51 protein-coding genes and 2 pseudogenes (1 of these 53 running past the window's edge) are annotated in these 57,671 nt (G+C 40.8%); 21 read left to right on the top strand and 32 right to left on the bottom strand.

What is annotated here, in order from left to right; all coding sequences use genetic code 11:
* The 3 genes from IQ259_RS07435 to IQ259_RS07425 form a co-directional block, all read right to left on the bottom strand.
* A protein-coding gene (locus tag IQ259_RS07435) for a non-ribosomal peptide synthetase (protein ID WP_193883168.1) crosses the window boundary here: on the bottom strand, positions 1-2,999 show its 5' portion. 2,299 nt of this gene lie to the left of the window's left edge; the window shows 2,999 of its 5,298 coding nt (coding positions 1-2,999); the start codon lies at positions 2,997-2,999; the stop codon falls past the left edge of the window.
* Positions 3,000-3,750: 751 nt separating this feature from the next.
* The gene (locus tag IQ259_RS07430; protein ID WP_193883167.1) at positions 3,751-4,677 is read right to left on the bottom strand and encodes a phosphorylase; all 927 of its coding nucleotides are present in this window, start codon (positions 4,675-4,677) and stop codon (positions 3,751-3,753) included.
* Positions 4,678-4,702: 25 nt separating this feature from the next.
* On the bottom strand, positions 4,703-5,449 hold the full coding sequence (locus IQ259_RS07425; protein ID WP_193883165.1) for a Uma2 family endonuclease: 747 nt from the start codon (positions 5,447-5,449) through the stop codon (positions 4,703-4,705).
* A 189-nt stretch (positions 5,450-5,638) separates the two neighbouring features.
* Between IQ259_RS07425 and IQ259_RS07420 the strand changes: the two genes are divergently transcribed.
* Positions 5,639-6,838 (top strand): argininosuccinate synthase, encoded by a 1,200-nt coding sequence (locus IQ259_RS07420; RefSeq protein ID WP_193883163.1) that lies wholly within the window; start codon positions 5,639-5,641, stop codon positions 6,836-6,838.
* Positions 6,839-7,088: 250 nt separating this feature from the next.
* Here IQ259_RS07420 and IQ259_RS07415 read toward each other — a convergent pair whose 3' ends face one another.
* Both IQ259_RS07415 and IQ259_RS07410 read right to left on the bottom strand, forming a co-directional pair.
* Entirely contained in the window at positions 7,089-8,849 is a 1,761-nt protein-coding gene (locus IQ259_RS07415) for a serine/threonine-protein kinase (RefSeq protein ID WP_193883161.1), read from the bottom strand.
* Positions 8,850-9,318: 469 nt separating this feature from the next.
* Positions 9,319-9,984: a PEP-CTERM sorting domain-containing protein gene (locus IQ259_RS07410; protein ID WP_228014417.1), complete on the bottom strand. Its 666-nt coding sequence runs from the start codon at positions 9,982-9,984 to the stop codon at positions 9,319-9,321.
* Between the two features lie 722 nt (positions 9,985-10,706).
* Here IQ259_RS07410 and IQ259_RS07405 point away from each other — a divergent pair.
* The gene (locus IQ259_RS07405; RefSeq protein WP_228014416.1) at positions 10,707-11,150 is read left to right on the top strand and encodes an aspartyl protease family protein; all 444 of its coding nucleotides are present in this window, start codon (positions 10,707-10,709) and stop codon (positions 11,148-11,150) included.
* A gap of 175 nt (positions 11,151-11,325) precedes the next feature.
* On the opposite strand, the gene IQ259_RS07400 is transcribed toward IQ259_RS07405, so the two are convergent.
* A complete protein-coding gene (locus IQ259_RS07400) occupies positions 11,326-12,879 on the bottom strand; it encodes a YcjF family protein (protein WP_193883159.1) in 1,554 nt (517 codons plus the stop codon).
* A gap of 165 nt (positions 12,880-13,044) precedes the next feature.
* Complete coding sequence (locus IQ259_RS07395) at positions 13,045-13,671, bottom strand: type I restriction endonuclease (RefSeq protein ID WP_193883157.1); 627 nt, start codon at positions 13,669-13,671, stop codon at positions 13,045-13,047.
* A gap of 155 nt (positions 13,672-13,826) precedes the next feature.
* On the opposite strand from IQ259_RS07395, the gene IQ259_RS07390 reads away from it, so the two are divergent.
* Positions 13,827-15,155 carry a peptidoglycan-binding protein gene (locus tag IQ259_RS07390; RefSeq protein WP_193883155.1) on the top strand — a complete coding sequence of 443 codons (1,329 nt, stop codon included), beginning with the start codon at positions 13,827-13,829 and terminating at the stop codon, positions 15,153-15,155.
* Between the two features lie 72 nt (positions 15,156-15,227).
* On the opposite strand, the gene IQ259_RS07385 is transcribed toward IQ259_RS07390, so the two are convergent.
* Positions 15,228-15,554, bottom strand: a complete 327-nt coding sequence (locus IQ259_RS07385; RefSeq protein ID WP_193883153.1) for a type II toxin-antitoxin system RelE/ParE family toxin — start codon at positions 15,552-15,554, stop codon at positions 15,228-15,230.
* Positions 15,538-15,801: a hypothetical protein gene (locus tag IQ259_RS07380; protein WP_193883151.1), complete on the bottom strand. Its 264-nt coding sequence runs from the start codon at positions 15,799-15,801 to the stop codon at positions 15,538-15,540. Before IQ259_RS07380 ends, IQ259_RS07385 begins: the two co-directional genes overlap by 17 nt.
* A 139-nt stretch (positions 15,802-15,940) precedes the next feature.
* Here IQ259_RS07380 and IQ259_RS07375 point away from each other — a divergent pair, with 139 nt between their 5' ends.
* Complete coding sequence (locus IQ259_RS07375) at positions 15,941-16,390, top strand: SufE family protein (RefSeq protein ID WP_193883149.1); 450 nt, start codon at positions 15,941-15,943, stop codon at positions 16,388-16,390.
* A gap of 255 nt (positions 16,391-16,645) precedes the next feature.
* Here IQ259_RS07375 and IQ259_RS07370 read toward each other — a convergent pair whose 3' ends face one another.
* Positions 16,646-17,593, bottom strand: a complete 948-nt coding sequence (locus IQ259_RS07370; RefSeq protein ID WP_193883148.1) for a hypothetical protein — start codon at positions 17,591-17,593, stop codon at positions 16,646-16,648.
* Positions 17,594-18,251: 658 nt separating this feature from the next.
* Between IQ259_RS07370 and IQ259_RS07365 the strand changes: the two genes are divergently transcribed.
* The gene (locus IQ259_RS07365; RefSeq protein WP_193883146.1) at positions 18,252-19,169 is read left to right on the top strand and encodes an alpha/beta fold hydrolase; all 918 of its coding nucleotides are present in this window, start codon (positions 18,252-18,254) and stop codon (positions 19,167-19,169) included.
* A 257-nt stretch (positions 19,170-19,426) separates the two neighbouring features.
* Here IQ259_RS07365 and IQ259_RS07360 read toward each other — a convergent pair whose 3' ends face one another.
* Positions 19,427-19,882, bottom strand: coding sequence for a DMT family transporter (locus IQ259_RS07360; RefSeq protein ID WP_193883144.1), 456 nt, complete (start codon positions 19,880-19,882; stop codon positions 19,427-19,429).
* 104 nt (positions 19,883-19,986) lie between these two features.
* On the opposite strand from IQ259_RS07360, the gene IQ259_RS07355 reads away from it, so the two are divergent.
* Complete coding sequence (locus tag IQ259_RS07355) at positions 19,987-20,490, top strand: MarR family winged helix-turn-helix transcriptional regulator (protein ID WP_370568010.1); 504 nt, start codon at positions 19,987-19,989, stop codon at positions 20,488-20,490.
* 140 nt (positions 20,491-20,630) lie between these two features.
* Here the strand turns inward: IQ259_RS07355 and IQ259_RS07350 are convergent, their stop codons facing one another.
* Positions 20,631-21,290, bottom strand: coding sequence for a DUF1294 domain-containing protein (locus tag IQ259_RS07350; RefSeq protein ID WP_193883142.1), 660 nt, complete (start codon positions 21,288-21,290; stop codon positions 20,631-20,633).
* Positions 21,291-22,123: 833 nt separating this feature from the next.
* Between IQ259_RS07350 and IQ259_RS07345 the strand changes: the two genes are divergently transcribed.
* Positions 22,124-22,801 carry an ATP-dependent Zn protease gene (locus IQ259_RS07345; RefSeq protein ID WP_193883141.1) on the top strand — a complete coding sequence of 226 codons (678 nt, stop codon included), beginning with the start codon at positions 22,124-22,126 and terminating at the stop codon, positions 22,799-22,801.
* A 95-nt stretch (positions 22,802-22,896) separates the two neighbouring features.
* Here the strand turns inward: IQ259_RS07345 and IQ259_RS07340 are convergent, their stop codons facing one another.
* The gene (locus IQ259_RS07340; RefSeq protein ID WP_193883139.1) at positions 22,897-23,601 is read right to left on the bottom strand and encodes an actin-binding WH2 domain-containing protein; all 705 of its coding nucleotides are present in this window, start codon (positions 23,599-23,601) and stop codon (positions 22,897-22,899) included.
* Between the two features lie 22 nt (positions 23,602-23,623).
* On the bottom strand, positions 23,624-25,177 hold the full coding sequence (locus IQ259_RS07335) for an NAD(P)/FAD-dependent oxidoreductase (RefSeq protein WP_193883137.1): 1,554 nt from the start codon (positions 25,175-25,177) through the stop codon (positions 23,624-23,626).
* A gap of 130 nt (positions 25,178-25,307) precedes the next feature.
* Here IQ259_RS07335 and IQ259_RS07330 point away from each other — a divergent pair, with 130 nt between their 5' ends.
* Positions 25,308-25,802: a hypothetical protein gene (locus IQ259_RS07330; RefSeq protein ID WP_193883135.1), complete on the top strand. Its 495-nt coding sequence runs from the start codon at positions 25,308-25,310 to the stop codon at positions 25,800-25,802.
* Positions 25,803-26,000: 198 nt separating this feature from the next.
* The gene (locus IQ259_RS07325; RefSeq protein ID WP_193883199.1) at positions 26,001-26,330 is read left to right on the top strand and encodes a DUF6464 family protein; all 330 of its coding nucleotides are present in this window, start codon (positions 26,001-26,003) and stop codon (positions 26,328-26,330) included.
* 71 nt (positions 26,331-26,401) lie between these two features.
* On the opposite strand, the gene IQ259_RS07320 is transcribed toward IQ259_RS07325, so the two are convergent.
* Positions 26,402-26,788: a nuclear transport factor 2 family protein gene (locus IQ259_RS07320; protein WP_193883133.1), complete on the bottom strand. Its 387-nt coding sequence runs from the start codon at positions 26,786-26,788 to the stop codon at positions 26,402-26,404.
* A 131-nt stretch (positions 26,789-26,919) separates the two neighbouring features.
* On the opposite strand from IQ259_RS07320, the gene IQ259_RS07315 reads away from it, so the two are divergent.
* The gene (locus tag IQ259_RS07315) at positions 26,920-30,120 is read left to right on the top strand and encodes a GAF domain-containing protein (RefSeq protein WP_193883131.1); all 3,201 of its coding nucleotides are present in this window, start codon (positions 26,920-26,922) and stop codon (positions 30,118-30,120) included.
* Positions 30,121-31,285: 1,165 nt separating this feature from the next.
* Here IQ259_RS07315 and IQ259_RS07310 read toward each other — a convergent pair.
* Positions 31,286-32,305: a hypothetical protein gene (locus IQ259_RS07310; protein ID WP_193883123.1), complete on the bottom strand. Its 1,020-nt coding sequence runs from the start codon at positions 32,303-32,305 to the stop codon at positions 31,286-31,288.
* A gap of 11 nt (positions 32,306-32,316) precedes the next feature.
* Entirely contained in the window at positions 32,317-32,562 is a 246-nt protein-coding gene (locus IQ259_RS27110; RefSeq protein ID WP_228014415.1) for a hypothetical protein, read from the bottom strand.
* Between the two features lie 287 nt (positions 32,563-32,849).
* Between IQ259_RS27110 and IQ259_RS07305 the strand changes: the two genes are divergently transcribed.
* Positions 32,850-33,068 carry a hypothetical protein gene (locus IQ259_RS07305; RefSeq protein ID WP_193883121.1) on the top strand — a complete coding sequence of 73 codons (219 nt, stop codon included), beginning with the start codon at positions 32,850-32,852 and terminating at the stop codon, positions 33,066-33,068.
* A 126-nt stretch (positions 33,069-33,194) separates the two neighbouring features.
* Here IQ259_RS07305 and IQ259_RS07300 read toward each other — a convergent pair whose 3' ends face one another.
* The 3 genes from IQ259_RS07300 to IQ259_RS27105 all read right to left on the bottom strand — a co-directional run bounded on the left by IQ259_RS07300 (position 33,195) and on the right by IQ259_RS27105 (position 35,410).
* Positions 33,195-33,386 carry a hypothetical protein gene (locus IQ259_RS07300; RefSeq protein WP_193883119.1) on the bottom strand — a complete coding sequence of 64 codons (192 nt, stop codon included), beginning with the start codon at positions 33,384-33,386 and terminating at the stop codon, positions 33,195-33,197.
* A gap of 87 nt (positions 33,387-33,473) precedes the next feature.
* Positions 33,474-34,595: a Gfo/Idh/MocA family protein gene (locus IQ259_RS07295; protein WP_193883117.1), complete on the bottom strand. Its 1,122-nt coding sequence runs from the start codon at positions 34,593-34,595 to the stop codon at positions 33,474-33,476.
* A gap of 659 nt (positions 34,596-35,254) precedes the next feature.
* Positions 35,255-35,410 carry a hypothetical protein gene (locus IQ259_RS27105; protein WP_228014414.1) on the bottom strand — a complete coding sequence of 52 codons (156 nt, stop codon included), beginning with the start codon at positions 35,408-35,410 and terminating at the stop codon, positions 35,255-35,257.
* Between the two features lie 32 nt (positions 35,411-35,442).
* Here IQ259_RS27105 and IQ259_RS07290 point away from each other — a divergent pair, with 32 nt between their 5' ends.
* Both IQ259_RS07290 and IQ259_RS07285 read left to right on the top strand, forming a co-directional pair.
* Positions 35,443-36,336, top strand: coding sequence for a hypothetical protein (locus IQ259_RS07290; RefSeq protein ID WP_228014413.1), 894 nt, complete (start codon positions 35,443-35,445; stop codon positions 36,334-36,336).
* 169 nt (positions 36,337-36,505) lie between these two features.
* Positions 36,506-37,000 (top strand): N-acetyltransferase, encoded by a 495-nt coding sequence (locus IQ259_RS07285; RefSeq protein WP_193883113.1) that lies wholly within the window; start codon positions 36,506-36,508, stop codon positions 36,998-37,000.
* A gap of 186 nt (positions 37,001-37,186) precedes the next feature.
* Here IQ259_RS07285 and IQ259_RS07280 read toward each other — a convergent pair whose 3' ends face one another.
* Positions 37,187-38,794: a glycosyltransferase family 39 protein gene (locus IQ259_RS07280; protein WP_193883111.1), complete on the bottom strand. Its 1,608-nt coding sequence runs from the start codon at positions 38,792-38,794 to the stop codon at positions 37,187-37,189.
* A 152-nt stretch (positions 38,795-38,946) separates the two neighbouring features.
* Between IQ259_RS07280 and IQ259_RS07275 the strand changes: the two genes are divergently transcribed.
* Complete coding sequence (locus tag IQ259_RS07275) at positions 38,947-39,597, top strand: class I SAM-dependent methyltransferase (protein ID WP_193883109.1); 651 nt, start codon at positions 38,947-38,949, stop codon at positions 39,595-39,597.
* An 82-nt stretch (positions 39,598-39,679) separates the two neighbouring features.
* Here IQ259_RS07275 and IQ259_RS07270 read toward each other — a convergent pair whose 3' ends face one another.
* Positions 39,680-39,895 (bottom strand): chlorophyll a/b-binding protein, encoded by a 216-nt coding sequence (locus IQ259_RS07270; RefSeq protein WP_193883107.1) that lies wholly within the window; start codon positions 39,893-39,895, stop codon positions 39,680-39,682.
* Positions 39,896-40,058: 163 nt separating this feature from the next.
* Between IQ259_RS07270 and IQ259_RS07265 the strand changes: the two are divergent.
* Positions 40,059-41,495 (top strand): annotated as a pseudogene (locus IQ259_RS07265) (FAD-dependent thymidylate synthase); the annotation flags it as partial.
* Positions 41,496-41,498: 3 nt separating this feature from the next.
* A pseudogene (thyX, locus tag IQ259_RS27740) lies at positions 41,499-41,933 on the top strand (FAD-dependent thymidylate synthase); the annotation flags it as partial.
* 82 nt (positions 41,934-42,015) lie between these two features.
* Here thyX and IQ259_RS07260 read toward each other — a convergent pair.
* From IQ259_RS07260 to lepB, 5 genes are all read right to left on the bottom strand, one after another.
* A complete protein-coding gene (locus IQ259_RS07260; protein ID WP_193883096.1) occupies positions 42,016-43,752 on the bottom strand; it encodes a R3H domain-containing nucleic acid-binding protein in 1,737 nt (578 codons plus the stop codon).
* A gap of 40 nt (positions 43,753-43,792) precedes the next feature.
* Entirely contained in the window at positions 43,793-44,953 is a 1,161-nt protein-coding gene (gene ldpA, locus IQ259_RS07255) for a circadian clock protein LdpA (protein ID WP_193883093.1), read from the bottom strand.
* A 338-nt stretch (positions 44,954-45,291) separates the two neighbouring features.
* A complete protein-coding gene (locus tag IQ259_RS07250) occupies positions 45,292-47,127 on the bottom strand; it encodes a GGDEF domain-containing response regulator (RefSeq protein ID WP_193883092.1) in 1,836 nt (611 codons plus the stop codon).
* A gap of 557 nt (positions 47,128-47,684) precedes the next feature.
* Positions 47,685-48,467 (bottom strand): MOSC domain-containing protein, encoded by a 783-nt coding sequence (locus IQ259_RS07245; protein ID WP_193883090.1) that lies wholly within the window; start codon positions 48,465-48,467, stop codon positions 47,685-47,687.
* A gap of 15 nt (positions 48,468-48,482) precedes the next feature.
* A complete protein-coding gene (gene lepB, locus IQ259_RS07240) occupies positions 48,483-49,124 on the bottom strand; it encodes a signal peptidase I (protein ID WP_193883088.1) in 642 nt (213 codons plus the stop codon).
* A gap of 243 nt (positions 49,125-49,367) precedes the next feature.
* Here lepB and IQ259_RS07235 point away from each other — a divergent pair, with 243 nt between their 5' ends.
* Positions 49,368-50,687, top strand: a complete 1,320-nt coding sequence (locus tag IQ259_RS07235) for a dihydroorotase (protein WP_193883086.1) — start codon at positions 49,368-49,370, stop codon at positions 50,685-50,687.
* A 998-nt stretch (positions 50,688-51,685) separates the two neighbouring features.
* A complete protein-coding gene (gene patS, locus IQ259_RS27735) occupies positions 51,686-51,739 on the top strand; it encodes a heterocyst-inhibiting signaling peptide PatS (RefSeq protein WP_370568011.1) in 54 nt (17 codons plus the stop codon).
* 652 nt (positions 51,740-52,391) lie between these two features.
* Here the strand turns inward: patS and IQ259_RS07230 are convergent.
* From IQ259_RS07230 to yvcK, 4 genes are all read right to left on the bottom strand, one after another.
* Positions 52,392-52,712, bottom strand: a complete 321-nt coding sequence (locus IQ259_RS07230; protein WP_193883084.1) for a DUF5615 family PIN-like protein — start codon at positions 52,710-52,712, stop codon at positions 52,392-52,394.
* A 1-nt stretch (position 52,713) separates the two neighbouring features.
* Entirely contained in the window at positions 52,714-52,932 is a 219-nt protein-coding gene (locus tag IQ259_RS07225) for a DUF433 domain-containing protein (RefSeq protein WP_193883196.1), read from the bottom strand.
* 300 nt (positions 52,933-53,232) lie between these two features.
* Positions 53,233-53,685 (bottom strand): tRNA (adenosine(37)-N6)-threonylcarbamoyltransferase complex ATPase subunit type 1 TsaE, encoded by a 453-nt coding sequence (gene tsaE, locus IQ259_RS07220; protein WP_193883082.1) that lies wholly within the window; start codon positions 53,683-53,685, stop codon positions 53,233-53,235.
* A 47-nt stretch (positions 53,686-53,732) separates the two neighbouring features.
* Positions 53,733-55,103 carry a gluconeogenesis factor YvcK family protein gene (yvcK, locus tag IQ259_RS07215; RefSeq protein WP_193883073.1) on the bottom strand — a complete coding sequence of 457 codons (1,371 nt, stop codon included), beginning with the start codon at positions 55,101-55,103 and terminating at the stop codon, positions 53,733-53,735.
* 174 nt (positions 55,104-55,277) lie between these two features.
* On the opposite strand from yvcK, the gene ruvC reads away from it, so the two are divergent.
* From ruvC to IQ259_RS07200, 3 genes are all read left to right on the top strand, one after another.
* Positions 55,278-55,769, top strand: coding sequence for a crossover junction endodeoxyribonuclease RuvC (ruvC, locus tag IQ259_RS07210; RefSeq protein WP_193883071.1), 492 nt, complete (start codon positions 55,278-55,280; stop codon positions 55,767-55,769).
* 209 nt (positions 55,770-55,978) lie between these two features.
* Entirely contained in the window at positions 55,979-56,980 is a 1,002-nt protein-coding gene (locus tag IQ259_RS07205; RefSeq protein ID WP_193883070.1) for a 26S protease regulatory subunit, read from the top strand.
* Positions 56,981-57,007: 27 nt separating this feature from the next.
* On the top strand, positions 57,008-57,184 hold the full coding sequence (locus tag IQ259_RS07200; protein ID WP_193883068.1) for a hypothetical protein: 177 nt from the start codon (positions 57,008-57,010) through the stop codon (positions 57,182-57,184).
* Positions 57,185-57,348: 164 nt separating this feature from the next.
* Here IQ259_RS07200 and IQ259_RS07195 read toward each other — a convergent pair.
* A partial coding sequence (locus tag IQ259_RS07195; RefSeq protein ID WP_339383840.1) for a transposase occupies positions 57,349-57,671 on the bottom strand: 323 nt, incomplete at its 5' end.

The raw sequence follows: 57,671 nt of genomic DNA, 5'->3' as shown, positions 1-57,671 counted from the left end.
AAAGTATTGACAAAACAACCAATTAAGTTTTCTAGTTCAGCACGGTTACGATTAGCAATCGGTGAACCAACAAGAATATCTTCCTGACCTGTGTAGCGGTATAGCAATGTTTGAAAAGCTGCTAACAAGGTCATAAATAAGGTGACGTTTTCCTGCTGACTTAACTGTTTGATTGCTTCAGTTAACTTTGTAGACAATACAAATTTTTGCTGCGCTCCTCGAAAAGTTTGAATTGGCGGTCTAGGATGGTCAGTAGGTAGTTGCAGTACAGGCAGATTTTCGCCTAATTGCTGTTTCCAATAAGCTAAATGCTTTTGTATAACTTCGCCTTGTAACCAATTTCGTTGCCAATACACAAAATCTGTGTACTGCACAGTAATTTGAGGTAATTGAGCAGGCTTTCCATCAGCAAAAGCTTGATAAATTGTAGCTAATTCTTGAACTAGTATCTTGATTGACCAACCATCACCAACTAAATGATGCAGTGTCAAAATTAATATTGATTGTTCTGCTCGCAAGTGCAGTAGTTTTGCCTGCAATAAAGGTGCTTGTCCTAAATCAAAAGATGACTGAGCCTCTTGCAAAGATAATTTTTGCACTTCAGTCTGTTGTTGTTCATCAACTAAATGGCACAAATCAACTTCTGGTAAAGTGAATGCGACAAAATCTGCAACTTTTTGGATGGGTTCACCATTGACTATCTCAAAGCTGGTTCGTAAGATGTCGTGTCTTTGAATAATTTCGGTGAAGCTGCGAACTAATACGGATACATTTAACTTTCCTGTTAAATGAATAGCCACAGAAATGTTATATGTAGCTGTCCCTGGTTGGAGTTGGTTGATAAACCACAACTGCTGTTGAGTAAAGGTCAGTGGATGCTGGTTTGTGGCTATTTCAAATTTAGAGATGGGCAAATACGCACTAGTCAAATTACTATTAACTTGGTTTAGTATTTGGGTGGTTAACTCAGCAATACCAGCACCATCAAAAAAATCAGCTACGGATATAGTTACCTCAAAATCAACCTCTATTCTGTTTTTTAACTCAAAGACTTTAAGGGAGTCTAAACCTAAGCTACTCAAAGGTTGTTGTAAGTCTATCTGAAAAGGCGTTACCCTCAATACCCTTGCTACTAATTTATGTAAATAAGAGTTTAATAACTGCTGCTGTTGTTTCGGTTCTACTACTAGTAATTCTGTGCGTGTCAGAACTTCTGCTGGCTCTATTGTTTGGATAATTTCTAAACTACTACTACCAACAACCTCTAATGTACCTGCTAAAAATCCTGCTTTGGTAGCCCGACGTTGAATTTTACCACTAGAAGTTTTGGGAATGGTGCCAGCTTTGATTAAAACAACTGCATAAACTTGTACTTCATGTTCTTCTGTAATAGCTTGGCGAATAGCAGCCGTCACTTCATCTATATTGGGTTTGGCACGAAATTCTAATTCTTGTACAACTACCAGGCGTTCTTCTTTTTCTACTTCTACTGCAAAGGCTACCACACTCCCTGAACGTAATGTTTTGTGGCTGCATTCGGCGGTGAGTTCAATATCTTGAGGATAAAGATTGCGTCCTCTGATGATGATTAAATCTTTGGCTCTACCCGTAATAAAGAGTTCGCCATTGTGCAGAAAGCCTAAGTCACCGGTTCGTAAAAATGCGCCTTTTTCCGTATCTTGCAAGTAGGCGTGGAAGGTTTGTTCTGTTTCTTCTGAACGGTTCCAATAACCATGACCAATACTAGGGCCTGATACCCAAATTTCCCCAATTTGATTGGGTTGACAACGAGTTAAGGTTTCTGGGTTGGCAATTACAATCTGCTGTTGTGGTACAACTCGACCACAACTGACTAATACTGTGGAATTTTCATCATCAGCAACGGGATCAATTATTTCTACTTGGTTGCGTTCTAAAGCGCTTTTTCGCAGAGATAGACTATTTATTAACGCAGATTTGACGCTACCAGATACCATTAATGTGGCTTCTGCCATGCCGTAGCATGGGTAAAAGGCTTCTGGACGAAAACCGCATTCAGCGAAGGTGGCTGCAAACTTCTCTAGAGTCTCCTGACGAATTGGTTCAGCACCATTAAAAGCCACATTCCAAGTGCTTAAATCTAGGGTTGAACGTTGTTCGGGGGTGATTTTTTCAATACAAAGCTCATAAGCAAAGTTGGGAGCGCCACTGGTGGTTCCTCCATAACGAGAAATTGCTTCTAACCAACGATAGGGACGCTGGAGGAAAGCTGCTGGCGGCATCATGATACAAGGGAAACCGCCATATAGAGGTTGCAGTACTCCACCAATTAAACCCATGTCATGATAAATAGGCAGCCAAGTGACAAATTTACTACTGGATGAATGTTCCATATACTGGCGAGTCACAACAGCATTGTGGAGCAGGTTGCCATGACTGAGCATTACACCTTTTGGTGTGCCGGTAGAACCAGAGGTGTATTGCAGAAATGCCAGTGTGTCTGTATTGATCAGAGGCTCTTGCCAAGCCTCTTCTATACCAGGAAAGAGGTTGTCAGTGGTTAGCCAGTGAATATGATTGATTTGATTGGCAAACAAAGATTGCAATTGAGGCAAAATGGCGGTGGTAGTTAGAATTGCCGCTGCTTGTGCATCTTCTAAAATTGCTAAAATTCTGGGGGTGTTACGTTGATTGCGTGGTGGATAAGCTGGAACTGCTACAACCCCAGCATAGAGACAACCAAAAAAGGCAGCAAGATATTCTAAACCTGGCGGATAAAGTAGTAAAGCGCGATCGCCACTTAAACCTAAACTTTGCAGTTGTGAGGCGATCACCCGACTGTTTTGATCCAGCTGTTCATAAGTGAGGCGATCGCTTTCCGTCTCCCCATCGCCTAAGAATGTATAACTTAGTTGTTTAGCCTGTCGGCTACTTCTGTAACGTAAAAGTTCAACAACAGTAGAAAATTCGCAAATTCCTTCAAAGGCATTACTGCTTTGAGTATTCTGATGTTCAGGCATTGAGATGCACACCTAAATTCTGGAGTTTAACTTTCATCAGCGGTGTAGCCGAAACTGTACTAGCGATTTGTAGATTTCTTGACTAAATCAAATTCGCACACAGTCTTGGCTGAGGATGCGTTTAGCGATCGTTAGAGGTCATAAATTAAGAATTTCATCTCACAGTCTTGCAATTTATTCTCAATACTATCTATACCACATTAACGCTAATAATTCTCTTTTAATTTTTGTTTTTACAGATTGCTATTAAATTTTTATCTTAATTACCCCAGCTTTTTAGAGCAATATCCTTATTTGGACAAGTGTTATGTGGTTGTTATTGATCAATGAATTGCTCTCCCAACTACAGTCAAGACACGATAAAATCCATCAAAACCCTGAGTTTGCCCTAAAATAATTCAGCCAAGAAACTTTTTTAGCACTTGGTCAAGATTATGTATTTTATTATACTGCTTAACAGAGGTTTATATAAGTGCCATCAGTCGTCCAGATTTATTGAGATATATATGCAAAAAATATACACCTCATTTAAGGAATTTTTGATAACTTAATAGTCTAATTTTACTAAGATTAGCGCTAATAAATTTTAATAAGTATCTAGAGCATCGATTCACTAGTCAAAAACCCAACCCAAAATTGCCGTGTAGGTCAGCAGGGGGAGAAAATTCCTCCCCAAACCTCCCTGCCACTACGCAAAGTTCTCGTGGCAGACACCAGAAGAAGCAAACGATTGATCAAAATCGTGGAAAATTTAAGCCTTAGCTATAAACTCTTGCAAAGCAACTTCTTTAAGGATAGTCATTGGGCCGGTGTTTTTCAGAAACTGCATTTCTTGTTCATTGCGTACTAGTAAAGCACCAGCGAATCCTAATGAGTTAACAGAAATTGATTGGAAATGTTCTTGCGATCGCGGTACGATTAACATCCATTCTCTAGTTACTAGCAGATTGTAAGCACCAGATTGTCTGTTACCATCAACTGCATTTATCCCGACAGCACATAATAACTTCTGATATACCTTTAAGATCGCCTCAGCCGAAGTTAACGGAGACTGCAACCAGTTAGGATCTAAAGTTGCAAAAGCATTGACAAAAGGAAGTTTTGGTATAGTTGCTACAGCATCTTCAAATTCTGCTGATGCTAGTAATGGTTCAATAGGTGTCTGTACTTGTGAAGTTGTGAGTGGTAAAGGTACTATTTGCAAGTGCTTGTGTCGCTGACTAGCGCCTGCTGTTTTGCCACTATTGTAAAAAGCTAAACCATTAAAATCAGCTAAACACGCCAACAAAGCAGCAAAATCTTCTGGAGTGAGTAGACTTTCTTGTTCTTCAAAAGCACGGGTGATAATGAGCAGGTGATAGTCAACAACATTGAATTTGTTCAAAATACATACATGAGTGTCGGAAATATCCGCCACAAACAAATCTTTTTCGTAGGGAAGGAAAGGGTTGAACTCCTTTCCAGAAGCAGCGGTTTGTTGATCTCGTTGTTTTTTAGCTGCGTCTTTGCGCTCAAGGTTAGATAAGATTCGGACTAAGAAGTTAACACCGTCTTGCTCGACAAATTCAAACTTTGTTGGTATTGACAGCAACGCCCCGCATTCTAAAGCAAATTTAGTCTTTTCTTTAACACTTGTCCATAAAGTGCCAGGTTTTAGTAAGATTTCTCCTGTAGACATTGATTAGTGAATTATTTAACATTCATCAGTCTAAATTAGGTTCAACACCAAGCGATCGCAATTGTGCGATCAATCTTTCTGTTCGTTGTTTTTCTTGTTCGGCGCGTTGTTTTTCTTGTTCAGAGGGAGTCAATACCCAATTGCCTGTCCCATCATACCAACGTAACCAAGGCTGTTCGGCATCTTGATAGCGCCCTTGCCATACACCCAAGCCTAATTCTAATTCTGTTATCCAAAAGCGTGGTTCTGTCAAGGCTACTTCAGTATAACGACCACCGTTCAATTTAAAGATTTTCAACTCATATTTATAGCGGTCAAAGATTGCGTAGTAGGGAATTCGCAAAACTCGCTCATACACTTCCCATTTCGTGGGCGGTTGTTCAATATCTCGCAAAGTTTGCCCTAAATCTTCTTTTTCCGTACCAGGAGACAGCAATTCAATCACAATAAACGGATTAACACCCTCTTGCCAAACCACATAACTCAAGCGCAGATCCCTTTGTTCATAAAGTCGAGAACCACCCACAACCGCAAACCAATCTGGTCGTTTATACCACAGTGGATGACGCAAATCGTAATACAGAATTAAGTCACTAGCTGTAAATACTTGGTCACTAGGATAATTTGGCGAACGAAAAGTTTCGTCTAACAGACGCGGTTGCAATAAATGAAACTGATCTGGCAAACCAGGCTCCTCTGGATCTTCACTCTTGAGATCATACATTGTTGGTAAGATGTCTTTTGGGGGAAGTGGTGGGTCAGTTTGATACATAGTGAACCAGTCCTGACATTGAGACTCTTAATTTTATTATGGAATTTAGATCAACCAAAGTGTTGAAAATTGAAAATGTCAGCAAGAATTGATATAACTATCCCAGCAAATATGCAGCACCAGGGAATATACTTGTTGGAGTCCGATATAATAATGACTCATTCTTTGTTTTCCTAACTGGAGAAACCAATGGGTCGCGCCAAAAAGGTTGTCCTAGCATATTCTGGTGGTGTAGATACTTCTGTTTGCATTCCGTATCTGAAGCACGAGTGGGGTGTGGAAGAGGTAATTACTTTAGCAGCAGATTTAGGTCAGGGAGATGAGTTAGAGCCAGTGCGAGAAAAAGCTCTAAAATCGGGTGCAAGTGAATCTCTGGTGATTGATGTCAAAGACAGCTTTGTGCAAGATTACGCCTTCGGAGCAATTCAAGCCAACGCCCTTTATGAAAATCGCTATCCTCTGGGAACTGCTCTTGCTAGACCGCTGATTGCCAAGATATTAGTAGAAGCAGCAGAAAAATACGGTGCTGATGCGATCGCACATGGTTGTACCGGTAAGGGTAACGATCAGGTACGCTTTGATGTTTCCTGTGCTGCCTTAAATCCCAGTCTCAAGATTTTAGCACCAGCAAGGGAATGGGGCATGAGCCGTGAAGAAACCATCGCCTACGGTGAAAAATGTGGTATCCCCGCACCAGTGAAAAAGTCTTCTCCTTACAGTATCGATAAAAATTTACTTGGACGCAGTATCGAAGCGGGTGTGTTGGAAGATCCAGCATCTGAACCCCCAGAAGAAATTTATCAGATGACAAAGGCGATCGCAAATACTCCCAATGAGCCAGATTATATCGAAATTGGTTTCACCAAAGGTATTCCTACAACTATTAATGGTGTAGCCAAAAAACCCGTTGAGTTAATTGAAACACTCAACGAGTTAGTAGGCAATCACGGCATTGGGCGGATTGATATGATTGAAAATCGCTTAGTCGGGATCAAATCACGAGAAATCTACGAATCACCTGCAATGCTAGTGTTAATTCACGCACACCGTGATTTAGAAAGTCTCACTTTAACCGCAGATGTCACTCATTACAAACGCGGTATTGAAGAAACTTATACCCAATTAGTGTACAACGGTTTATGGTACAGTCCCTTGAAAGCTGCGCTGGATGCTTTTATTCAAAAAACTCAAGAACGAGTATCGGGAACTGTGCGAATGAAGCTTTTTAAAGGTAACGCTACTATAGTTGGTCGTTGGAGTGATAATACACTTTACACTCCCGATTTAGCCACCTATGGTGCTGACGACCAATTTGATCACAAAGCTGCTGAAGGCTTTATTTACGTTTGGGGTCTACCTACACGCATCTGGGCGCAACAGAATAGATAATTTTAATTATCAAAATCTTTGGTAGTGGCGTGGCAAGGCTAAAATAGTGCATTAATAAACCGCAGAGGCGCAGTGAGGCAGCGCTGCGGGAGGGTTTCCCTCCGCAGGCGACTGCGAACCCGAAGGGAGAACACAGAGATAGAAGAAAAGATTTATTGCCTCATTTAAGGCTAGACACGCCAGTATGTTGGGTTAAGCGATGGCGAAACCCAACAAAAACCACCTTTTAACATACCTAATCTCATCAACCCTACCGAATATTCACTTCTTGCAGTTGATTTTCCAGATGCGAATTAATTAATTTACTTGTCTTTTGTTTAGGAGAAACTATATCAAAAGCTAAATCTTGACTTTGAGTTTGCAGACGTTGCTTTTGAGTATATTCTTGCAGTTTAGTTTGAGCTTGAGCATATACAGTGGTATTTTGGGGAATTTGGCGCAGAAATCTTACAGCACCATCAAAGTCACCAAAAGCTGCTTTTTTGTAAGCGTTTTGTAAAAAGTAAGCTGCTCTAATATGTCGCTTTTGATTATATTCAACCAATTTTTTCTGCACTAAAGCACCAGCAGAGCTTTCTTGGGGAATTTGGCGCAGATACTCTAACGCAGTAGAAAAATCTCTAGCTTCAGCCCTCTCGTAAGCCTTGGTGAGTAAACTTTGTGTCTGTGTTTCGATATTGACTCGTGCTTGTTGAACTAGTTTGCCTATTTTAGATTGCCAATATAAAACTTCTGGAACTAAAGTTCCAGTCTTCAGTACATCCGACCATCTACCCTCATTCAAAGCTTGTTCTGCGAATAAATATTGTTCCGCAGCCTGAAGCCATTGTTGTTCCCACGCTTCGATGGTGGCTTGTGCTTCTGGGTAAACATTGCTGTGGGAGGGAATTGATTTAGCCAGAGCGATCGCTCCTTGCAAATCCCCGGCTTGATAGTTTTCTGTTGCTTTATATAAAGTTTCGGTTTCTGAGTATGCAGGAGAATTATTCAGTAAAGAATAAACACCAAATCCCATCAACAAAGAATTAGCCGCCAGCCCTATTTTCATCCCTGTGAATAGCGGCGATAATTTTTCACAGTTAGAATTTGTCCGAGTATGATCACTCGCACGCACTGCGGCTAATGGCTCATTATATTGTGTTGGCAAAATTTGCGATCGCTGAGTTTCCCCTCTCATTTGTTTGAGTACACGCAGTACCTCACCCGCTGACTGAAAGCGTTCTTGAAAATCATAGCGGATCATTTGGCTGAGAATAGCAGCTAAATAATCATTAACTGGAGTTTTTGGTGAACGCCAAATAATTTCATTACTATAAGGATCAACTTTAAATTGTAGAGGTTCTAAACCTGTTAATGCCTGAACGGCAATCATACCCAAGGCATAAATATCACTATTGGGACGTGTTTGACCAATAAATTGCTCTGATGGGATGTAGCCCAAGGATGTTACAGGAATCCAATGGATCGGCAATTCTGTATCTATAGAAAAATTAACTGACTGGATAGAACCAAAATCAATTAAAACTAGTTTGCCATCAATACTACGTCTGATTAAATTTTCTGGTTTGATATCACAATGAATCACACCTTGAGAATGCACAAAGTCTAAAATCACCAAGACATCTTCTAAAAATTCTACAACTTCGCTTTCAGTCCAAAGACATCCCCACTGTTGATTAATTGGTAGTTCTGCTGTTAAGTCATGCCCTTCCACAAACTCTTGCACTAAATAGAGCCGCTCATGTTCTTCAAAACAGGCGATAAGTTCGGGAATTTGTGGATGACTGCCCAGACGCTTGAGAGTTTCCGTTTCTGTAAGATAATGTAACCTTAATGTGTCTAAATAGCTGTTTTGGCAACTGTTAGCCTTTAGCTGTTTAACAACACATTTGGGATTTTCTGGGTAATCTATGTCTATGGCAGTATATGTCTGTCCAAATACCCCTGCACCCAGATTTTCAACGATTTGGTACCGCGATTGTAGTACTTTACCGATCATGTAGTGGCTCATAAGCTGGTTACTTAGTAAGTCCTTATATAAGTTTTCGGACACCACCTCGTTGTTTCCGGAAGTCCTTGAGAATAAATCACTATAGCTTTTACTACCGTAATCCTAGCTTGTTAAATTTTAAGTATTATTACCAAAAAAATAAAATTATTTTACTACTTGCATTACATATAAAGGTAAATTAGACCTAGAGTTAGAAATATTGTCCATAGTATCGAGAAAATAGCAAATGCGACGGTGTTTTCACGATAAAAATACCACTTACTATTTCCTCCTTGCTTTTAAGTAGCGATCATCAACTACCCCTTTGACTTTAAGGTTGATACAAAAATTATTTGACATTAGCAAGAAAATAAAAAGGGGTTCCTTGCGAAGAGAGAAGGAACCCCTGTGCGTGTTTGCCCAGAAAAATTAGAACTTTGCAATCAAGCTAATCCAGTTTAAGAATTATCCCTGTCTTTCAGGAATGCAACTATGCTACGGGAGCTTTTTGCTTACGCTTCATCAATAAACCCGTAGCACCGATAACTGCAATACCAGCAAGAGAAAGAGGTTCAGGTACAGGTACGGGTGCGACAGTCGCAGAACTGACATTTACTATTCCAGCAGCTATACCGTTACTTGTTAAGAGTAAGCTATCAAACCTTTGACCAAATGCTTCAGCACTGGGTATGCCTGTAAAATCAGCAGGGAATGTTAATGTCAAGTTTTCTATTCCTTGATTACCATTTACACCTACTGGGTTGGTAAATACTAAATTATTCCCTACTACTTGACCAGTATGACCGAGCAAGCTGCTAGAAAATGTTCTCAAAATATTGTTGGAAGTATCCCGTAAATTTACGAGCCAACTGGTCAAGTTGACTTGTGTTGCAGTAGGTAGTTGAGCTATATCTACTTCATAGGTTCCAAGGAAATTACCATTTCCCAAGTCTACAGCTACTCCAGTTGAACCAGAAATAGCTTGAGGCACAAATTGACCAGATAAATTAAAGGTTGTCAAAGTTGCCGCATGGGCGGGAGCATTACCCGCAGTTGCCAACATAGCGATACCAAGGGCTGAAACAGCAGTGGCTTGAGATAGCTTTTTGAAGGATGTTGTAAGCATGGATTGATTTTCTCCAACTGTAGATTTCATAAATAGGGGAAGTGCTGATCAAAATTTTTCAAAGTTACTTCTGTACGAGAGAAAAATCTCTAGCTGTAGAGAAGTTAGACATCACGCAATCACATCAGTTACAACTGATTCAAAATTCAAATTTTTAGCCAGTTTTCACCTCAGCAGTGTATTCTAAGTGATTTCCCTATATTTGCATAATACTTGCGCTTCAAAAAGGCATACTTACACAAATGTACTGAAATCAAAATTATGAGGTCGAACAATTTTTTTGCTAATCTTTAGTTACGTGTCTGTTGCTACACACCTTATCAAGTTGAGGATGAGTACGGTGATTAAGCTTGCTGCCCTTTACATCTCTAATTAACTCCCTGTTCTGTGAGGCTCGATTGATTGTCCTTGTTGCCTTTGCACATTTCTATACTGTCAGTAGGAACAAGAAACGGCAATAAAAATGGGAGTTTTTTACGAAAAGATTAAAATACTAACTTCAGTATTATCTAGGGAAAAATGACTACAGTATTTGAATCTATAAGGATTTACGGCTACTGATGCCAGCAGATGTCTCCGTATTTACGCAAAAATTACTTAGTGGAAAGTTTATAATCCTTGACATTTTTTTTTGCTGTGATAATCCTGACATCAGCAAAGTAATGGGCAGAGACAACTATAATCCAGAGTGGGGCGATCGCATAATTTGGAAAGTTATGCAGGATAAAATCTCCACCAGTCAGGAGTAGAATATGACCGCAATACGTACTCAAGAAATGGGAATTGTCACCACTACAATCATCGTCTCCAATTTAGTTGATGAAATTTTGGCAGAAAGAGGATTTATTCAACACGAACAGGTTCGCTCTATTACTTTAAATAATGTTTTAGTTGATACAGGCGCAACTCGCCTTTGTTTACCTAGGGATATAATTGCCCAGCTTGGCTTACCATTTGCTAACCAAATTGATGTGAAAACCGCCGCAGGAATCTGCACAACTAGACTTTTTAAACGAGTGAGTCTGACAGTAGCAGGAAGACATGGAGAATTTACTTGCACTGAATTACCAGGAGGCGAAGACCCGCTACTTGGCTTAATTCCACTTGAAGAATTGGGTTTACAACCTGATGTGATTCATCAAAAACTAATTGCACTACCAGAAACTGGGAAAGATACTTATCATCTGATTTTATAAAGTGCTATGAGGGCATGGCTGCGCTTAGAGCGGTAGCGGGAGTTGAGCAGCGTGCTGAGTAAAAAATACTAGTACAATAAGGCAAAAGTAAAAAGAAAGAGTACTCATACCGAAAGCTTTTTACCCATTTCAAATAGTCTGCTTATTTCCGCCAAGCTGTACTAGTCTCTAGTTCCTAGTCCCTAACCTCTTCATCTTGTTCAATGGCTTCCGCTTTGTCTTGTAGAGGTTTGACAACTCTGGCGATCGCTTCTTGAATAAAAGCTTTGATAAACTCATCTCGGCGATTCATTTGAAACTGTCGCTGTACTACCTCAGTCATTCCCCCATCGCCCCAATCTTGATCATGGCGAAAATACTCAATAAAACTTTTCCCCGCAATTCGCGTTAAATATGCAGCTGTCACGCCTTGAATCGCTCTACCAATAATAAATGTGGCAACATTTAGTTGCAAAGCAGTAGACACTAATTGAATCGCGCCTTTGACTATCCCCAAACTGGCAATAGTTTTCGCCAAAGATAGAGCTAACTCCCGTCCTCGTTCCATGTTCAACTCACAGCCGTAGACTCTGCCAATTTCCACAACCATTTGGGCATTGACGGCGGCTGTCGCTAGTAAATCGACTACTGGTAAAGGTGTGACTGAGACGACACCAGCCCCAATCCACTGAAACCGCTCAACAATTTTATCTGCTTGACGACGACGTTGGGCATCAATGAGTTTACGTGCTTCTTCCCCTAGGCGGAGAGATTGCAGCAAAATGTTATCTGCTACCAAATCTTCACCCTCAGCCCGTAAAACAGCCGCCATTCGCCGCAGCAACGGCACAATATCGGGTTCTGGTTCAAAAAGTTCGCCTGTTTCTAGTTGAGCAGATTGGGGATTAGCTGCGATCGCCACAACATCGTTAGAAGCAATAAAGCCCCGGACTCGTTCTCGCAACCGCGCCAGAATCACTTCTTTATTTTCATCTGTGTAGAGGTCAGTTTTGTTGAGAACCAAAAGCGATCGCTTGCCAATTTCTGCTAAACCCCGCAATGGTTCATATTCGGAGCGACGTAAGTCATTATCCACCACAAACAACAACAAATCTGCGGCTGTCGCCAATTCCCTGGCTAACTGCTCCCGTTCTGTTCCTGCTACTCCTGCTTCTAAAATTCCTGGTGTGTCGGTAATTAAAATTTTGCGTTCCAATCCCTTCAACCGCAGACAATAAGTTTCGCCTACCGTAGTTGTACCCATTGGTGCATTTACCTGACCTACCATTCGCCCCATAATTGCATTGACGAGGGAAGTTTTACCTGCACTTCCCGTACCAAATACTACAACTTGAATTTCGCCCCGTGCTAAGTTAGTTTCGATTTCCCGCGATCGGCTTAATAAAGCTTGGCGTGCTACTTCATCTTGAATTTGCGATACTTGTTGGCGCACAGCCTGGAGAGTGGAAGAAGCCGCATCAGATTTGACTGCTGGAATTTGCGCTGGTGTAACTCGCCTGCGGTTTTGGCGGGAACGTTTTTCCCCACGCTGAAGCATCAATACGTAATAAACAAAAGCCGCAACTAAACCGCCAATCAAAACAACCAGCAGCAACAGCAGCAAATTGCCCAGCAACGGCGAATAAGACAATTGCCAATACAGGCGCGATAGGGAATCTATCAGCCATAGGCTCAGTGCCAAAATGACGATTAGACCAACAATTAGCGTTACTATGCGCGATAAAGGCATGGGTAGCGGTAGTTAGTATTCAATGGGCTGATGCTTTTAATCTTAATAGTTTCAGTGGTTTTCCAACATCCTCCCACCGCCAGCCGGAAAAGCGATCGTCAATCTATAGGACTCATATTTGATTTCTGAACAAAACTCAGTACACTTTTTCTTCAGTCGGGAATGCTACAACAAAATTAATTCACTAAATCTTTTCAGTACACTTAAAACCTGTTGAAATTCATTTTGTTTTTCTATTGATAAAGCATCGGAACGAGCATATTTTGGCTTTTGTGCCTGAACTAGCTTAATAAAAACAAACTCTCTACCGTTGACAAGTAACCCAAAAGTTGGTTGGTCAACGTTGGGAGTGTCAAGCATATAAGCAAGTGCTTGGGGTAGCGCAGACATCACATCAAATTTAGTACTTTTAGATTCAATAACGAGTATCCAAAGTCTTTTATTTACTACTAAAACATCAATACTGCCTTTAACGATCACGCTTTCATCTACAGCCGAAATTTCAGTAGAAGTTTCTGTTTCAATCTCGAAAGTAGGTTGATAAAAACCAGCTAAATCAAGCAGTGGAGACAGCACTACCATCTTCACTGCTTCTTCTGACATGAGACGGCGTTTAGTTAAATTTAAATAATTGCTTTTGACTCGCTCTAAAGATGTTTTTTCGATATCCGTTAGTAACGGTAAATTTTCTGTCCATTCTGTGAAAAAATCAATGTTGGTAACTAACTCCAACCCAAAATTTTCCTCCAGTTCGTAAAGACTGATATCCCGCGCTTGGATTGTTTGTAGCATAACTAATTGGGGAATAAGGGATACATGAGTATTATATGGGACTCCTATTTAGTTTTTGAACAACTAAGCTGTCTGGAAGCTTGACATGGAAAGATTTCCTTGCCAGTATACGGAGCAAGATTAAGGTAGCATTCCTCTATTTACCAAGGATTTTTATGAGTTGGCAAGAATTTGTTGAAGCTGTAGCACAAACAGAGATTGAATTTCCGCAACTAGCAACAGCCTGTCTGGCGCAAGCGATTCTAGAAAGTGGACGGGGAACCAGTGATTTAGCGAAACTACATCAGAATTACCACGGGATGAAGTGGCGTAAAGAATTGCAGGGTATTGCTCAGTCTGTTTACTATTCGACAAACAGTGAGCCTACAGGTGGAGATACTTTTTGTAAGTTTGCGAATGCAGTAGATGCAGTGCATGGCTATTGGCGTTTTGTTGATCGTGCGCCCTACAAAGGATGGCGTGACCATACAAACAGCGCCGAAGATTTTTTTGCTTTCATCGGCCCTATTTGGTGTCCTCCTGGCTATACAGACACATGGAAGACTCGACATGGTGGGTTGGTTTATCACAAGTACATTATGGAAAAATTATACAATGAAGCGCAGGAACTTCTAGAAAAAGCGCGTCAAACCCAGTATCAAGAACTCAAGGAAGGAAATAGAGGTGAAGCAGTTAAACTTTTGCAGCGGGAACTTAACGAACATCTAAAGGCGGGACTGAAAGTTGATGGTATTTTTGGCTCTATGACCAAACAAGCAGTCATGGAAGTTGAAAAGCTGTTTAGCTTGACAGTCGATGGTATGGCTGATGTTGATGTATGGAAAGCACTACAAACAATAAAACCTCAAATTATTGATAAACACTGGATACCATTTGCACAACACCCGTTTGATATCCCCACAAAGTGGACTTATGAACAGGGATATCCACGCGGTGCGGTAGTTCACTTCACAGCAGGACGTGATAATCCCATAGGTACTTTAAAATATCTTGGTGAAGTTGGTTTTCCCTGTCTAGTGATGGGTCGTGATGGTGTTATTTACCAAGGGTTTCCGTTAAATAGAGGTGGATCTCACAGTGGTACAGATCACCATAGATACAGCGTTGGGATTGAGATAGTCGCGGCTGGACGTTGCGAACCTGTGACAGTTAATGGTCTGCGTAAATTTAAAGCTTGGTTTCATAAGCTTCCCAGCGAATATTTTAATGAATCAGAAATGCGCTATGTCGAACATAATGGTTCTCGACGGGAAGGATGGTATCACAAGTACACCCCGGCGCAAGAAGAATCACTAATTAAATTACTGTTATGGCTGAAGTCACAAGCACCTGATGTATTTTCCTTTGATGATGTTAAAGGTCATGATGAATGCTGTGATGAAGGTGGAAGACCCGGAGCTAAAAATGATCCTGGTGGTGCTTTATCTATGACTATGCCTGAATTTCGGGCTTTGCTGAAGCAACAGTACGGTGAATCTTTGTAGAGCTTGGTCATAGACTTGATCATGGTGAACGCGATCGCTCAAAATTATCACCTTAAAATCTTGAATCTTACCTTACAGCTCCTCTAGCTCATCTAATGTCAGTGGCGCTTGAGAACTGTGGCGCACATACAACACATAAACAGTTGTATCTCGAATCGTAAAAAGCACCCTGTATATGTTTTTGGATTTTCCGTGAAGAAGTTGGCGAACTGGCTCTGAAAAAATTTCATGTTCGACTGCTAAAGCACAGCGTTGGGGCTTATCTTGTAGAGTAGCAATAGCATTCATCAATTCTCGAAACCAACTATCAGCAAATTCAGGATTACGCTCTCGATACCAGTAGTAAGCTTGCTCTATCTGAGTTTCCGCAATGGGTGTAATCTCAACCTGAAATGCCATACTTTTGCTGCATTTGTTGGATGAAATCTTTAATGGGGCGGGTTTGATCTGTGTTAAGTTCCTCTAAGCCCTGCTGAATACCTGCAATTGTCTCCAATTTATCAATTAGCTGGCGTAGTTTGCTGGGATCTATTTTGTCAGGATCAAGAAATGTAACGAGGACTTGTGAGCGATCGCTAACGTCTTGTGGTAGCTCGTTAAGTTGAATTTGCCCATTCTGATAAATTCCTTCGATGGTTTTGATCATGAGTTGCAATCAGATTGATGTTTTTTTATTATACATTTCCTATTTCTAGAGCTTGGTCATAGACTTGATCATGGTGAACGCGATCGCTCTCTAGATAATTTACACTCAAGGTAAGACCGAATTATTTGCAGCTTCTGTTATGTCTTCCAGTTTAGATTCTTTGCCACCTGCACTCGCTAAAATCGTCCAGCGCTTTCAACGCGCTTCCGAACCCAAGCGGCGCTATGAACAACTCATCTGGTACGCGCAGAAGCTTCCAGAGTTCCCAGAAGCTGACAAAGTACCAGAAAATAAAGTCCCTGGTTGTGTTTCTCAGGTTTATGTCACCGCAACCTTGGATAATGGCAAAGTTGCATTTCAAGGAGAATCTGATTCGCAGTTAACCAAGGGATTAGTCGCACTGTTAGTTGAAGGCTTAAATGGGCTAACTCCTACAGAAATTGTCCAACTGACACCAGATTTTATTCAAGCAACTGGTTTAAATGTCAGCTTGACACCTTCCCGCGCTAACGGTTTTTACAACATATTTAAAACCATGCAAAAAAAAGCGTTGGAATGTAAGTTAGATACAGATAAAAAAACAAAATGAGCGGCTGATTTTTTATAGGAAAAAAGCCTAGAATGATTGCTAGACAATCATTCTAGGCTTAAGTTTTTCCAATTTCATAATTATTTAATCCGCATTAATATCTGCGGAATGCGGGATCAAAGCATTTAAACTCAACCCTACTAAAATGGATAAATTTAATCACTAGCTGGGCTATGATAGCAGAATGTAGCGTTGAGTTTCACTAGCTGAAAATCTTGTTCTGATTAAGTTGTAGAAAATACCAAGATTTTTAAGCTAACCTGCGGAGTGTGATTTTAAAACAATTCTGGCAATAGATTTGATGTGATGTTTGATTTTTTGAATCATGTATATGACCGAATCTAGCCGATATTTGAATTTTGAATGAATTTCCTTCAACAATGGAAAATTGGACTTTTCTGTTGGGTTTTGTCCCAAACTTTGTAATTTTAGTGCTTCGCGAGCATATACAGGATGTTGAAGCCAATCACCCGCAAAATGAACAATGGCCGGTGATACTATTTTCTCATATTTTTGAAAAGTACATTTGCTATTGATTACATCTACATCTAGAGATCCTCGAATTCCTACAGGAGTTCGCATCATGCTACCAGAATCTGAAAACATAGTTTGGTTATGCAGTGTCATAGCGATCGCCACAATTGGTTCATCACAAGGCCCATCACCACGCCAGACGTTAAAACCTAGTTTTTCCCAATTAGCTAAAATACTTCTTGTTGTATCAAACATTGATTGAGCAGTTTCGCTTTTATCAAAGTAATAGAGACCGCCATTAAATTTCGGCAACTTAGTCAAACCAAAATGATTTAAGATAAAGTCTAAATCTTTGATGTATGGGTCTTGCTCACCAAAGGTCAGATAGCGCTCACCTGGAAGGCTAAAGCTTCTATCTTGAAAAGCTTCAAATATAAAATTAATGTCTCTGACCACAATCGAGTCACTATCAACGTAGAGAGTTTTTTGAAATGGAGAGTAAATATCGAGATAGAGTTTCTGCTTCATATTTCCCCCATACTCTGGCTGAAAGGGAATTAAATGATCAAAAAGTTTTTCCAATTCTGGGTCTTCTTGACAGTCAGTAACAATAGCGCAAGGAATAGTGGGAGAATGTAGACGTAGAGAACGCGCTAAAGTTTTGGCCATGTTAATAAACTTTGGCTTTCCATAAGCGAAAGTAATTATGCCTTTCTCTAAAGTGTTCATGTTTAGTTACCTGCAAAACTTTAACGATATTTTGATGTTGTGCCGAATATAAATTCTCAATCATGCGACCGTTTGAATCATTAGGGATGTGTGCGCCTCAGCGCGTTTGCACCATGCTTAAAGTAATTTAGCACAAATTTACTCACTGTTCACACAATTAGGATTTGATTCAGAAAACTTATCCACAAGGTCGCTGTAAATTTTGTGAAAGACCTAACAAACAAATAATATTTCCCTGTATAAAATTCCAGGCAGAAACATAGCCAAAAAGCTCGCCTTGGACTTCCATAATCAGCATGTAAAAATCATTCAGCAGTAGTAAATTTATCAGTCCGTTTTTTTTGATTGTAGGGGTACAGTCCTGCAAGAGAGTTGAGCATTTCTATGAAAAGCTCAAAAACTTAAAACCCAGTCACAGCAATAAATACAGGCTATCCTTAGATTTTATTTATTATTCTGTTCCATAAAATGAACTGAAGAGCCGAAAAATTTAAATGTGAGCTATAGAAATTTTAGTTGATTTACATACTACTTTTGAAAGCAGGGAATAGGGTGTAGAAAGTAAAAATTAAATTTGTTTGTAGCTCCTACATGGCTCGCTATATTACTAACTTTCTGTCTTATGATTGACTGTTGAAAATAACCAAATTTGAGTCCCATGTCTACCAATTTATTATCAACTGATGATGCTGCGGAATTTGGTGGAGTAGTTCAAGAATTTCTCTGGAATTGGGAGAATCAATCTTTGCGAGTGGTTTATGAAACTCTTGGTCAAGGTTCACCACTATTACTCCTACCAGCTTTCAGCAGCGTTTCTACCCGCGGGGAAATGGGCGAATTTGCTAGGTTACTAGCACCCCATTTTCAAGTTGTCGCCTTAGATTGGCCTGGTTTTGGTGAATCTTCTCGCCCTGGTTTAGATTATCGTCCAGAGTTATATCAGCGATTTTTGGCTGATTTTGTGCAATCTGTTTTTTCTACTTTTTCTACAGCAATTACTGTGATTGCGGCTGGCCATGCTGCTAGTTATGTATTGCAATTAGCTGTTAATCAGCCCAGTGTTTTTCACAAAATTGTTTTAGTGGCTCCTACTTGGCGCGCCCCTTTGCCAACAATGGGGGCCAATCCCCAGATAGCTGGTATGGTTAGGGGATTGGTGCGATCGCCAATTGTTGGTCAAGTCTTCTACAAACTCAACACCTTGTCATCTGTGCTAAATTTCATGTACCGTCGTCATGTGTTTGTAGATACAACTAGACTGACACCCAGTTTCATCGAGAAGAAATGGCAAACAACCCAAAAACCAGGAGCGCGATTTGCCTCGGCTGCTTTTGTGACTGGTAATATTGATGCAGTACATGAGCAATCTGAATTTTTGGCATTGGTGCGCGCTCTCTCTGTACCCCTGATGATCGTAATTGGCGAATCCAGTCCACCGAAATCACGCCAAGAAATGCAGGCTTTGGCTGACTTACCAAGAGTCAAAAGCGTTACTCTTCCCGGCTCCTTGGGAATGCACGAAGAGTACCCAGCAGCAATTTTAGCAGCAATCCAAGATTTTTTGTTTTCTGTCTAAAGATAACTGGGAACAAGCCGGAGGTGGAAGGGACATAATGCAATGTGAGATTTATTCTTAAAACCCTCTTCACAACTCTCTCCGAAGCAGCTAGGGTGTACACACAAACCCTGCAACGTTATTGTGTCGCAAGCACTCTTTCGCCAGGAAGTTGCGGAAGAGTGCCAGATAAAAGCCTTATCTATAAAGCTTTTTAGCTAAGTCATCAGATTTTTTCTTAGCTGCTTTCTTGATTGAGAGTTTGGGTTGCTATTCAATTACCGCTTTGCATAGCCAACTAAAGAAACGCCCAAAACCACAAATACAACTCCTGCAATGCGTGTTGGACTGGCTGCATACTTAGTGAGTCCGATCGCACCGTAATGATCGAGGAAAAGTGCTGCGATCATCTGACCTGCGATCGTGAGTCCGAGTGCAAGAGCAGATCCAATCTTGGGTACAGCAAAAATGGTTGACCAAACATACAAAGTACCTAAACAGCCGCCAATCCACATCCACCAAGAAGTTTGCGAAAGGGAAGTCGAAGCAGGAAGTGGATAACGCGCCAAGAAGCAGATAACGAGCGATGCTAACGTACCTGCAAAGTAAGACACAAACGTGACCTGCATTGGTTCACCCACATAGCGCCGCAGCAGTGTATTAAGGGCGACTTGAACAGGTAGAATACCGCCGCCAGCGAGTGCCGCTAAGAGATAAATCGTGCGTCCATTCATCTTCAGACCTCCCGTTTCATTTATCTTGAAGCTAAGATACTTAATAGCAAGATTATAGCGATTATTTTGATATCAAGATACTTAGTGTTAAGAAACTTAGATGAGTGAGCAGCACAATGGAGTTTGATCCAGTCGATAAAATTTTGGAGCAATGGCAGCGAGAGCGTCCTGATTTAGATGTTTCACCGATGGGCATCATTGGGAGGTTAGGGCGGTTAGCCAAGCACTTAGAACGAGCGCTCCAAGAAACTTTTTCAGAATTTAGCTTAAATGTTGGAGAATTTGATGTATTGGCTGCGTTACGTCGTTCTGGTCAGCCATATCAGCTTTCACCAACTGAGTTATTTAATACACTGATGGTTTCGTCCGGTACAATGACACATCGCATTGATCGCTTAGAGCAAGCTGAACTCGTAAAGCGTATTCCTGATTCTAGCGATCGACGGGGGACGCTAATTGAGTTAACGGATAAAGGCTTTAACGTGATTGAAAAAGCTGTTGAAGCTCATGTTGTGAATGAACACCGTGTCCTTAGCGTTTTAGAAGAATCAGAACGTCAAGCCCTAGCTCATTTGCTTCGTAAGCTTTTAATTTCATTTGAGGAGTAGCAATCGAGAATAATGTCAGGTTCGTTGAAGCCGTTGATAGCTATGGTGAAAAACTTACTAAAAGCCATCGTCTCATAGACTTTACACCTGTGCAAAAAATATTTATATATTAAGTTTTAAGCTGGATAAGGATTTCATATCTAAACTTGTGTAATTAATTTTGTTTTAATAATTATCCAAACTAACCAAAACACAATATGAAAAGTTACTATTATCCAAAACACAACTTGATAAGAAACTTTACTACTTTTGTGATGCAGTTTCCGTTGTGCAACGAACGCACCTAACCAACCACCCATAAATTCGCATAGATGCAAAGTCTTCTCAGGTACTCTCCATTGTTTTTGTTTTGCACGAAGTTTATCATCCCTGTAGAGTATAAAGGTAATTAAACTCATAACCGGATAAAGGATTAGAGGAATTCGGTTGCCGGTAGTTAATGCAAGATGAATTGAACCTAACCCAGGTATTATAGATAGAAGCAAAGTCTGTAATACTAATGATAAATATTTCGCTCTAGGCTTAGATGTAAACTTTGTTGGTGCGGCAGAAGATGAGGAGTAAGGTATAAGTTTTGATGTATTCTCTTTTAGAGAAGCATTGCACGCGCGTACTTTGCCGTCTTTATCAACGGTGATTTGATAATAAATAAAATCACCAACTTGGGGACGACGATTAAGGTGTTTAAATGCTGTGATGTGAAGAAAGATTTTTTGGCTATTACCGCTAGTTTGTATAAAACCAAAACCTCGATCATCCATCCATGTGGTTAGTTGCCCATTATGCAAAACAGGTTTCATGAAAAATTCGTATGTCTATACTTGCTTTTAAACCGTACTTGTGCAAACAAATCTGTACAATTAATACCGTCATATCTACTTCAAATTAAATGAATAATGGTGGGCTATACCCACCAAAAAAACGAGTTATTTAATTTTTAGCTTATAGTAAATATTCTCTGGTTTGATGATGATTGATAAACATTTCCATGTCATATTCAATATTATCTAAGATAATTGAAAAATTAGTTCTGTCATATTCACCCTCACAAAAAGTTTCCATATACAAGTTATTGCCTAAATTATCAATATACGCCTTCATGAACATAAATAATAAGTTCAATTCATTGACATATTCTAAGAGATTAACTCTACTGGTATTCAGGTCACAAGAGTAAAGAATTCTAATTAATACACCTCGATTTGGTATATGCTTAACTATCAAACCATGCTTTCTGGAATGACGGCATAAGAGCAACTCATTTTCTTCGTCAACATGATATCCATTAAATTCTAAATGATTACGATATCTTACTAAGGGGTGAGCTACAGAATCACCTATATTGATTTCGGACATGGGTTTTAACCTCGCAAATTTTTCAACCAATTAGGCTGGCTAAACTTAGTATTCCCGCTGAGACAGCATTTATAAACCAAATTTTGAGACAGCTAGGCGACATATCTCTATCAGCACTTGTGCATAAAGATTAACAGATAAGACTAAGTGTAAGGGTATAAATGTCAGCAGTGTTGGGGAACTATGGCGCACATGTAACATATAAAAGGGATTGTGCCAAGGTGCCAGCGATCGCCGCATAATTAAGAAAGATTAAGCCATAGTTAAAAAACCCAAAATGAGCCAAACAGCCCTAAATTTAGTAGCTATATCCGTCTTTCTGATGACTTTATCGGTACTGCTGGGGCCATTAATTAACTTATCGCCCACAGTACCAGCACTAGCCACTTTCACCATCTTGGGAATTGCCACCTTAGACAATTTTAGTTTGCAAGGAAAAGGTGGAACTATCTTGTTAGATTGGATTGCGGGATTTTCTAGCGAACACCGCGATCGCATTATCCACCACGAAGCTGGACATTTTTTAGTAGCTAACTTGTTGGGTATCCCCGTGACTGGCTACACCCTCAGCGCCTGGGAAGCCTGGAAACAAGGACAAGCGGGACAAGGTGGTGTTGCTTTTAATGATGGTGAGTTAGCCGCACAACTAGAAAAAGGTTCCATCAGCGCCCAAATGTTAGACCGTTACTGCACAATGTGGATGGCGGGTATTGCAGCTGAAGCTTTGGTATTTGAACGTGCTGAAGGTGGCAGTGATGATAAAAATAAGCTGGCAGAAGTCTTAAAAATTGTCGGTTTTTCGGAGTCAGCTTTTCAGCAAAAACAACGGTTTCACATCCTTCAGGCAAAAAATCTCTTAGAAGAAAATTGGTCTAGTTACCAAGCCTTAGTTCAAGCGATGCAGCAGCGTGCTTCTGTAGCAGAATGCCAAGGTGCGATCGCTAACGCTTCGTGAACAAAAAGATCCCCGACTTCTCAAAGAAGTCGGGGATCTGAGCAAGCGCGATTTTTACAAATCAAATATGAATCCTATAGAGGATAAATACACTATTAATTGATGCCCAAAAGATAGCTAATAGCTTGAATTACACCCAAATAGAAATTACCTTCTCTTTCGCGGAATAGTTGAAAGGGATGATTAGGCGAACCAAAAAAAGGTCTGAGAGTCCAACCTAGTTGACTACCAACAAAAGCATAAAGAAACAGCCAAGATTGTAAGATTCTCTTGCGAGTCTTACCACCTTCATCATCTTGTTCTATAACGAAATTGGCTGCTTGGTATAAAGCTGAAACACCAATAAAACCCGTGATGGCAAAGATCAATACATTCAATACAAGTATAAATTGGTAGTTATTAGTGGTGAGTAAGAAAAAAAGAGTGATTGGTGCAAAACTAAATAACAGCACACTCGTGACGGCAACTGCTGTGAGTACCAAGACGAAATGCTGTCCAAAAGTGCGCTTGGAGCCAAAAATAATATTAGAAAAAAACAGTGTCGGTAGACAAATTAGTAAGGTAATTAAATAGAGTGCTGGTAATTTTACAGCAGAAGAAACAGCTTGCATCCAACTATGAGAAGAACCGATAATTCCTCCATAAATGGCAATAAAAATAGAACTACAAACCAGCAAAGAAATTATCTTACTTGGTAATCTAACTCCTTGGCGCACATCTTCTAAAAATCCTTGGCGATCGCGCAATAAGCCAATCAACACAGCAAAGTATTTAATTCCTACCGATTTCCGTTCAATCATATTATCCTCACACACATATTATTTAACTTTCATCACAGTAATCAGCACCAGAACCATATTTCCACCCATCTACCAAGCGATGCCAGTAATATTGTTGTGAATTTGGTTGGTTCTTAATCCATGTTTCTAACATTGGACTAAGATTAAACAAGGCAGTGTAAACACCTAAATTTCCATAATGCACCATCCAATCAAGTAAGTTTGCTAAACCAACTTGTGGGATTATCTTGGCAACTAATCCAGGATGAGATAACCCAGTTTTAATGAGTGTTTGTGTTAAAGCTGAAAACTGCACCACGTCTTGCAAAAATGGCTTGAGGACTGGATTACCTAGCTGTTGCATTTCTTGAAATACCGCCGAAAGCAGCCGATTAATTTGCTCTGGGCTGATATTTTGGTTTACACCCACACTCATGGCCTTTTGAAATAACCAAGTCACACTCAAATTTGGTTGATATGGTTGTAGTAGTGACAAAGCCTGTGCAGATAATTGATTTGTTTGCAGTGCTTCTTCAACGCCGAAAGTTAAACGCTTCAGGTGACGCACCATCGCCCCAAAACCACCAAAACTTAAGGGCGATTGACTACCACTGCTATCTCCTACTGGTAAGATACGATTCCAAGCTGTTTTGAGTGGATTTTCGCGGTAAGTGGGAAAGAAACCAAACAACGCCCGTTGAAATTTCAACGCTGGCAATTCCACCCCCTGATATTCTGGCAGCAGGCGGAGATACTCTTCAAATAGTTCTTCTAAACTCAAGCGTTGTGGATGTGCATCCATGTAGGTAAATAAATAAGTGGTTCGTCCGTCTTTGGCTGGGAAAGCTTCCCAGAAGTATTGACACTGATTCTGCAAGGATGTGAAAGATAACAACAAATCACCAGATTGATTTTCCGGAAAACCTTGAGCGCAACTTCCCACAACTAAACACAAAGCATCGGGTTTTTTGCCTTGACGTGCTTGGCGGGTGATGGGAGAAAGATGTCCCATTGCATCGATGAGCAATCTAGCTTTAAATTGCTTATTTACTATCACTCCATCCGGGTGAACAACTGCCTCATTAAAAGGTGTATTTTCTAATAACTGTCCACCAGTAGCGAGAAATTTGGTTTTTAATGTTGCTAGTAAATATACTGGATCTACGCCTATATTGAGGACATTTTCTACCCAAACTTCTCCTCCATCGTGGAAACTTACTCTAGCTGGGTTATATTGAGTAGCGATCGCTTGTTCTAACTCTTCAGCCGTCAGCAAGTTTAATTGCAAAAATACTTCTAATTCTTGGCGCGAAATATTCCATTCTTGCTCTCGTCCCTTTAATATTCCGCGCTCAATTAACGCCACGCGTAATCCGCGTACTGCTAAGGCACAACCAATTAAAATGCCTAAAGTACCACCACAAACAATTGCATCCCAGTCTACATTACCCAAATCTTGTTGATTTTCCTTAACCACCGTTGTTATGGGTGCAGTGTTTTCTCTAATAGATGTCAGGATTTCATCGGTGCGACGTAACCCGCGCAGCACATCACCAGGAAGTTGAGAAAGAATTTCTTCAGTTAGCGAACTAGACATAATAGTGAATTCCAGCAGAGTTCTTACTCATGATCGTATCTTTGCTGAATTATGAAATTAATATTTAGTACAAATGTACTAAAATGCTGCTAAAATGCCTAACAAGCTCAGTAGCATTATTTAAGGAACTATGAAAAAAATCGAACACAGTGACAACAGTTCCATCTTACGCGCCTCATCTTTATCACAGTCGGCAATCATCCCGCTACAACCGCAAAAGGAAAAGATGATCAGTGGTTGGGAGCGTTTAGTGGCGCAAGCGCAAACAATCAATCAGATGGCAGCTGAGTTAGAAACTGAGATTCTAGAGTTGAAAGCAATAGCTAGTGCTATCAACAGTCAAACAAATTATTTGCAAGGAAATGCTAAATCGCGCAAAAACGTTTGCAAGTATTTGGCAGTTAGTATCCCTTGGGTGAAACGAAAGTCAGATGAGTCATTCATTCTGACAACGCGAAAAGTTGATTTATTCCGAGCAGAACGAGAAGCTGCATCACTAGCACAGAAACTCAGACAGCAAAGTAAAAGCAAAAGATTGGCAGCACAGCGACACAGGAACAATCAGGGTAAGGCTGATGCTGATACAAATAGCTTTTTTTTGGGGGTGCTAATCAACAAATCTTAAAATTATGAAGATGAAACTGTAGTTCACCCCATCGGTTGTAACGGTTATGCTGATTGAAGTGGCACTGGTACTTTGCCAAAAAGTACTAGATGCCACACTGCTGCAATCCAGCGAAACGCCCTAATAGTTGCATTCTGGCAACAACTAGAAAGCAATATCTGGGACGATCAATCAGCGCGTAAAAGGGGTAAAAAGAAGGTGTTAAATATCAAGACACTTTTGGTGATTGCCGTTGGTTTTTTACCGTCCTTGTTTTCCCTATGGTTAATCCGTAAAACCCATTTACGAACACGGGCGCAGCTGAGACAAGCAGCCATGAATTTTTCCGCGTCACGGGACAGACAAAATATCAGACCGATGGATGGCGATCGCTACTACTTAGAAGGGGTAGGATATCTTATTGGTGACATTAGCTGCAAATTTAATGCCCGTTCTGGCTATATGCGTTGTGCTGTTAACCCCTGTGGCCCTTGTCAAGGTTGCCGTTACTACGAGCCAAAAGAATTGACTGGTAGTGAACAAGCTTGAGGATTAAAAATTTAATACTGATGCGATTCAAATCTCTCAAGCAAGATTATTTTGCTATGACCGACTCTACCTTAGTTCATTGCATCCCAAATGATTTTAGTATCCGTAAATTGCCGGAATCGACACACCTTGCCATGATCAATATCGTACACATGAGCCGCCGGAGAGTGGAATGATTTCCCAGACATCTGATGGCAACCTGTATAGCTACCGATGACAATGATTGTTTCTCCTGCATCTAAATACTGCTCAATGTCAAATGACCATGATTCCCAATCATTCTTGAAAGCTTTGAAAACGCCTTCAACTACAGCTCCTGCCCCTCGGTAAGTTCCACCTCTGGGAAATCCTTCGTTTTGAATCCATTCAATATTGGGAGTGCAAATTTGGATGAAGGCATCATAATCCTTCTGGCGGAAAGCTCTGTATAATTCCTTAATAACGTCAAGATTTGTCATGTGAAATCCATATAAGTCCTGTGGAAATGGGAAAAATTTTTCCAATCCCATACTTGCTTTTTGTTGCCAAGTGTAATTAAAAAATTCAAAAAGGGAACACTGAAACTAAGTATTTCATTTCCCGGCACTTTATGACAACAAATGATGATGGTGATGGGTCAAAACTATTACAAGATTGCCATAAACAGCTACAGCTTGCAGTTCAATATCAAAAAATCTTAGCGAGAATTTTAGCTAAAATTCGGGGATCTGCAAACTTAGAATCCCTATGTTCAACTTCTTGTCAAGACATTTGTCGGCAGTTAAAGATTGAGCGGGTGGCAATCTACCAGTTCAACTCTGACTGGAGTGGTAGTTTCATCAATCGTTTTGGCTTTGCAGAACAACCGTGGGATACACTGATTGCTTTTGGGCAGGACTTGGTGTGGCAAGATTGCCATTTGCAAGAAACCCAAGGAGGGCGATATCGCAAAAATGAGCCGTTTGCGGTGGCTGATATTTACGATGCCGGTCACGCTCGTTGTCATGTTGAGGTGTTAGAACAGTTTCAGATTCGGGCGTATGCGATCGCGCCTATTTTTATCGGTGCAAAACTGTGGGGTTTACTGGCCGCTTATCAACACTCTGCTCCGCGGCAATGGTATCCTAACGAAGTCGAATTTGTCGCCCAAGCTGCCAGCCATCTCGGCCTAGCCATGCAGCAAGCAGAAATTCTCGAACAAACCAAACAACGCACCGCAGAACTGCAAGATGCGATCGCCAGGCAACGCGCTTTAACAGAAGTGGTAGGAAATATTCGCTCGTCTGTGAATACCGAAATTATTCTCGACACCGCTTGTCAGGAACTCTGCAAACTCCTCAAGCTAGAACGGGCGGCAATCTATCGCTTTAATGAAGACTGGAGCGGCGAATTTGTGAGTAATTTTGGCATGGTAGAGGCGCTGTGGGATAGAATTCATCCTTTTGGCAAAAATCTGGTTTGGGAAGATACCCACCTGCAAGAAACCAAAGGTGGGCGCTACCGTAATAATGAAAGTTTTGCCGTCAATGACATTTACCAAGCTGGACACTCCCGTTGTCATATCGACATTCTCGAACAATTCAAAATTGGGGCTTATGCCTTAGCCCCAATTTTCACTGGGACAAAACTATGGGGACTCATCGCCGCTTATCACCACTCTGGTCAGCGCCAATGGGCAAATTACGAAGTTGAGTTTTTGGGACAAGTAGGAGCGCAATTAGGTGTTGCGATTCAGCAAGCCGAGAATTTAACTCAATCAAAACAACAGGCTGTTGCTTTACAAGAAGCGATCGCTCGGCAACGTGCCTTAACAGAAGTAGTCGGAAAAATTCGCTCCTCCCTAGATATTGATTTGATTTTGAAAACCACTTGCCAGGAAATGTGTAAACTGCTGCGAGTTGAGCGAGTCGGCGTTTATCGCTTTAATCCAGACTGGAGTGGTGAATTTGTCAGTAATTTTGGCATGGTTGAAGCCCAGTGGGACAGCATCAATCCCTTTGGTAAAAATCTTGTTTGGGAAGATACCCATCTGCAAGAAACCAAGGGTGGACGCTACCGCAACAACGAAAATTTTGCTGTTAACGACATTTTCCAAGCCGGACACTCGCGCTGTCATCTGGATATTTTGGAGCAGTTCAAAATTCGCGCCTATGCTTTGACCCCCATTTTTGTCGGACGAAACCTGTGGGGCTTGCTGGCTGCCTATCAGCATTCTGCACCGCGCCAGTGGGATAATGTGGAAGTGGAATTTTTGGGACAGGTTGCCAGCCAACTGGGAGTAGCATTGCAAAGTTCTCAAATGGTGTCCCAAATCCAAACTCGTGCGGAGGAACTGCACCAATCTGCTGAACAGCGCCGAATTTTATTTGATTTGGTCGTTAAAATTCGGGAATCATTGGATTTAGAGACGATCCTGAAGACCACAGTACAGGAAATCCGGCGATCGCTGACAGCAGATCGAGTCGGGATCTTTCGCTTTGATCCGAATGTTGGTTTTTGCAGTGGTGAATTTATCGCTGAAGATGTGTTACCCAAGTTCGATTCTGCCCTTGCTGTCAAGGTGCAAGACTATTGCTTCGGCGACCATTTTGCCCCGCAATATCGTCAAGGGCAAGTGCAAGTAATATCTGATGTCAACAGCATTGGTTCCAAAGTGCCACATCTGGATGTGATTGAGCGATTCCAAGTCAAAGCGCAGATTGTTGTTCCACTTATGGAAGGTGACGAACTGTGGGGATTGTTGTGCATTCACCAATGCACCCATGCACGTCATTGGGAAGAAGAAGAACTAGAATTTGTCAGCCAAGTAGCAGCTCAAATTAGTGTCGCCTTGCGACAAGCCAACTTATTCCAACAATCTAGTTTGCTCGGTCAAACCCGTGAAGAAGCAAATCAATTAGCTCAGGCGCTGAATGAGCTACGCACTGCCCAAATGCAAATTATCCATGCTGAAAAAATGGCTAGTTTAGGGCAACTGGTGGCGGGAGTTGCTCACGAAATTAACAACCCAATTAATTTTATTTACGGTAACTTAGAACACGCCCACCAATACACGCAAGATTTATTGCGTTGTGTCGAGCTTTATCGACACTATCATCCCAATGCTGCACCAGAAATTCAAGAGTTTTTCAAGAAAGCTGAAATAGATTTTTTGTTTGACGATTTACCTAAATTATTTCAGTCTATGCAAGTTGGGAGTGAGCGGATTTGTGAAATTGTCACCTCGTTGCGAAATTTTTCCCGCCTAGATGAAGCCGATTTTAAAGTAGTAGATATTCACGAAGGCATTGACAGTACATTAATGATTTTGCAACACCGCTTGAAGCCTTCAGGCGATAGTCACACCATTTATGTCAGCAAAGATTATGATTCATTACCTTTGATAGAATGCTATCCCGGTCAATTGAATCAGGTATTTATGAATTTACTATCCAATGCCATTGATGCGTTAGAAGAGCGAAACGCCCAAGCTGCTCCCGAAGTTATTGCAGCAAACCCCAGTGCAATCCAAATTTCTACTTCTGTACTCAATAAAGACTGGATTTCTATTCGGATTGCTGACAACGGACTCGGTATGAATGAAAAAGTACTCTCTCGACTGTTCGATCCATTTTTTACTACTAAAGTTGTTGGTAAAGGTACAGGATTGGGACTTTCGATCAGCTATCAAATTGTGACAGATAAACATAAAGGCAAGATATATTGCCACTCTGAACTGGGCAAAGGCACAGAGTTTGTAGTCGAACTGCCTATTCATCAGGAGACAAATAGACACTCGATAACAAAAGTCAATCTGTTAGATCATAAATAAGAAAAAATGCAAAATAATAGTTTATTTTAGGCTCGTTTATTTTCTTATTCTAAAAGATAGTTTTTGGTTAAACAAACTATCTTTTTTTATGAATAATTTTAGAGGATATTTTAAACACTACTGCTTTGCAGATGTTTCTGTTGTTGAACTGTGTCCAACCCTGTTTCAATCGCATCGTGGTAAGATAAGTTTATTGGTTTCGGATATGTTTGTTGTCTGCCAAGGCGTAAAGGCAGCAAGTATTCCAAGTAGCACCAGGTTCTAAATTTATTTCAAAGATAATCACTTAAGTCAGATATCATAAAGGTTATGCCATGATTAATCGTTAAATTTGGCGAGCCTACATGTATTCTCATGATTTAAGTAGGTCGGTGTTAAAAATTGTCGTCATGACAAGGCAGGAGGCAGAGAGCAGAAGGGAAGAGGTTTTCAAGCTACTTTACTTTCCGTTACATAGTTCGGTTTATTTGCACCTTTCTACTTACTCCAATAATTCATAATTTGTAATTATGAATTAGTAAAAAAAGTATTTTAGCTCTTGCTTTCCGCACCTTTCTTGTCTCTGCGTGAGGCAAATTTATTATATATTCAATGTAGAGGCATTACAGGTTAACACCTCTACAATTTGTGTTGCACTTATAAGATCATTTTAAGGAGTGGTTGGAGTTGCAGGTGGTACTACGGGAGTTGGAGTTGTGGGTGGTACTGCCGGCCGTGTAGTTGTTGGAGGTTGTGTAGCAGGTTCACAAGCCCCTACGAGTATACTCAGACCAAAAAATGAAGCTAAAAAAATCAATTTTCTGTTCATTATTCCTCTTAGTAAAATCTAATTGGGCATGAGCAAAAAAGCCCTGAAAAGATAGCTAAGTACCCAAGCAAAATTAATTGTACATATTGATTGAAAACAAGAATGTCTGTATTCCTTACCTGTTCCCTGTTCCCTCTCCTAACTATAAAATTTATTTTGCACGACTACTTATATACTGGTTGATTCACTCATGTTTTACATCCACCGTTGGTTGTAGCAAATCATTCAACTCGTAACAGTTTTATATACACACTAAGCTGCGATCGCCTTATACAAATTAGAGAATCAGGTGAGTTTCCCCTAGATATGGCAGGGTACGCATTATTACCTGCCGTTATCTTGATTTGCCTTTTGGTTTTAGCCTGAGTTTGTCTTGCGGATTAACTTGGTATCCCAAGTGTAAAAGCCGACTGTATCAGGCATTCTAGAAAATCGCCCTGTCCTATAACCTCGTGATAGTTCATTTAGTACTTTGCTTTTTACCTCTCTAACTTCTTCAGCATCTAGTTCTCCATAAAGTGCGGCGATAATTTCCGCCACACCAAAAACTTTCCCCGGATTTTGTCTAAAGAAGGTGGTAAGAGCATCAATCAAAAATTGCCCCTCAAATGCTTTGAGCATAGGAATGACGCTTGTCTTCGGTACTATCAGAGGCTTTTTCTTGTTTTTTCCAGTCTTAGAGTTAGTCTGATTGGCGTTCACTAAACTCAAATCTAGTGTGTAACAACCAGGCTCATTTGGCATTCCAAACCAAGCTTGTCTTTCTCTACCTTGAGTTAGTGAAGATTGGACTCTACCTTTCACCACTCTAAAAACGTGTGGCTTTAACTCACCATAAAGCGATCGCACAATAAAATCTATATGGCAGACAGTACCAAGATGTTGTTCTAATAGCTTTTTAATGGCTTCCATCCGAGTTAAAGATTCATACTCGCTCAACATGGGAATGTCTACGTTATTCAGCGAGTTATCTTTGCTCTGTGGGGTGGAGTCTTTGACTGATGATTCGTCGGTGTTTGTTGTTATGGAAGCAGAACTATCTGTTTCTAATTCTTCAGAGTCTTGCTGTTCTGAATCTGGATACTCTTCTAATTTCCTATCAGATGTAGCTACACCATGAGACGACGGGGATAAGAGTAAGTCTTTTTGAGAAGCAGAGAGTATTTCATTTACAACTTCAGCTGTGAGCAGCTTGTTGTTAGCTTCTGATAGTGAAGACCAGCTAGACAATAAACCTTCTACATTATTGAGTTGCGATCGCGCCTGATTATAGAGGTTTTCGTACTCTTCAACCAAGCGAGCATAGTAGTCTCGTAATTCCAACAGAGGCGAAATTAAGGTTTGTGGAGGAGGTTCTAGTTGTAATTGGGGTTTCATAAACTGTTAAATCAACCCAAATGGATGTCACTTGTGTACGTCATTGGCCTTGGTTTGGCCTTTTGAGATGGCTGCGGAGATTTACGTGGGGGTTGTGGTGGACGGCAAATCTCACAATACAAAGGACGAGGGCCATACGTCTCGCGTTTGGTTGTCTGATTGCACTGTTTACAGACAAAATGGAAAACCCTAGTGTGAATTTGTCGTTTATGCGCTCTAACGGTGTATTCCTGTACATCTATGTATTTACTTGCCATAGTCCAGAAGCGTGAATTTCAGTTCTATCAATATAGCTATTCAAGCAAATGAAATTGAATCAGTGTGTGTTTAATTGTAAGTTTTATTCACAGCAGTGATTTATTCTCAAAACTAAAGTTGCAAATGTTGCATTAGAGAAACTAAGCATTTACTAATTTGCTATCTTACGACAGAAACATCAATATTCATCTAACTTAGATTTAAGCCTTCTGATAGTGTCTTGTGTGCAGTCAGTCAGTTTAGGTTGGGAGTGTGTATCTAAAATATCCCTGTGGAGAAAATAGTTATGCCTAGCGGTCATGCAAGTCATAAAGGAACTGGAGACAAACCTAATACTAATGCTGAAGGGCTAATGGATATGGCTGCTGATAAAACCGTTAATCCTGAAGATGTGTTGCTAGAAGGTGCTACTACAAATACTACAAGAACCCAAGAATTTGTGGATTATCCTCCAGCTATCCAACGTCCAGATGAAGAAACAGAAACGGAACAAGAAGATAAATAAAACTACAAAAGTTTTCAGTTATACCATTTGCCAAAATTTTTGAGGCATATCACATCAAGTCTGATTGGTGATTATGGAAAACATCTGTGTAACCAACTGAAAACTTTTACCTAATTCTCTGGGAAATTAACCTACCATTAAATCTGCAATTAAGAAGATTAATTTGGTTGCATCTAAAGGTTTAGTAACGTGTTTTTGAGAGACTACAGATAATACTGTTGGCGATCGCTCCTTATGAGTAAGAAGCCGATAATGACATAGATTGAAGGGTAAGAACTGAAACTCTGATGCAGTATAAATTATTACAATGTTGTACATAATTTAATTTTTAGCCAGTTAATAAAACCAACTGCAAGCTGAAGCAGTTGGCAAAGGCAGAGTTGATTTTTTTAAACTCAGGCTGCTTTAAGAATTACCGGAAGGTGCAGCAGCATGAATTAGCTCTGGCTTCTCTTCATTGGCAGGACGTTTAACAGTTTGATCTGATGTGGGGCGTTGAGAGCGTTCGAGAGTTTGCACTTGCACAGGTTGACCTGTTTCAATGGATTGATAGAGCGCCTGAATAATGCAAACATCGTTCAGACCTTCTGTTCCAGATGGTTCTGGGTCTTTATTTTGGAGAATGCAATCTGAGAAATATGTGAATTCAGCTGCTAACTGATCGTGACTCTCAAAAGTTTGCTCTTGGGTTTCACCATTAATAGTGAGGTAGTGCTTCAGTTCTCCATGCCATGTATAGGCGGATTTTACTAGTAAATCACCTTTAGTTCCCACAACCTGATAATTGGAAACTTTTGTTGCTCCAAAGCTACAGGTAAATGTCGCCAGTCGTTCATTGGGAAAGCGTAAGATAACGCTGGCCATTTCTTCTACTTCGCTGAAGCGTTGTTCTCCCTTACTGGCAGCCATAGCAAATACTTCGGTTGGTTCATCTTGAAAGAGATAGCGTGCAGCATTAATGCAGTAAATACCGATATCATAGATTGTTCCGCCACCTGTGACTTCTCGTAAACGAATATTGCCTCCTTCTACTTGTTGGGAGAAAACAGAGTTGAAAATACGCGGTTCCCCAATCTGTTGCGATCGCACAATTTCTACAGCCTGCAAGTTTGCTGGTTCTAGATGTAATCGATATGCAATCATCAGCTTGATACCGTTATCGTTTGCAGCCTTCATCATCGCCTCGCACTCTTTTTCTGTTACAGCCATAGGCTTTTCACACAGCACATGAATAGCCTGATTAGCTGCTCGCACAGTGTAATCACAATGTAGGTGATTGGGTAATGCAATATAAACAGCATCAATCTCACCGCTGGTTAGACAGTCTTCATATTCCTCATAAGAGTAAGTATGCTGAATGCCATACTTTTTGCTAAGTTCTTCAAGTTTTGTCGGATCATCGGAAACTAAAGCAACTAATTCAGAGTTATCGGTATTAGCAAATGCAGGCAAGGCAGCTTCTTGGGCAAACCAACCTAAACCAACAACTGCGTAACGAATTTTGTTTTTTTCGTTTGTAGCTGTCATTTTTACACCTCTTGATAAAGAACTTTTTTCAAAAAATTACTCTTCTAAGGTGATGAACTTTTTTAAATATTCCATCCTACTGATGAGAGAGAGCCTAATCATACTTAGGAAATATGCAGTTAAAGAAAAAACCATAATTTAAGTAAATTTACTTTTTAGAGAAAGCAAACAATGATGTAGGCTCAACTCACATTTTGCACCTAGAAATATTAATGTCACAACCACAACCACGTGCAAGATGTGAGTCAGGATGATTTGCTTAGTTAGATGATGTAAGTAGAAAGGTGCAAATAAACCGAACTATGTAACGGAAAGTAAAGTAGCTTGAAAACCTCTTCCCTTCTGCCTTCTGCCCTCTGCCTCCTGCCTTGTCATAACAACAATTTTTAACACCGACCTACTTAATCTAGGCAAGAAAAGACTAGATGCTGTTTTGGCGATATTCTATTGATAGTGCTACCTCTGCATCACCAGTCGAATTTATATCCCATCCATAACCTATTCATAATCAATCTGTCATCAACCATCCGGTAGTCTAAATTACTGACTGAAATTGTGTGGGCAAAAGCTACTTGACCAAAATGCTCTCACGGATTCCAAAAATAATCGAGGATGATTGATGATGACAAAGCTTGGCTACTCAGTGTTCCAACGCATTACTACTGCACATTTACTGCATAAAATGTGTTTACTATTCCTGACTTTACCGTTCCTGGCATCTGTTTCCACCAAATTTGTGGTAGCCAAAGAGAATGAGAACGCAAACGCGCCTTACGCAATCGGACTTTGGGGCGATCTACCCTACTCTGCCGCACAAGAAGTTGGCGTAACAAAATTAATCGACGACATGAATTCGCAGAAACTTAGTTTCACTGTCCACGATGGCGATCTCAAGGCTGGTTCTAATAGCCTTTGTGACAATGCGCTGTACACTAGGTCGCTCGGCTATTTCAACGCTCTGGAGGCTCCAGCAATCTTTACACCAGGTGACAACGATTGGACTGATTGCGATCGCCCTTCAAATGGTGGATTTAACTCACGCGAGCGCCTTGACTACGAGCGTCTAGTGTTCTTCAACACGAATTTTTCCCTGGGGCAGCGCCGACTAGCCCAAGAAGTACAAACACAGCCTCTATGCCTCGGTGTCAATGGTGCAGTACCTTGTGTCGAAAACCGCCGCTGGACTGTTGGCAGAGTTACTTATGCGACACTGAACATCCAAGGTTCGTGCAATAATTTATGCGACACTGCACCTGACCCAGAGGAGTATGCAGCGCGAAATGCAGCCAATATTGTATGGATGAGAGAAACCTTTAGAGTGGCAAAGGAACGCAACTCAATGGCGGTCATGTTGATCTCCCAAGCTAATCCGGGATGGGATCAGAGCGATCCAACTAGAGCGCCTCTGCGTAATCCGAGGACACTCGTGCAAACCGATGGGCAACCTGATGGCTTCCAGGAATTTTTATTGGCATTGCGCGATGAGGTGATCGCTTTCCGTAAGCCAATTGCCTACGTACACGGTGACTCGCACTATTACCGTATTGACAAGCCATTTCTAGATATTCAAGGCAGACGGCTTGAAAACTTCACTCGTGTCGAGACATTTGGTAACAATCAGGCAAGCGGCACCAACGACGTACAGTGGCTCAAGGTGGCTGTCGATCCCCGTAGCCGAGAAGTATTTTCTTATGAACCACAGATTGTTCCCGGCAATCGAGTAGCGGTTCCGGCTCCATAATGCTACGCAGTTTTTAATCTGCAATGTTGAGCTTGTGTCGGAACTGCTAGGTAAACGACATAGTTATCGGAAAAATTCTGTATAATAGCCGGATATTGGCGATATCCAGAATTTTTCTAAATATGACACCTTTGAGATATCCTGCTTTTACTCGTATACGGAATTCACTATGATTCGACCAACCACGCCCGATGACACGGCTGCCCTGATTGCCCTGGCCGATGCGATCGGGCTGTTTGAGCCAAACCAACTTGAAGAACTGGGCAACATGTTGGCTGATTATTTCAGTAGTAACAACGACAGTGATTCTCTACGAAACGGCAAAGCCGAACGCTTCTGGATTACTGACGACGACAACGGGGTGATGGGGGTCGCTTACTGCGAGATGGAACGGATGACCGATAGAACGTGGAACCTACAATTGATTGCTATCCGACCTGATCGCCAAGGACAAGGACGCGGTACAGCACTGTTACGCTACGTTGAACAAACTTTGACCGTGCGGGGCGGGCGTATACTACTGGTGGAAACGTCGGGTTCGCCGGAATTCGAGCATACACGAGCATTCTACCGTAAGTCTGGTTACGATGAGGAAGCCCGGATACGGGACTTCTATACAGAGGGCGCTGATAAGATTGTTTACCGCAAAGTGCTGGCTGTTTAAGATAATCAGGACTCACGTAAAGATTACGATTTTACGTCATTAGGAGCGCAGCGTTCCCGTAGAGTAGGAATTGCAAAGGCTGATTGTTCGTCACGAGTGCGTAAATCATAATAATTTTGAAGTGCAGTCTAAGCATGAAGCACCACGATAAAATTAAGCAGACACTTCCTAATTTCAGGGTATTATTTAAGGTAAAACTTGAATCATCTGGTAATCTTGCATTGTACCAACAATGCGGTGAGGGCGAGATAAATCAGGAGAATTTTTTGGATATATCCAAGCAAAGCCAGAAGCTGGTAGTTGAGAAATTGTATCTAAGGCTGTTCCGTGAATAGGTGTGTAGAAATTTAAGAGTACAGCGTTTTTACCATCAACTTTGACAAAGTAAATTGGCTGAGTTTGCAAAATTGATGCGATCGCAGGTTCTTGGAAAAAAGTTCTAAACGCCGGGTTATAATCACCTATTAATCCCAAACTACCAGCCACAGCCAAAGCCAGCCAGCAGGGAATTAACCAACCAGCTAACCAGTAACTTCCTGTGAGAAACTTATAACCGAAGCGATGACGACCAATCCATACTACAGGCAAAATTAAGCAACTTAATCCTACAATCAAGCCAAGGGGTGCATACTGGCGAATGTCTGCATTCCCCCAAATTAGAACGTATATACCTGCTACTAAAAGTAAAATACCCAATCCGCCAAAGCCATAACTCAAGTTACGAGGAATATTTCTGAGTTGTTTTGTTGTTTCATAAATTTTACCCGACCAATCTAAACCTAAAGCTGCTAATAAAGCAATGAAGGGATAAAGACCAAGACTATAGTGAGATAATCGAGCCGAGAAAATAGTCAGTTCTGTAAATAAAACTATCGGAAATCCGACTAATAATAAATGGTAGCGCGGAATTGGACGGCGAAATGCTACAACTAATCCCAAAAGGCTCAAAAATCCCCAAGGAAATGCTTTTAAAGGAACATTCCAGAGATAAAACATTATCCCATTACCAGCATGTCCTTGGGAACCTACTTGAAAAACAAACTGCCATAAAGCATCTAAACTATCACTACCATAACGTTCCCAGCTAAACCATAGCCAACTCAAAGTCGGGATAAAACCTAATCCTAAACCTAAATATAAAACAGGGCTGGTAAGATGACGATGACGGCGATGTTCACTAATTAAATAGGGTAATAATGCAATCGCTGGTAGAAAAATCATAAAGCTTCTAATGAAGAAGCCTACCCCTAAACATAAACCTGCAATTAATCGCCAAAATACGGAATATTTGAGTTGCAATTCAGCTTTGAGTAAGGAAAAAATAGCTAAAAGAATTAGAAAAATCATCGGCACATCAGGTGCGCCTAAACGACAATGTTGCAGCCACAAAAATTCCACACTCAAAATTGCAGCAGCTAACCAAGCTATTTTTTTATTTAGGATAATTTTGCCGATTTCATATATTAGTAATAAGCACAATATTCCAGCGATCGCACTCGGAATTCTCGCACTAACTTCACTCATGCCAAATAGTGTATAAGCACTAGCAATTATCCAATAAAAGCCAGGGGTTTTATGATGCACAGTCCCCCAAGGTGCTATCCAGTCGCCAGAATCAAACATCCGCCTAGCACGCCAAGCATAAAGCCCTTCATCATGCGCCATCAGGCTATTTTGCCCAGAGGTAAATAATAATAAAGGCAGTATCCAAATTAACAAGCTGATGTAAGGAAATGCGGCTGATATGCGAATTTGCCGCCACATAGACTGCAATAGTTGTGATTTATACAACATTTATTTAAGATTTTTCTGACTTGAGTAGTGGAGTGTAACTCTTAAATTAATTATTCAGACATATTTCATTAAAATATGTAACAGACTGTTTGTGCAGAAGAAGACCGGAAGTTACACCAATTTTGTCAAAAAGTTTTCCAAAATAGACATTTATGCTACTTAGACCAAATCAACGCCAAAAATTAGATGATACCGATGATCAGCTATTTTATACCTATCCCCGCTTTGTTACCCATGTTGATGATGGGTTTATTCAACAGTTAACAGATTTATACCGCGATCGCCTTAAACCCAACACCCGCATTCTTGATATGATGAGCAGCTGGGTATCTCATCTGCCAGAGGAAATGCAGTTTGCCCATATAGAAGGACACGGACTCAACGCCGAGGAACTAGCACGTAATCCTCGCTTAAATCATTACTTTGTCCAAAATCTTAACGAGAATCCCCAGCTACCTCTACCAGATCAAGATTTTGATGCTGTTCTCATGTGCGTTTCTGTGCAGTACGTACAGTATCCAGAAGCAATCTTTTCGGAAATTCACCGCATCCTCAAGCCAGGTGGTGCTGCTATTATCAGCTTCTCTAACCGGATGTTTTTTCAAAAGGCGATTCAAGCTTGGCGCGATGCTTCTGAAGCTACTAGAGTTGAATTGGTTAAGCACTACTTCACTTCAGTACCCGGATTTACCACTCCTGAAGTGATTGTTCGTCAGTCAACAATGCCAAACTTCTTACAATGGTTGGGTGCTGGTGGTGGAGATCCCTTTTATGCTGTGATTGCTCATCGCAATCCAGAATAGTACTAAGTCCCAAAAAACACAGAGACGGGAAATTTCCCGTCTCTATAAATTTGTGAAAAATTGCGTTTTAAAAATTTAGTTGTTACAGGCTGGTTAACAAACCAAAAACACCATGTCCTGTAAGTACTTCTAATGCTATGAGCGAAATAAAACCAATCATTGCTAAACGACCGTTGAGCATTTCTGCGTAGGGAGTGAAGCCAGTGCGATCGCCTTGCTCATCTACATAAACTCTTGGTTCAAGCGCAAAGTTGTTCATCTTACCCTGATCGTCAACAATCGCACCACTACTACGCATAAAGTTGTCCTTAATTGCTTTTACTTGTAAAGAAGTGTAACGTTAAAATTAATTTTTGTAAAGTATCTGAGTCTGCCTAAAGATATATGATGATGGGTTGAGTTTCCAGCCATGTTTCACAAACAGGCTCTACTCCTCGTTTGTACTTAGTCTGAGAAAACCCATGCACCGATTTCGAGTAGAGGTTATTGCCAAAACACCAAACCCGCAGCAAGTGATTTATGCGGCGATGCACCAAGACTATACTGACGCATTTGTGGTTGATGAAAGAGACTCATGGCCTTCGGAATCACAATGCGGCGAAGTTATAGTTAAGCGACTATTAGCAGGAGAACGGGGACACTACGGGCCGCTAGAACATCCCCAGATTGTCTTCAACTGCGGCTATTTCCCTCACAGTGTCATGCAACAAGCGCGTACTCATCGCGTGGGCGTGAGTTTTGATGTGCAATGTCTGAGTGGAGATAGTGAGGTTACTTTTGTTAAAACGTCGGGTGGTTTAACAAAAATTAAAATTTCGGAACTTTACGATTTATGGACTAATGGCGAAAAAGCAGTCCGTGAAAGAAAAATTCGAGGACGTAAGGGAGAAGAACCAGGAACATATCGTAGAGATTGTAAAACCCGCCTGCAAAAAATGAAACTGCGTGTTCTGAATGAAGAAACGGGTATTTTTGAACTCGGCCACATTAAAGAGGTTTTTGATCAAGGACTACAACCTGTTTATCGCTTAACTCTGGAAGATGGTAAGACATTAAACTGTACAGAAAATCATCGCCTGCTGACTGAACAAGGTTGGCAGACTATGAAAGAAGCTTTAGAGTTAGTAACAGATCACAGCAGAGAAGTTATTACATATAACCAAGATTGTTACTTAATGACCAATGGAGTCATCGTTGGTGAAGGCTTGTATCGAGATAAAACTTGGCTCCAAGAACAGCTATCAGCTGGTTTAACTGTTAGACAAATGGCTGAAAAAGCTGGTTGTTCAATAGAGGCAATTAAAAAGTGGGTTTATTTTTACGATCTGAAGCTAAATAAATGTAAACCAGGAACAAAAAATCCTTGGAATAAAGGATTCCGAGGAGCTTATCAACTAAATCTAACTTCTGAACAAAGACAACAGCGGAGAGAAAGGTCAAAACATTTCACTCGTAGAGGTGAAGACAGCAATTTTTGGAAAGGTGGTGTAACAGAAGAACGAGTTTCGATTGGTGCTTGGACACGGACAGTTGCGCCTCAAGTACATGAAAAGTTTGATTTCACTTGTCAGTCGTGCGGTGTTCGTGGAGGTTCACTTCACGCTCATCATTTATTGCCAGTTTACTCACATCCTGAAAAAGGATATGACTTTGAAAATTTAGTCACTGTTTGTCAAAATTGCCACCGACAAATTCACAACCAAAGACTTGAACTAGAATTTGCCCAAAATTTCGTTCCTATTGTTGCTCTTCCTGAAAAACCTAAACCAGCAGGAAGAAAATTAAAAGCTCACCCAATAAAAGTTGTGCAAGTACGATATTTAGGGATGCAAAAAACTTATGATTTAGAAGTAGATGGAAAATGGCACAATTTTGTTGCTAATGGCGTAGTTGTTCATAATTCATTTCGCTATACAGGTAATCAATTTATACAAATAATAGAGGGGAAAAAAGATATAGAAGATGTTTTCTACCTGCGACCTGTTGGTTATTACACAGATAGGCAAGGCAAAAAATATTACTATTCCCCAGAGCAACGCGCCGCAGATTTAGAGTGGTGTCTGGAAGCGGCTAAACGGTATGCAGCGAGTTTTGCAGCGGGAATGTCGGAAGAACATGCGAGAGGGATAGTACCTTTTGATTATCGCCAGCACTTTATAGTTAGCTTCAATCTCAGGTCATTCTTGCATTTTTGTGACCTGAGAAATAAAAAAGATGCTCAACTCGAAATTCAGAAATTGTGCGAATTAATGTGGCCGCATTTTACCGAGTGGACACCGGCGATCGCACAATGGTATGAAAAGCAGCGTTTAGGTAAAGCTAGATTAGCACCATAAACTAGGGGTATAGGGGTATAGGGGTGTGAGGTGTAAGTGAGTAAAACCTTACCCCCCCCTACACCCATACACCCATGTGCTATTACGCCGGATAAATCCTTAAGCGACGATTTGGTTCTTCACCAAAGCTATGGGATTTGAGGCGATAGTGTTCTACTAACTCATGCTGCATTTTGCGAACTTGGGGAGAACGGGGCAATAATTCAACTGGCTGTCCTTTAGGAATCACGATTTGCTCTACAGCAAGTCTGGCTTCTTCGAGGGCATCAATTTCGTCATCGCTACCGCTGTGCAAGAAAAGTTGCAATTCGCGGTCATCAGCGATTTCTGGCTCATCCATGTTCAGTAACCGCCGCAGTCCACGAGTAATCTGAGGAATTGTGCTGGCCTTGATCATGTGGATAGGTACATGTCGAGCTTTAGCTACTTGCCGGAGTTTAGCATGGTTTTTGACATGCGATCGCAACGCCAAAATTGCATCAGCACTGTCAATATCTTTTGTCAACACCACTGGCAAAGTTAACACACTGATTACCTGTTCTAGTTGGTGGCGACTCACCCCATACGGGTAGATGTGTAGCGGCAAATCTTCACCGTTCGGCCCGGCATTCTTAATCGCACCAAAATCAATACTGTCCGAGTAGTTAAAGGATTCCTCCAGCAAGAGGTCAAACTCGCTCTGTCCAGTTGTCTTTTCCCGCTCTACAGTCAATGGTGGTAGTGCTACCATTTGCCCGGATGCACGCCAACCACCAGATTGTCGCCCTGAAGAGAAGGTATCTTCTCCGCTGGCTATCTGTCCACCACGACCATTGACCACAGATAGCTGGCGAATCGTTGAGACTTTGCCGTTGTCGTCTACCGTGCGTGTTTGTGGGCTTGGCTGTCGTCCGCGCAACAAAGTATCTACTGTGTCAGCGACACTTTCATGAACTACCCAACGCTGCCGTTCTAACATTTCGACAGCAATTTCAAAGGTAGGAGGGGCTTTGCGTTCCAAAACTGTTTTTTGCGAACCGCGCCTTCTGGCTTCATCGTCTCCCAAGGTCACAGCCTGAATACCGCCAACCAAATCAGAAAGGGTAGGATTTTTAATCAGGTTTTCAATCTGGTTCCCATGAGCAGTACCTACCAGTTGCACACCTCGTTCAGCAATGGTACGCGCTGCTAAAGCTTCCAGTTCCGTGCCGATTTCATCAATCACAATCACCTCTGGCATGTGGTTTTCCACTGCCTCAATCATGACTTGATGCTGAAGTTCTGGATGAGCTACCTGCATCCGTCTAGCACGACCAATGGCGGGGTGAGCAACATCACCATCTCCCGCAATTTCGTTGGAGGTATCGATAATTACTACTCGTTTGTTTAACTCATCTGCCAACACACGGGCAATTTCCCGTAGAGCGGTAGTCTTACCCACACCTGGACGACCCAGCATGAGAATGGATTTGCCTGTTTCTACTAAATCGCGGATCATGCCAATAGTACCGAATATCGCACGACCGACACGACAAGTTAATCCAATAATTTTGCCATTACGGTTGCGGATAGCACTGATCCGATGCAAAGTTTGCTCAATTCCGGCTCGATTATCTCCGCCAAAGCTTCCGACTCGCTGAATGCAATCATCAATTTGTGCTTGAGTTACAGGTTCTTCGCTCAGATACTCAGCTTGATTGGGGAAGCGAGCCTCTGGGCGACGACCCAAATCTAAAACTACTTCCACTAAAGTATCTCGCTGAGGATGATTTTCGAGTACTTGTCGCAAGTCTTGGGGCAAGATGTCTAATAACTTTTGGAGATCGTCTTTAATCGTCATGCTTTCTATGGTGACGTTTTGAGAGATAACGAACGAGCGATTACCGCTCCTGCTGTGACTTGAGCTGAGAGACGAGAGAATGGGCAAGTTCTACAGCTTGCCAAAGTAAGTCTGGTTCTTCTTCTAGGCGGACAGTTTCTTTAACACTGGTGTTACTCACCTCCTTATTCTCTAACTGTTCGAGAATTGGCGACAGCAATACACGGGCGTAGCTTCCGTAGGCAATCCCAGCAACGAAAGCAGACGGGTAGGGGATGGGGGGCAGAGGAGAAGAATTTTCCCCCTTACTCCCTGCTCCCTGCTCCCTTGCTTCATTCAGTAGTCCCATTGCCTTTAACTTAGCAACGGTGTAGCTATTTGTGCCACCTGCTAATTGCACATATCCCGGTAACTTTGCTGCCAAAACTTTTTGTCCTAATTTCACTGATGCCAAAGTAGTGCCATCTCCAATATCACCACTCATGGGACGACCATCAGTTTGCCAAATTAAGGTACGAGGTTGTGGGCTAATTAGCTCATAAATTGCATTTAGGTAATCAATTAAGCCTTCGCCTTCAGGACAACTGATAGCTAAGACCTTAAGTTGTTTAGACCACGGTAAAATTACTTGCCATAATCTCTGAAATTCTGCCAACCGTCCGACTTTTGTGTGAATTTCTACGGCATCTACTCCCGTTGAAATTACCATTGGCGCGATCGCCTCTGGTGTTGACATATATGATCTAGTATAAATTATATCGTATGGACATAGTGGTATGCAACGACCGCAACCGTAACATTTCTGAGATTCCACTCCCGAAAAATTATCTTGTATCCGGTTAAATGCGATCGCCTGGGCTGGACAAACCCGTTCACAAGGTCTTGGGCAATCTGCGGGACATTGGGTTGAATCAAACTCGGCTTTGCGGAAATGGGGATCTTCACCATCGTTCAAGCTCATCATTAAAAAGGGCAAACTGCCTTGATGGCTAAAGCCCCGTTGTTGAGCTTCCATTGCTAGAGTTTTGGCTACTTGCAGTGCTTCTTGGGCTGCTGCTATAACCGCTGGATCAGCTGCCACATCTATGCAGTCAGCGCCCGCCAAAGTGTAGGCTAATGTTAAACTTCTGACTGCTGGTAGATGCTGGTAGCTGGCTCCACAGATGAGCTTGAACCAATTACCTTGTTCCAAGGAGTGTAAAGGGGCGAACAGATTGGTCACATCTCTATTATGCTTTTATGCAACTGAAAATAGTAGTCTTTAATCGATAAAAATTTTGGTTTCATTATTTTCAGTTCCAGATATCCAGGCTCCCACTTTTGAGCGCGGCTGTCAACCTATTGCTGCAAAAGATTTTCCTGTTGCTTTGAGCATATGTGTGTTGATTTTTATTTATTAACAAATTATAAATCTTAATCGTTATAGTCGTCTTGTAGAGATTGCTACTGAGATGATTTAATGGAGGTTGGAATAGTCTACTACCTTTGCTATTGCAAAAATTCATCTACACCAAGGTCATGATTGGCGATCGCCATCTCAACAGTCTGTGAAATTCAGATTTACCACTGGTGTGCATCTGCAATAAAATTAACCACTGATTGTTCTTCTAGAGGTTGAGAGAACAGATAGCCTTGAGCGAAATCACAGTTTAAACTTCTCAATTTGGCTAATTGTTCTTTGGTTTCCACTCCTTCAGCGATTACAGTCATCCCCATTGATTCAGCAATACTAATTATTGCTGGTACTAATCCCATAGTATCTTGATGAAATTGCATCTGGGTGATGAAAGACTTATCAATTTTTAATGAGTGTAAAGGGAAACTATGTATATAGCTTAGAGAGGAGTAACCAGTACCAAAGTCATCCATCACTAACTTAATCTTTCGATTTTTAATTTCTTCAATAATTGTCTTTACAACATTAGTGTTTTCCATAATAACACTTTCAGTAATTTCTAATTCTAAATTTAATGGGTTTACTTGAGTTTCATAGATAATTTTATCAATTTGTGCAATTAAGTTAGGTTGAGTAAAAAGACGCGCACTTAAATTAACGCTAATAGTTAGATTTTTTGGTGTAGCTGGGTGATTTTGCCAAATGCGTAATTGATGACAAGCCGATTGCAACACCCATATATCAATAGCATTAATCAAACCTGTTTCTTCTGCTACAGGAATAAACTCTGTAGGAGCAATTAGACCACGAACCGGATGTAGCCAACGTACCAATGCTTCAAATCCAGAAATTCTACCTGTATGAAGGGAAATAATGGGCTGATAGTAAATGATAAATTCTTCTCGTTCAACAGCTCTACGTAAATCATTTTCTATTTCTAGAAGTTGGATTGCTTCCTGATACATTGCAGGATCAAATAGTTTATATCTAGCTTTTCCTTGAGCTTTAGCTCGATACATTGCTGTATCAGCATCGCGCAATAAATACTCTGCTTTTTCGTAGTCTTTATTACCCCAATTAATGCCAATACTAGCATTCATGAATACTTCATATCGGGACAACTTGAAAGGGATGGATAACTGTTGTAACATCAGTTCAGCAACTTGGATCGCTGAACTGATATCTCTGAGATTTTCTATCAGAATGCCAAATTCATCACCACCTAATCTTGCTAGAGTATCACCTGAATTTAGACATAATTGAAGGCGGTGGGCAATAGCAATGAGTAATTCATCTCCTACAATATGCCCTAGAGAATCATTGACAACCTTGAAGCGATCGCAATCTAAATACAGAACAGCAAACTGATAACTTATGTCTTGTTTAGCTAGATCAAGAGCATTTCCTAGCTGTCTAATAAACAAAACTCGATTTGGTAATCCAGTGAGTGAATCATGAAGAACTATATCTAACAGTTTATCTTGCAGTTGTTGACGAGATGCGATTTCTCCTTGAAGTTTTTCAAGAGTATTTTCTAGTTCTAAAGTGCGATATTTTACCCTTTGTTCTAGTTCTGTGTTGAGTTTTAATATTTCCAGTCGTGCTGCTCTAAGTTCTAGTTGATTCTGTACACGTACCACAACTTCTTCAAATTCAAATGGTTTAGTAATATAGTCTACCCCTCCTAATCTAAAAGCTTTGATTTTATCAAAAATATCATCTAAAGCACTAATGAAAATTACGGGAATATCTGCTGTTACATCCCAACTTTTAAAACGTCGGCAAACTTCATAACCATCAACTTCCGGCATCATAATATCGAGTAAAATTAGATCCGGTAACACCGTTTGACAAGCAGTTAAAGCCATTTGCCAATTCAAAGCTTTGCGAACGTTATATCCTTTCCTAGCCAATAGTGAGGATAAAACTCGCAGATTGTCTGGCTTGTCATCAATTATTAAGATGTCTTTTTTATCCGGGTCTAACTGCTGGTAGTTCATTATGCCTTGCTTCTAGTCAATTCCATAATTGTCTCAAACGGATGGTTATTTGCGAAATTCCTAAAAACCCGGAATATTTGACTTTTATCTGTACAAGGTCGCAGATTTTATTTTCCAACTGAGTAGCAAGCTTTAAAATCAACAACCACAAGTGATATTACTATTTTTAGTATAAAAATTTACTTATGCCAATGGTTATGAATACATAAGTAGTTGCAGACAATTAAATTCATGGGTGGAGATAGGTGACAGGGGACAGGTTACAGTCAAAAATTGGTGTAATGAATACTGTCTGATTACTTATTGTTGGCAGATTTATTCCTACACTAAGTCCTCAAACTTTGTTATAGCACCTTAATTTACTTTATCTAGTCTGGTGATATATCCAACAATTTTAGATTTGTGATAGGTGTTGCGTTCGCGGAGTGTGTCGTAAAGCAGCGCAAGTCCGCACACGTCTTTTGGATTGACTGCAACTACAAGAGAAGGGAGTGATTGAGTTTTAGATTGACGATTTTATATTTATAAATTTTTAGCTTAAATTTATGTTAATTGTTTTAAGAAATTATTTCAATTTCATTACCAATTTGCAATATTTTACCAGCTTCTGATATTGGTAATTTGGTGTTTACACTCAACCGATAAAAATGATTAAAGTGGGATAAATTAACCCAATCTGGCAATGTGGCTTGCCGCTGTTTGATAAAAATTTTTTGAAAATTTGAGTAAGCTGATGCTGAGTCTGGATGGCGTGTTGGAACCACACAACGCTGACATGGGTTGACACCAAAAAACAGCACATCTCCCACTCGAAAGGAAACTAACTTGTCTGGTTCGCTAAATAACCGATCTTCCCAAAACGCTGGTACCCCTGCAATTTCGATATTGGCACGTATCCGACGGCGCATTTCATCAACACTCACGCCAGGAAACCAAGAAGCGACTTCTATTAAAGTTGCGGTACTAATCACCGTTGGCCCAGGAGAGTCTGTATCGTCAGGAAAGCCCATAAATGGGTTTTGTACTATGGTGAGAGGAAACCCAAAAAAATCACTCAAAGTTGCTGCTAGTGTTTGTTGTTCTGCATCCAAATGAAAAACTCTTGGTAAATCATGGTTTGGGATTTGGAGTGAGATAGTTCTGTTGGAAATGCTAAATTGCGCCCGCAACAAATGAATTTTGGCATGACGTTTGCCATTGACAAATCTACCTTCTTCGTCAATGATGGCAAACTTGCGATCGCACTCCAATGCGCCACTAGACAAAACCTTGGTTTGTGTCACTTCTACCCCATCTAGTGACTTAATCGGGTAAATTAAGATTTTGGCTAGGTACGGCATTCAACCATGACTCATTTATGGATACAATGGCGATTTATCAAGACCACCAATATGATTCAGCGGCCAAAAGCGCAGCACAGCCCGACCGATGATATTCTCGCGGGGGACAACACCCCAACAACGGCTGTCGTAACTACTGTTACGGTTATCACCTAACACTAAGTATGAATTTGGTGGTATGGTTTGAGGCTTTGCCAAGAAAGCTGCTTGCTGTCCTGAAGTGCAAACATCAACTACTGTACGCTGGTTAGAGGTGAGATAACTTTCTTCATCGAGGGGTTTTTTATTAATGTAGACTTTACCATCCCGCAGTTCTACGGTTTCTCCTGGTAAGCCAATAATCCGTTTGATAAAGGCATCGTGATATTGTTCTTTTTTGAGTTCGTTAGTAGGTGAAAAGACGACAATATCTCCCCGTTGGGGGATGGCAAACTTATACTTCAACTTATCAACAATAATCTTGTCTGCTTCCCACTGGTTTTGGGTACCATGCAAAGTTGGTTCCATAGAGCCAGAAGGAATCCAGCGAGCTTCGGCCACAAAAGTACGAATGCCGAGAGCAAGAACGATACTTAATACAACTGTTCTACCTAGCTCGGCAATCCAGGAATTATCGGGTTTTTGACTAGAATTTTGATCAGACACTTGATTTTGCATGAAAGTACTGAAGTCAAGAAAAGTGTAGAAATTAACTAGCTCAGGGAGACTCTATTTGTTAATTTTAGCGGCAGAATTAGGTTTTACTGGTTGGTTTTGGCATGTTCACAGACAGATTCATAAGTTAAAAATAAACTTTTTTTTAATAACCTGCAAAAATTTATGCCGGAGAGCGCAACCAAGTTTAACCTAAAATCATAGTTCTCTGTAATACATAACTCTCTAACTAAATTTTTTAACACTATGTCGTCTTCACAAAGTTTATTAATTCGCCACGCTCGCATTGTTCTACCTAATAGTGAATTCATGGTAGGGGATGTACTCACACGCGATCGCCTGATCGTGGAAGTTGCACCAGAGATTGCTTTTGCTGTCCCAACCAGAGAAATTGACGCAGATGGGTTAACTTTGTTGCCAGGAGTTATTGATCCGCAGGTGCATTTTCGAGAACCCGGACTAGAATACAAAGAAGACTTGTTCACCGCTAGTTGTGCCTGTGCAAAAGGTGGTGTCACTTCTTTTTTGGAAATGCCCAATACTCGTCCCCTGACTACTACCCAAGCCGCATTAGATGACAAACTACAACGGGCTGCTAGTAAGTGTGTAGTGAATTATGGCTTTTTTATTGGGGCAACGGCAGAGATACTGCCAGATTTGCTGACAGCTAACCCCACATGCGGCATTAAGGTTTTTATGGGGTCGATGCACGGCCAGTTACTTGTTGACCAAGATGTTGTACTGGAAGCTATCTTTGCTCAGGGAAATCGCTTAATTGCTGTTCATGCCGAAGACCAAGAACGAATCAACCAGCGACGACAAGAATTTGCTGGCATTCATGACCCAGCGATTCACTCCCAAATTCAAGATAATCAAGCCGCACTTTTAGCCACACAAAAAGCCTTAAATCTTTCTAAAGAATATCAACGTCGGCTGCATATTTTGCATATGTCTACAGCAGAAGAAGCAGAGTTATTACGTCAAGACAAACCGAGTTGGGTAACAGCGGAGGTGACACCCCAGCATTTGTTATTAAATACCAGTGCCTATGAACAGATTGGCACATTAGCACAGATGAATCCACCTTTGCGATCGCCTCACGATAATGAAGTTCTCTGGCAAGCTTTACGCGATGGTGTCATCGATTTTATCGCCACAGACCATGCACCCCACACCTTGGCAGAAAAAGCCCAAGAATACCCCAATACTCCTTCAGGAATGCCTGGTGTAGAGACTTCCTTACCTTTAATGTTAACTGCGGCAATACAGGGAAAATGTACTGTAGCTCAAGTTGCTAACTGGATGTCTCAGGCTGTGGCTCAAGCATATCGTATTCCCAACAAAGGAGCGATCGCACCAGGTTACGATGCCGATTTGGTAATGGTAGACTTGAATGCTTACCGTCCAGTCCAACGGGAAGAGTTGTTAACTAAGTGCCGTTGGAGTCCCTTTGAAGGCTGGAAACTCACAGGTTGGCCTGTAACTACTATTGTTGGTGGACAGATTGTTTATGAAAATAATCGGGTAAATACGGATGTGCGCGGTCAAGCTTTAACTTTTTTGTAAGAAGCACCGAACTCAGAAATCTGTTGTTTAACTTCTTTCTCAAACTAACATAACTACGTAGAAATACTAGCATTAAGATTTTTATCAAAAAAACTTAGTTATTTATACGAATTCAATTCGTATAAACATTATGCCACTTGGTTAAAATTATTTGGGCTTTATCAATAGTTATCAGTACGAGTATAAGATTTTCTTTTAAGAATACTTATTTAAATTAATTTATCTCATAAATCTATAATTAGTTACTTTTTGTTTGCAGATCCTGAGCTTATCTTGGGAATACTAGGTCAATGGATAGCTTAAAAGATGACTGTAGCGATCGCAAATCATTTAACCTTTCTCCACTGGCTTTTTGTATTTAACTATCCGGATTTTTCAACTAAAAAATGAAGAGAATTAATAGGGATAAGTAAATGGGCAAATTTCTGTGAAAACTCTGTTTTATACATATAAAAACTTTATATGCACTTAATGTGGACGCTCTTAAAACTTATTGTTGACATTGCTGATTGATTTATATTCCGGGCGGTGTGAGCTTATAAAGCCTTTCATCAGCCATTAAAACGGAGTCAAACAGGAAAAACGAGCATCCAATTAAACAAACTAAAAGAAACAATTTACTTAGTTAATCAAAGGAAGGTAAGAAGAAAGACAAACAGAATACAAGCAGTTTAGACAATCTTACCAGTATTTACTGGCTAACGGAAAGTCATCTGTCTATGAGCCTTCTCAGAAAGATGATTCCCAAGAGAACAAATTAAAGTCCGTTCTGATTTGAAGATAATTGCCCTTGAGTGCAGGTACTCAAAATATCTGGCAGTTTGCCAGATGTCACTCTCCAGAGAATTGTTTCATTCAGACGCTTTGAATCAGTATTTTACTGACATCTACAGCAATATAATCTGCAAGCATACGCCAAACTTAGCTAAACGCAGCAGCTAGTAAATGTCAATCAACGCCAGACTCCGATTGAAAAGTATTTCATTTATTTTTGAATAATGAAGGCAGTAATGTTAGTCAATTTCTTAGATGAACGCGGTAGCGGCAGATAGAACGAGTGTAGAATCAGCCCTCGGCTATCGGTCAAAATTTTGTAGTGTCATAACAATGTGAGGCTTCTTTGGATAAGACACTTGTCCTTGTAGTTCAGTTAGTAGAACTGCATCCAGACCAGCCTAACAACCTACAGTAATAGAAGTATGAATTCTGAGCGGTGGCTTTTGCCGCTCAAAATTTTTTTGGGTAGGACAATCGACACAACTTCTGCCTACCCATAATACCAATTCGTAATTACGACAGTGCGATCGCTGATCTTGTCATAACAGCGTGATACACCGCGCTGACTGGAAGTCGTCGGTGGTGCAGAAACACTGGGTTAGAAGTCAATTGCTAACTGTAATTAATAGCTAATTGCTGGTGAGTTTCAAACTAGCAATTAGCTATTTTTGCTTTTAAAGATATTTTAACAAAGAAGTGCGATACAGCTAATTGTCTCTTTTGTATCACCCAAGAAGTTATGCTATTTCCTAGGTGTAATTATACATCTTAAAATTCAGTATAGTCCCCCAGGCGTAGAAAAATGGAAGCGATGATGTCTGTCAATCTTTTTTTACACTAGCGATCGCTCTTTTTTCCAGGAGGCGGTCGCGGTTTATACACGTCACAGTTGAGTGGTGTGATCGCACTTGCTAGATCAACAATATTTCATTCACACACCACTGTAGCTGTCCCCTTTGGAGCCGTGTCAACAATTGCCAAAATTTTAGGGATGAGTACTTGAATATCTGCTAATCGATTTGATAGTGCTTGCAACACTAAAACAGCTAAATCTAGAACTGCCAAATTTTGCTGAAACGGCAAATTTCGATCCACTGTAATAAATATGTCAAACTCAATTTCAGCTAAACGCAAAAGTTCTCCATCTTGGATACCGGCCCAACCCATCTGCGGCACAGTTTTTACAATGTGTCCCGACAACTGCTTTGCCAGTCTTCGATCAATACATTCGTCAAGCAGAATATTCACACTATGCAACCAGCTTGAGAATTTGCGCTTGTGCAGCTTCTAGAAAAGCAATTACCTGTTCTCGTTTCACAGTAGGAAATCCTTCTAGAAAATCATCAATAGACTCTCCCGCCTTCAAATAATCTAGCAAGGTTTGTACAGGCACTCGTGTTCCGGCAAAAACTGGCGTACCACTCATCACATCTGGTGATGATGTAATGATTGCTGACTGGCTCATGATCTCCTTTCTTAAATACCGCATTTATGATATCAAGGATTGCGATCGCTTCCCATACATTATTTAACTTGATGATTTCAAGGAAATTTATGAAAGTGCGATCGCCTATTTAGTGGATAGCTATATCAAGCAAGCAATCCTAGGAAAGCCGCAGTGTTAATAAAGCCAAGGAATCATAGCGATCGCCAGCTTACACAACATAAGTAGTAAGTCAAGTTGAGCGACCGCCTACTTGCCTCAGAGCAAAGTAAGTTCGTTAACCCATCCTACAAGATCAGGCGATCGCACTTGCAGAACTATATATTACTCAACAAATAATTCGTTAATGTTGCAATTAAGTGGTGTAATTTCTACTTGGCGATCGCCATTGTCTCCATAGGTTAAACACACACGCAGATAACTATCTGGCTGGTAAGGCATCCGTTCAGCCCACTCTATTGCTACAATTCCTGGTTCTATTTCAATACCTTCCCAATAGGTTTCTAAGTTTAAAGCTGCAACCTCTTGTGGTTCCAAGCGATATAAATCTAAATGGTAAAGAGGTACGCGTCCTTGGATGTACTCATTAATGAGAGTAAAAGTAGGACTAACAATTGATTCTGTAATTCCTAAACCTTGACCAATACCTTGCACTAGTGTAGTTTTACCAGCACCTAAGTCTCCTTCTAGTAAAATCACACTACCAGCAGTCAATATTTGACCTAGTTTGATACCCAAATGCAGGGTTGCTTGTACATCTGCAAGAAAAATTTTCATTGTTGGTCAATGGTCATTAGTTTATACAAATGACTAATAACTAATTATCATTTCCCATGATGAGCGCCACCGTACCACTTTAACAAAACTTTTGCTAGTTTCTGGGGATTGTGACGTACAACACCAGTTTCATCTTCATACAACACATTAGCTACAACAATCCGTCGCCCTAGTTGAGATACATCTTCTCTATCTAAGAAAACCGGATGAGAATTTTGTTGAGCATAGCGGATGAGTGACTGAGGAGAAGGAGATTTTTTGTGTACTAGTACAGCATCAAACAGCCGTCTTTGTCCACAAGCAGCATCAATTGCTCTGATATGATCAGCGACAGTATATCCTTCTGTTTCGCCTGGTTGAGTCATGATGTTGCAGACGTAGATGCGAGGAGCTTTGGTTTGAGCGATCGCATTAGCAATTTCTGGGACTAGTAAATTAGGAACCAAACTAGTATATAAGCTACCCGGCCCAATAATAATATAGTCAGCTTCTTTAATTGCTTTAATTGCTGCGGGTAAGGCTGGCGGATTAGCCGGTGTGCAACCAATATTAACTATTTTACCTCCAGCTTTAGGAATACTGGACTCACCATCTATGCGACGGCCATCTTCTAATTCTGCCCATAGGCGAACATCACTAAGAGTTGCTGGTAAAACTTGTCCCCGCACTGCCAACACTTTAGAACTAGCAGCCACAGCACGTTCTAAATCTCCAGTAATATCACTCATGGCAGTTAAAAACAAATTACCAAAACTGTGACCAGTCAACCCATCGCCAGCCCGAAAGCGGTATTGAAACAATTCTGTTAAGAGCTTTTCTTCATCTGCCAGTGCTGCCAAACAATTGCGAATATCTCCTGGCGGTAGAACTCCAAATTCTTGACGCAACCGCCCAGAAGACCCACCATCATCAGCTACCGTGACGATCGCACTAATATTAGCACTATAAGTTTTCAGTCCGCGCAACAATGTAGAAAGTCCTGTACCACCGCCAATCACTACGATTTTTGGCCCGCGGTACAAGCGGCGATGCGCCAGCAAGACATCGATGAGTTCAGCATCACCTTCTTGTTGGAAAGCCTCTGTGATGGAGCCGACGGTACGAGTTTGCCCCCACAGCAACAAAAGTAAGCCGCCCAGCAATACCAAAGGGCCACTGATATAGTTGGGTAAGATGTTGGTGATTACTCCCAGAAAACCTCTTAGCAACTCCAACAGCCAAAAAATCGGGGTTAACTTTACCCATATAGCTAACCCCAGACTTGCCAAAAATACACCACCAACACTGATGAGTAACCAGCGTTTTACCGATAGTCCAGGAGATAACCACTTAAACCACTGGTTAACCCGATGAGATGTGCGACTGCGCGACTGCTGTTGCAGAGCGTTGAGGGCTTGTCTGAGAAAACCAATTGACATACCTGATTTTAAGCAGTGCTAGAAACTAATGATTAACAGAAAATCTACACTACCTGGTTTTAACACCAAGTGTGTCATTATTAAATATTTCGATGCTTTGAGACTTACAAAAAGTCATCAAATTTGCCAGTATTCCCAGTAAAACAATACCCTGGCTGGGTCAAAGTTAATTTAATGGAAAAACGAATTTTAGGTTTAGATCCTGGATTAGCAATTTTAGGCTTTGGTGCAATTACTTGCAAACAAAACCCTACTCAGGTACAAGACACAACGATAGATATGCTTGATTTTGGGGTTATCAGAACATCGGCAGATGCAGAAATGTCTCAGCGCCTGTGTACCTTGTTTGACGATTTGCACACCCTGATTCAGGAATTACAACCAGACTTGGTTGCGATCGAGAAGCTCTTCTTCTATCGTATGTCAAGTACTATCCTCGTTGCACAAGCAAGAGGTGTAGTTATGTTAGTTTTGGGACAGCATCGCTTACCATACATAGAATTTACCCCGGCACAAATTAAACAAGCCCTAACCGGATATGGCAATGCAGATAAATCTGAAGTGCAAGCAGCAGTAGCGCGAGAGTTGAATTTAGACGCAGTTCCTAAACCAGATGACGCGGCGGATGGTTTAGCAGTAGCTTTGACAGCATCGTTTCAGTTGTGATTATGTAGGGAAATAAATAAGTTATTTACTGGTTCGTAAATTTCTTTACAGGCCAGTCAAGTCATTTATTAAATGTCATAGAGTAACAATAGATATTTTATGTATCTAAATACAATAAATATAAGCAAAACTATGATTTTGCATCATCTTAAATAGTATAATTGTACTAATAGAATGATAAAAAGCTACTATTTGCACTGAGAGGCAAAATGAAAGCAGAGCTTCTCAAGAGATTTTTTAGGGCGATCGCTAGTTCGGATCAAGAGGCGATTGACAAGCTGACATATTTAGTGATTGAAGAAGAACGCACTAAGGGACATACTCTCTTAGCTGACCAGTTAGAGAATATTACTAAAAAGAGTCAAAAAGAGAAGTCTGCCAACCCTAGTAAACTAGCTTCCTCAATACCAGAAAATTTACAGGCTTTAACTGAATTACCAACTAGTAAACGATTTAATCTTCCTCTGGTAACTACTATACCAAGGGACAAGTTGCAGCATCATATGGTGTTGCCTGAAAATATTGAGAAACGTTTTTGCCGAATTGAACGCGAGTATGCGGCAAGAGACAGGTTGGCTCATCATGGATTGCGTTACAGACAAAAAATTCTTTTATATGGGCCTCCTGGCTGTGGAAAGACGCTAGGAGCAGAGCGTTTAGCTTGGAATACTGGTTTACCACTTTTGAAAGTTCGGTTTGATGCAATGGTGTCATCTTTTTTAGGCGAAACTGCCAGCAATTTAAGACTTGTATTTGAGGATGCCTCAAAAAGTCCATGTTTATTGTTTCTTGATGAATGTGACTCAATTGCTAAGACACGAGAAGACTCTCAAGAAGTAGGAGAAATTAAGCGAGTAGTCAATACATTTCTTCAAATTTTGGATGAGTATCAACCCTCTTCAGGGCTTTTAGTAGCAGCAACGAATTTAAATAAATCTCTAGATACTGCCCTTTGGAGAAGATTTGATGATTTGATCGCAGTACCCAAACCCGGAGAACAGGAGCTAGAATTTATACTAAAGGAAACGCTATCTGCAATTGAAGTGGGATCTATCAACTGGCCAAGGATCATTGAGCAGATGAGAGGTTTTTCTGCGGCTCAAGCTGTGAGGGTTGCACAAGATGCGGCTAAAAGAGCAATCCTTGAGCGAGAGGAGCTAGTGATTCAGGAACACTTAGAAGAAGCGATCGCAGAAATCAAAGTTTCCTAGTATTAATTTTTGGTGTTGGAGAAACAAATGGTTGATAGTTCTCAAGGTTTTCCGCATATCGATCTCAGATTAACAGACAAGGGTACAGCAAAATCTCTAGGTGGCGGTGGTAATAAAAAACATACTCAGACACATATAAATTTGTCTAATCGGCAGGGACACGGAAGTAAAATCCAAGAATTAGTATCAATACTTCTCGGTTAAGAATTAAGCAGTATTAAGAATAAAAAAAGTGCGCGGTTGAAGTTTAGTACCCGTTACTCTATGGATTGGTTTTTTAGATGGAAACTTTGAACGGGGTTTTTTAACGACTCTGGGATTTGTTCTGCCTTGCCTTGGCGGAATTTTTTGCTCCAAAATTTCAAGGATTAGTTTGGAGAAAAAAAGGGTAATTGCTCACTGTTAGCATCTTGAAAATCAGCAATAGCGCGGCGAATAACTCTGAGGGTACCAGTAAAACCTAAGCGCAATGGAGATATGGAAGCAGTAGTTGCGGCTTGAAACATTAAAGTGCGAATTGCATAATGGCTTAAAAGCCAACCGTAGATTTCTTGAACAACTTCGCGGGGTTTGAGAGAACGAATGGGAGTTTTACGCCCATTTAGATGAGTTTTTAACTCATCAATAGTATTTTCGATTTCCCAACGTTGATGATACTCTGTGGCTAACAACAATGCAGGAAATAAAGCAA

The organism is Fortiea sp. LEGE XX443 (genome assembly GCF_015206815.1).
GTDB lineage: Bacteria > Cyanobacteriota > Cyanobacteriia > Cyanobacteriales > Nostocaceae > Nostoc_B.
Note: the sequence above shows the minus strand (reverse complement) of the source record. Positions and strands in the feature narration are given on the sequence as shown.

Bases quoted from the DNA above. Each gene is read 5' to 3' on its own strand.
- IQ259_RS27110 (WP_228014415.1), bottom strand. From the start codon at position 32,562: ATGGCAAGTAAATACATAGATGTACAGGAATACACCGTTAGAGCGCAT.
- IQ259_RS07375 (WP_193883149.1), top strand. From the start codon at position 15,941: ATGTCTTCCAGTTTAGATTCTTTGCCACCTGCACTCGCTAAAATCGTC.
- IQ259_RS07295 (WP_193883117.1), bottom strand. From the start codon at position 34,595: ATGACAGCTACAAACGAAAAAAACAAAATTCGTTACGCAGTTGTTGGT.
- IQ259_RS07260 (WP_193883096.1), bottom strand. From the start codon at position 43,752: ATGACGATTAAAGACGATCTCCAAAAGTTATTAGACATCTTGCCCCAA.
- ruvC (WP_193883071.1), top strand. From the start codon at position 55,278: ATGGAAAAACGAATTTTAGGTTTAGATCCTGGATTAGCAATTTTAGGC.
- IQ259_RS07290 (WP_228014413.1), top strand. From the start codon at position 35,443: ATGAATTCGCAGAAACTTAGTTTCACTGTCCACGATGGCGATCTCAAG.
- IQ259_RS07285 (WP_193883113.1), top strand. From the start codon at position 36,506: ATGATTCGACCAACCACGCCCGATGACACGGCTGCCCTGATTGCCCTG.
- IQ259_RS07390 (WP_193883155.1), top strand. From the start codon at position 13,827: ATGAGTTGGCAAGAATTTGTTGAAGCTGTAGCACAAACAGAGATTGAA.
- IQ259_RS07270 (WP_193883107.1), bottom strand. From the start codon at position 39,895: ATGCGTAGTAGTGGTGCGATTGTTGACGATCAGGGTAAGATGAACAAC.
- IQ259_RS07395 (WP_193883157.1), bottom strand. From the start codon at position 13,671: ATGCTACAAACAATCCAAGCGCGGGATATCAGTCTTTACGAACTGGAG.
- IQ259_RS07400 (WP_193883159.1), bottom strand. From the start codon at position 12,879: ATGCCTTTATCGCGCATAGTAACGCTAATTGTTGGTCTAATCGTCATT.
- IQ259_RS07385 (WP_193883153.1), bottom strand. From the start codon at position 15,554: ATGGCATTTCAGGTTGAGATTACACCCATTGCGGAAACTCAGATAGAG.
- IQ259_RS07205 (WP_193883070.1), top strand. From the start codon at position 55,979: ATGAAAGCAGAGCTTCTCAAGAGATTTTTTAGGGCGATCGCTAGTTCG.
- IQ259_RS07410 (WP_228014417.1), bottom strand. From the start codon at position 9,984: ATGAAATCTACAGTTGGAGAAAATCAATCCATGCTTACAACATCCTTC.
- IQ259_RS07345 (WP_193883141.1), top strand. From the start codon at position 22,124: ATGAGCCAAACAGCCCTAAATTTAGTAGCTATATCCGTCTTTCTGATG.
- tsaE (WP_193883082.1), bottom strand. From the start codon at position 53,685: ATGAAAATTTTTCTTGCAGATGTACAAGCAACCCTGCATTTGGGTATC.
- IQ259_RS07310 (WP_193883123.1), bottom strand. From the start codon at position 32,305: ATGAAACCCCAATTACAACTAGAACCTCCTCCACAAACCTTAATTTCG.
- IQ259_RS07350 (WP_193883142.1), bottom strand. From the start codon at position 21,290: ATGAAACCTGTTTTGCATAATGGGCAACTAACCACATGGATGGATGAT.
- IQ259_RS07380 (WP_193883151.1), bottom strand. From the start codon at position 15,801: ATGATCAAAACCATCGAAGGAATTTATCAGAATGGGCAAATTCAACTT.
- IQ259_RS07425 (WP_193883165.1), bottom strand. From the start codon at position 5,449: ATGTATCAAACTGACCCACCACTTCCCCCAAAAGACATCTTACCAACA.
- IQ259_RS07340 (WP_193883139.1), bottom strand. From the start codon at position 23,601: ATGATTGAACGGAAATCGGTAGGAATTAAATACTTTGCTGTGTTGATT.
- IQ259_RS07235 (WP_193883086.1), top strand. From the start codon at position 49,368: ATGTCGTCTTCACAAAGTTTATTAATTCGCCACGCTCGCATTGTTCTA.
- IQ259_RS07360 (WP_193883144.1), bottom strand. From the start codon at position 19,882: ATGAATGGACGCACGATTTATCTCTTAGCGGCACTCGCTGGCGGCGGT.
- IQ259_RS07370 (WP_193883148.1), bottom strand. From the start codon at position 17,593: ATGAACACTTTAGAGAAAGGCATAATTACTTTCGCTTATGGAAAGCCA.
- IQ259_RS07330 (WP_193883135.1), top strand. From the start codon at position 25,308: ATGAAAAAAATCGAACACAGTGACAACAGTTCCATCTTACGCGCCTCA.
- IQ259_RS07300 (WP_193883119.1), bottom strand. From the start codon at position 33,386: ATGTACAACATTGTAATAATTTATACTGCATCAGAGTTTCAGTTCTTA.
- IQ259_RS07415 (WP_193883161.1), bottom strand. From the start codon at position 8,849: ATGAGCCACTACATGATCGGTAAAGTACTACAATCGCGGTACCAAATC.
- IQ259_RS07280 (WP_193883111.1), bottom strand. From the start codon at position 38,794: ATGTTGTATAAATCACAACTATTGCAGTCTATGTGGCGGCAAATTCGC.
- IQ259_RS07320 (WP_193883133.1), bottom strand. From the start codon at position 26,788: ATGACAAATCTTGACGTTATTAAGGAATTATACAGAGCTTTCCGCCAG.
- IQ259_RS07305 (WP_193883121.1), top strand. From the start codon at position 32,850: ATGCCTAGCGGTCATGCAAGTCATAAAGGAACTGGAGACAAACCTAAT.
- IQ259_RS07365 (WP_193883146.1), top strand. From the start codon at position 18,252: ATGTCTACCAATTTATTATCAACTGATGATGCTGCGGAATTTGGTGGA.
- IQ259_RS07200 (WP_193883068.1), top strand. From the start codon at position 57,008: ATGGTTGATAGTTCTCAAGGTTTTCCGCATATCGATCTCAGATTAACA.
- IQ259_RS07245 (WP_193883090.1), bottom strand. From the start codon at position 48,467: ATGCCGTACCTAGCCAAAATCTTAATTTACCCGATTAAGTCACTAGAT.
- IQ259_RS07250 (WP_193883092.1), bottom strand. From the start codon at position 47,127: ATGAACTACCAGCAGTTAGACCCGGATAAAAAAGACATCTTAATAATT.
- lepB (WP_193883088.1), bottom strand. From the start codon at position 49,124: ATGCAAAATCAAGTGTCTGATCAAAATTCTAGTCAAAAACCCGATAAT.
- IQ259_RS07405 (WP_228014416.1), top strand. From the start codon at position 10,707: ATGACCGCAATACGTACTCAAGAAATGGGAATTGTCACCACTACAATC.
- IQ259_RS07430 (WP_193883167.1), bottom strand. From the start codon at position 4,677: ATGTCTACAGGAGAAATCTTACTAAAACCTGGCACTTTATGGACAAGT.
- IQ259_RS07275 (WP_193883109.1), top strand. From the start codon at position 38,947: ATGCTACTTAGACCAAATCAACGCCAAAAATTAGATGATACCGATGAT.
- IQ259_RS07315 (WP_193883131.1), top strand. From the start codon at position 26,920: ATGACAACAAATGATGATGGTGATGGGTCAAAACTATTACAAGATTGC.
- yvcK (WP_193883073.1), bottom strand. From the start codon at position 55,103: ATGTCAATTGGTTTTCTCAGACAAGCCCTCAACGCTCTGCAACAGCAG.
- IQ259_RS07420 (WP_193883163.1), top strand. From the start codon at position 5,639: ATGGGTCGCGCCAAAAAGGTTGTCCTAGCATATTCTGGTGGTGTAGAT.
- IQ259_RS07335 (WP_193883137.1), bottom strand. From the start codon at position 25,177: ATGTCTAGTTCGCTAACTGAAGAAATTCTTTCTCAACTTCCTGGTGAT.